Origin of the sequence: Curvivirga sp., assembly GCF_965219885.1 — a bacterium.
Classification (GTDB): domain Bacteria; phylum Pseudomonadota; class Alphaproteobacteria; order UBA8366; family Aestuariispiraceae; genus Curvivirga.
Genome location: NZ_CBDCOT010000008.1, coordinates 576,714 through 633,793, shown reverse-complemented (window position 1 = coordinate 633,793; position 57,080 = coordinate 576,714). Strand labels below are relative to the sequence as shown.

General features: G+C 41.8%; 57 protein-coding genes and 1 tRNA gene (2 of these 58 cut by a window edge). 37 read left to right on the top strand and 21 right to left on the bottom strand.

What is annotated here, in order from left to right; all coding sequences use genetic code 11:
• Nucleotides 1-409: the 5' portion of an NYN domain-containing protein gene (locus tag ACOQOA_RS05495; protein ID WP_420547642.1), read on the bottom strand. 281 nt of this gene lie to the left of the window's left edge; 409 of the gene's 690 nt are visible here — the first part of the coding sequence; it begins with the start codon at nucleotides 407-409; its stop codon lies beyond the left edge, outside the window.
• A gap of 462 nt (nucleotides 410-871) precedes the next feature.
• Here ACOQOA_RS05495 and rpoZ point away from each other — a divergent pair, with 462 nt between their 5' ends.
• The 6 genes from rpoZ to era all read left to right on the top strand — a co-directional run bounded on the left by rpoZ (nucleotide 872) and on the right by era (nucleotide 6,456).
• A complete protein-coding gene (rpoZ, locus tag ACOQOA_RS05490) occupies nucleotides 872-1,270 on the top strand; it encodes a DNA-directed RNA polymerase subunit omega (protein ID WP_420547641.1) in 399 nt (132 codons plus the stop codon).
• 79 nt (nucleotides 1,271-1,349) lie between these two features.
• On the top strand, nucleotides 1,350-3,518 hold the full coding sequence (locus ACOQOA_RS05485) for a RelA/SpoT family protein (RefSeq protein WP_420547640.1): 2,169 nt from the start codon (nucleotides 1,350-1,352) through the stop codon (nucleotides 3,516-3,518).
• A gap of 35 nt (nucleotides 3,519-3,553) precedes the next feature.
• A complete protein-coding gene (gene acpS, locus ACOQOA_RS05480; protein ID WP_420547639.1) occupies nucleotides 3,554-3,958 on the top strand; it encodes a holo-ACP synthase in 405 nt (134 codons plus the stop codon).
• 103 nt (nucleotides 3,959-4,061) lie between these two features.
• A complete protein-coding gene (gene lepB, locus ACOQOA_RS05475) occupies nucleotides 4,062-4,838 on the top strand; it encodes a signal peptidase I (RefSeq protein ID WP_420547638.1) in 777 nt (258 codons plus the stop codon).
• A 13-nt stretch (nucleotides 4,839-4,851) separates the two neighbouring features.
• Nucleotides 4,852-5,529: a ribonuclease III gene (gene rnc, locus ACOQOA_RS05470; protein WP_420547637.1), complete on the top strand. Its 678-nt coding sequence runs from the start codon at nucleotides 4,852-4,854 to the stop codon at nucleotides 5,527-5,529.
• 27 nt (nucleotides 5,530-5,556) lie between these two features.
• Nucleotides 5,557-6,456 (top strand): GTPase Era, encoded by a 900-nt coding sequence (gene era / locus ACOQOA_RS05465; protein WP_420547653.1) that lies wholly within the window; start codon nucleotides 5,557-5,559, stop codon nucleotides 6,454-6,456.
• A gap of 35 nt (nucleotides 6,457-6,491) precedes the next feature.
• On the opposite strand, the gene ACOQOA_RS05460 is transcribed toward era, so the two are convergent.
• Nucleotides 6,492-8,297 carry an EAL domain-containing protein gene (locus ACOQOA_RS05460; protein WP_420547636.1) on the bottom strand — a complete coding sequence of 602 codons (1,806 nt, stop codon included), beginning with the start codon at nucleotides 8,295-8,297 and terminating at the stop codon, nucleotides 6,492-6,494.
• Between the two features lie 237 nt (nucleotides 8,298-8,534).
• On the opposite strand from ACOQOA_RS05460, the gene ACOQOA_RS05455 reads away from it, so the two are divergent.
• Complete coding sequence (locus ACOQOA_RS05455) at nucleotides 8,535-8,930, top strand: VOC family protein (RefSeq protein WP_420547635.1); 396 nt, start codon at nucleotides 8,535-8,537, stop codon at nucleotides 8,928-8,930.
• 13 nt (nucleotides 8,931-8,943) lie between these two features.
• On the opposite strand, the gene hisI is transcribed toward ACOQOA_RS05455, so the two are convergent.
• Nucleotides 8,944-9,378: a phosphoribosyl-AMP cyclohydrolase gene (gene hisI, locus ACOQOA_RS05450; RefSeq protein WP_420547634.1), complete on the bottom strand. Its 435-nt coding sequence runs from the start codon at nucleotides 9,376-9,378 to the stop codon at nucleotides 8,944-8,946.
• Between the two features lie 35 nt (nucleotides 9,379-9,413).
• Entirely contained in the window at nucleotides 9,414-10,334 is a 921-nt protein-coding gene (locus ACOQOA_RS05445) for a peptidoglycan bridge formation glycyltransferase FemA/FemB family protein (protein ID WP_420547633.1), read from the bottom strand.
• A gap of 47 nt (nucleotides 10,335-10,381) precedes the next feature.
• On the opposite strand from ACOQOA_RS05445, the gene ACOQOA_RS05440 reads away from it, so the two are divergent.
• Nucleotides 10,382-10,681 carry a hypothetical protein gene (locus tag ACOQOA_RS05440; RefSeq protein ID WP_420547632.1) on the top strand — a complete coding sequence of 100 codons (300 nt, stop codon included), beginning with the start codon at nucleotides 10,382-10,384 and terminating at the stop codon, nucleotides 10,679-10,681.
• Between the two features lie 3 nt (nucleotides 10,682-10,684).
• On the opposite strand, the gene ACOQOA_RS05435 is transcribed toward ACOQOA_RS05440, so the two are convergent.
• Nucleotides 10,685-11,122, bottom strand: coding sequence for a CoA-binding protein (locus tag ACOQOA_RS05435; RefSeq protein ID WP_420547631.1), 438 nt, complete (start codon nucleotides 11,120-11,122; stop codon nucleotides 10,685-10,687).
• A gap of 1 nt (nucleotide 11,123) precedes the next feature.
• Nucleotides 11,124-11,921: an enoyl-CoA hydratase gene (locus tag ACOQOA_RS05430; protein ID WP_420547630.1), complete on the bottom strand. Its 798-nt coding sequence runs from the start codon at nucleotides 11,919-11,921 to the stop codon at nucleotides 11,124-11,126.
• Between the two features lie 67 nt (nucleotides 11,922-11,988).
• On the opposite strand from ACOQOA_RS05430, the gene ACOQOA_RS05425 reads away from it, so the two are divergent.
• The 8 genes from ACOQOA_RS05425 to ACOQOA_RS05390 all read left to right on the top strand — a co-directional run bounded on the left by ACOQOA_RS05425 (nucleotide 11,989) and on the right by ACOQOA_RS05390 (nucleotide 17,233).
• A complete protein-coding gene (locus ACOQOA_RS05425) occupies nucleotides 11,989-12,438 on the top strand; it encodes a PaaI family thioesterase (RefSeq protein WP_420547629.1) in 450 nt (149 codons plus the stop codon).
• Between the two features lie 237 nt (nucleotides 12,439-12,675).
• Nucleotides 12,676-13,143, top strand: coding sequence for a 50S ribosomal protein L13 (gene rplM / locus ACOQOA_RS05420; protein WP_420547628.1), 468 nt, complete (start codon nucleotides 12,676-12,678; stop codon nucleotides 13,141-13,143).
• Nucleotides 13,144-13,145: 2 nt separating this feature from the next.
• The gene (gene rpsI / locus ACOQOA_RS05415; RefSeq protein WP_420547627.1) at nucleotides 13,146-13,619 is read left to right on the top strand and encodes a 30S ribosomal protein S9; all 474 of its coding nucleotides are present in this window, start codon (nucleotides 13,146-13,148) and stop codon (nucleotides 13,617-13,619) included.
• 122 nt (nucleotides 13,620-13,741) lie between these two features.
• Complete coding sequence (locus ACOQOA_RS05410; protein WP_420547626.1) at nucleotides 13,742-13,990, top strand: hypothetical protein; 249 nt, start codon at nucleotides 13,742-13,744, stop codon at nucleotides 13,988-13,990.
• Between the two features lie 35 nt (nucleotides 13,991-14,025).
• Nucleotides 14,026-14,766 (top strand): AraC family transcriptional regulator, encoded by a 741-nt coding sequence (locus ACOQOA_RS05405; RefSeq protein WP_420547625.1) that lies wholly within the window; start codon nucleotides 14,026-14,028, stop codon nucleotides 14,764-14,766.
• A gap of 67 nt (nucleotides 14,767-14,833) precedes the next feature.
• Nucleotides 14,834-15,214: a VOC family protein gene (locus ACOQOA_RS05400; RefSeq protein ID WP_420547624.1), complete on the top strand. Its 381-nt coding sequence runs from the start codon at nucleotides 14,834-14,836 to the stop codon at nucleotides 15,212-15,214.
• Between the two features lie 109 nt (nucleotides 15,215-15,323).
• Nucleotides 15,324-15,827: an AAA family ATPase gene (locus ACOQOA_RS05395; RefSeq protein ID WP_420547623.1), complete on the top strand. Its 504-nt coding sequence runs from the start codon at nucleotides 15,324-15,326 to the stop codon at nucleotides 15,825-15,827.
• Between the two features lie 119 nt (nucleotides 15,828-15,946).
• Nucleotides 15,947-17,233, top strand: a complete 1,287-nt coding sequence (locus ACOQOA_RS05390) for a diguanylate cyclase domain-containing protein (RefSeq protein ID WP_420547622.1) — start codon at nucleotides 15,947-15,949, stop codon at nucleotides 17,231-17,233.
• 5 nt (nucleotides 17,234-17,238) lie between these two features.
• Here the strand turns inward: ACOQOA_RS05390 and ACOQOA_RS05385 are convergent, their stop codons facing one another.
• Nucleotides 17,239-18,078: a response regulator transcription factor gene (locus tag ACOQOA_RS05385; RefSeq protein WP_420547621.1), complete on the bottom strand. Its 840-nt coding sequence runs from the start codon at nucleotides 18,076-18,078 to the stop codon at nucleotides 17,239-17,241.
• Between the two features lie 110 nt (nucleotides 18,079-18,188).
• On the opposite strand from ACOQOA_RS05385, the gene speB reads away from it, so the two are divergent.
• Nucleotides 18,189-19,151, top strand: coding sequence for an agmatinase (speB, locus tag ACOQOA_RS05380; protein WP_420547620.1), 963 nt, complete (start codon nucleotides 18,189-18,191; stop codon nucleotides 19,149-19,151).
• Nucleotides 19,152-19,254: 103 nt separating this feature from the next.
• Nucleotides 19,255-19,470 carry a tautomerase family protein gene (locus ACOQOA_RS05375; protein ID WP_420547619.1) on the top strand — a complete coding sequence of 72 codons (216 nt, stop codon included), beginning with the start codon at nucleotides 19,255-19,257 and terminating at the stop codon, nucleotides 19,468-19,470.
• Between the two features lie 45 nt (nucleotides 19,471-19,515).
• On the opposite strand, the gene ACOQOA_RS05370 is transcribed toward ACOQOA_RS05375, so the two are convergent.
• Together ACOQOA_RS05370 and ACOQOA_RS05365 are read right to left on the bottom strand one after the other, a co-directional pair.
• The gene (locus tag ACOQOA_RS05370; RefSeq protein ID WP_420547618.1) at nucleotides 19,516-19,770 is read right to left on the bottom strand and encodes a CPCC family cysteine-rich protein; all 255 of its coding nucleotides are present in this window, start codon (nucleotides 19,768-19,770) and stop codon (nucleotides 19,516-19,518) included.
• 9 nt (nucleotides 19,771-19,779) lie between these two features.
• Nucleotides 19,780-20,607 (bottom strand): substrate-binding periplasmic protein, encoded by an 828-nt coding sequence (locus ACOQOA_RS05365; protein WP_420547617.1) that lies wholly within the window; start codon nucleotides 20,605-20,607, stop codon nucleotides 19,780-19,782.
• A gap of 486 nt (nucleotides 20,608-21,093) precedes the next feature.
• On the opposite strand from ACOQOA_RS05365, the gene ACOQOA_RS05360 reads away from it, so the two are divergent.
• The 3 genes from ACOQOA_RS05360 (at nucleotide 21,094) to ACOQOA_RS05350 (ending at nucleotide 24,197) form a co-directional block, all read left to right on the top strand.
• On the top strand, nucleotides 21,094-21,624 hold the full coding sequence (locus tag ACOQOA_RS05360; RefSeq protein ID WP_420547616.1) for a PAS domain-containing protein: 531 nt from the start codon (nucleotides 21,094-21,096) through the stop codon (nucleotides 21,622-21,624).
• On the top strand, nucleotides 21,617-22,738 hold the full coding sequence (locus ACOQOA_RS05355; RefSeq protein WP_420547615.1) for a methyl-accepting chemotaxis protein: 1,122 nt from the start codon (nucleotides 21,617-21,619) through the stop codon (nucleotides 22,736-22,738). The genes ACOQOA_RS05360 and ACOQOA_RS05355 overlap by 8 nt, the downstream gene beginning before the upstream one ends.
• A gap of 193 nt (nucleotides 22,739-22,931) precedes the next feature.
• Nucleotides 22,932-24,197, top strand: coding sequence for an MFS transporter (locus tag ACOQOA_RS05350; protein WP_420547614.1), 1,266 nt, complete (start codon nucleotides 22,932-22,934; stop codon nucleotides 24,195-24,197).
• Nucleotides 24,198-24,214: 17 nt separating this feature from the next.
• On the opposite strand, the gene ACOQOA_RS05345 is transcribed toward ACOQOA_RS05350, so the two are convergent.
• On the bottom strand, nucleotides 24,215-25,135 hold the full coding sequence (locus ACOQOA_RS05345; RefSeq protein ID WP_420547613.1) for a hypothetical protein: 921 nt from the start codon (nucleotides 25,133-25,135) through the stop codon (nucleotides 24,215-24,217).
• Nucleotides 25,136-25,516: 381 nt separating this feature from the next.
• On the opposite strand from ACOQOA_RS05345, the gene ACOQOA_RS05340 reads away from it, so the two are divergent.
• The 3 genes from ACOQOA_RS05340 to ACOQOA_RS05330 are packed head-to-tail and all read left to right on the top strand — an operon-like array spanning nucleotide 25,517 to nucleotide 29,434.
• Nucleotides 25,517-26,854, top strand: a complete 1,338-nt coding sequence (locus tag ACOQOA_RS05340) for an NAD(P)-dependent oxidoreductase (RefSeq protein ID WP_420547612.1) — start codon at nucleotides 25,517-25,519, stop codon at nucleotides 26,852-26,854.
• 15 nt (nucleotides 26,855-26,869) lie between these two features.
• Complete coding sequence (preA, locus tag ACOQOA_RS05335; protein WP_420547611.1) at nucleotides 26,870-28,147, top strand: NAD-dependent dihydropyrimidine dehydrogenase subunit PreA; 1,278 nt, start codon at nucleotides 26,870-26,872, stop codon at nucleotides 28,145-28,147.
• Between the two features lie 15 nt (nucleotides 28,148-28,162).
• Nucleotides 28,163-29,434 carry a Zn-dependent hydrolase gene (locus ACOQOA_RS05330; protein ID WP_420547610.1) on the top strand — a complete coding sequence of 424 codons (1,272 nt, stop codon included), beginning with the start codon at nucleotides 28,163-28,165 and terminating at the stop codon, nucleotides 29,432-29,434.
• A gap of 78 nt (nucleotides 29,435-29,512) precedes the next feature.
• Here ACOQOA_RS05330 and ACOQOA_RS05325 read toward each other — a convergent pair whose 3' ends face one another.
• The 3 genes from ACOQOA_RS05325 to ACOQOA_RS05315 are packed head-to-tail and all read right to left on the bottom strand — an operon-like array spanning nucleotide 29,513 to nucleotide 32,674.
• A complete protein-coding gene (locus tag ACOQOA_RS05325; protein ID WP_420547609.1) occupies nucleotides 29,513-29,836 on the bottom strand; it encodes a cupin domain-containing protein in 324 nt (107 codons plus the stop codon).
• Nucleotides 29,829-31,496 (bottom strand): choline dehydrogenase, encoded by a 1,668-nt coding sequence (locus ACOQOA_RS05320; protein ID WP_420547608.1) that lies wholly within the window; start codon nucleotides 31,494-31,496, stop codon nucleotides 29,829-29,831. Before ACOQOA_RS05320 ends, ACOQOA_RS05325 begins: the two co-directional genes overlap by 8 nt.
• Entirely contained in the window at nucleotides 31,496-32,674 is a 1,179-nt protein-coding gene (locus ACOQOA_RS05315) for a M24 family metallopeptidase (protein WP_420547607.1), read from the bottom strand. Before ACOQOA_RS05315 ends, ACOQOA_RS05320 begins: the two co-directional genes overlap by 1 nt.
• Before the next feature lie 136 nt (nucleotides 32,675-32,810).
• Between ACOQOA_RS05315 and ACOQOA_RS05310 the strand changes: the two genes are divergently transcribed.
• Nucleotides 32,811-33,650, top strand: coding sequence for a LysR family transcriptional regulator (locus tag ACOQOA_RS05310; RefSeq protein WP_420547606.1), 840 nt, complete (start codon nucleotides 32,811-32,813; stop codon nucleotides 33,648-33,650).
• A gap of 14 nt (nucleotides 33,651-33,664) precedes the next feature.
• Here ACOQOA_RS05310 and ACOQOA_RS05305 read toward each other — a convergent pair whose 3' ends face one another.
• Nucleotides 33,665-34,315, bottom strand: a complete 651-nt coding sequence (locus tag ACOQOA_RS05305; RefSeq protein WP_420547605.1) for a TetR/AcrR family transcriptional regulator — start codon at nucleotides 34,313-34,315, stop codon at nucleotides 33,665-33,667.
• A 541-nt stretch (nucleotides 34,316-34,856) separates the two neighbouring features.
• Here ACOQOA_RS05305 and ACOQOA_RS05300 point away from each other — a divergent pair.
• The 6 genes from ACOQOA_RS05300 (at nucleotide 34,857) to ACOQOA_RS05275 (ending at nucleotide 45,122) form a co-directional block, all read left to right on the top strand.
• The gene (locus tag ACOQOA_RS05300) at nucleotides 34,857-35,723 is read left to right on the top strand and encodes a nitrilase-related carbon-nitrogen hydrolase (RefSeq protein ID WP_420547604.1); all 867 of its coding nucleotides are present in this window, start codon (nucleotides 34,857-34,859) and stop codon (nucleotides 35,721-35,723) included.
• A gap of 149 nt (nucleotides 35,724-35,872) precedes the next feature.
• Nucleotides 35,873-37,357 carry an NCS1 family nucleobase:cation symporter-1 gene (locus ACOQOA_RS05295; protein WP_420547603.1) on the top strand — a complete coding sequence of 495 codons (1,485 nt, stop codon included), beginning with the start codon at nucleotides 35,873-35,875 and terminating at the stop codon, nucleotides 37,355-37,357.
• 104 nt (nucleotides 37,358-37,461) lie between these two features.
• Complete coding sequence (gene hydA, locus ACOQOA_RS05290) at nucleotides 37,462-38,901, top strand: dihydropyrimidinase (protein ID WP_420547602.1); 1,440 nt, start codon at nucleotides 37,462-37,464, stop codon at nucleotides 38,899-38,901.
• Nucleotides 38,902-39,029: 128 nt separating this feature from the next.
• On the top strand, nucleotides 39,030-39,809 hold the full coding sequence (gene otnI, locus ACOQOA_RS05285; RefSeq protein ID WP_420547601.1) for a 2-oxo-tetronate isomerase: 780 nt from the start codon (nucleotides 39,030-39,032) through the stop codon (nucleotides 39,807-39,809).
• Nucleotides 39,810-40,114: 305 nt separating this feature from the next.
• On the top strand, nucleotides 40,115-44,548 hold the full coding sequence (locus tag ACOQOA_RS05280; RefSeq protein WP_420547600.1) for a FecR domain-containing protein: 4,434 nt from the start codon (nucleotides 40,115-40,117) through the stop codon (nucleotides 44,546-44,548).
• Nucleotides 44,549-44,630: 82 nt separating this feature from the next.
• Entirely contained in the window at nucleotides 44,631-45,122 is a 492-nt protein-coding gene (locus ACOQOA_RS05275; RefSeq protein WP_420547599.1) for a hypothetical protein, read from the top strand.
• 4 nt (nucleotides 45,123-45,126) lie between these two features.
• On the opposite strand, the gene ACOQOA_RS05270 is transcribed toward ACOQOA_RS05275, so the two are convergent.
• The 3 genes from ACOQOA_RS05270 to ACOQOA_RS05260 form a co-directional block, all read right to left on the bottom strand.
• Nucleotides 45,127-45,669: a methylated-DNA--[protein]-cysteine S-methyltransferase gene (locus tag ACOQOA_RS05270; protein ID WP_420547598.1), complete on the bottom strand. Its 543-nt coding sequence runs from the start codon at nucleotides 45,667-45,669 to the stop codon at nucleotides 45,127-45,129.
• Nucleotides 45,670-45,725: 56 nt separating this feature from the next.
• The gene (locus ACOQOA_RS05265) at nucleotides 45,726-47,510 is read right to left on the bottom strand and encodes a HEPN domain-containing protein (protein WP_420547597.1); all 1,785 of its coding nucleotides are present in this window, start codon (nucleotides 47,508-47,510) and stop codon (nucleotides 45,726-45,728) included.
• Between the two features lie 186 nt (nucleotides 47,511-47,696).
• Nucleotides 47,697-47,771: transfer RNA gene (locus ACOQOA_RS05260), tRNA-Thr, on the bottom strand.
• A 176-nt stretch (nucleotides 47,772-47,947) separates the two neighbouring features.
• On the opposite strand from ACOQOA_RS05260, the gene ACOQOA_RS05255 reads away from it, so the two are divergent.
• The 6 genes from ACOQOA_RS05255 (at nucleotide 47,948) to ald (ending at nucleotide 53,004) form a co-directional block, all read left to right on the top strand.
• The gene (locus ACOQOA_RS05255) at nucleotides 47,948-48,820 is read left to right on the top strand and encodes a LysR family transcriptional regulator (protein WP_420547596.1); all 873 of its coding nucleotides are present in this window, start codon (nucleotides 47,948-47,950) and stop codon (nucleotides 48,818-48,820) included.
• An 87-nt stretch (nucleotides 48,821-48,907) separates the two neighbouring features.
• A complete protein-coding gene (locus tag ACOQOA_RS05250) occupies nucleotides 48,908-49,045 on the top strand; it encodes a hypothetical protein (protein ID WP_218048619.1) in 138 nt (45 codons plus the stop codon).
• 108 nt (nucleotides 49,046-49,153) lie between these two features.
• The gene (dcd, locus tag ACOQOA_RS05245) at nucleotides 49,154-49,708 is read left to right on the top strand and encodes a dCTP deaminase (protein WP_420547595.1); all 555 of its coding nucleotides are present in this window, start codon (nucleotides 49,154-49,156) and stop codon (nucleotides 49,706-49,708) included.
• A gap of 117 nt (nucleotides 49,709-49,825) precedes the next feature.
• Nucleotides 49,826-51,118 carry a UDP-N-acetylglucosamine 1-carboxyvinyltransferase gene (gene murA, locus ACOQOA_RS05240; protein ID WP_420547594.1) on the top strand — a complete coding sequence of 431 codons (1,293 nt, stop codon included), beginning with the start codon at nucleotides 49,826-49,828 and terminating at the stop codon, nucleotides 51,116-51,118.
• A gap of 76 nt (nucleotides 51,119-51,194) precedes the next feature.
• On the top strand, nucleotides 51,195-51,644 hold the full coding sequence (locus ACOQOA_RS05235) for a DUF2948 family protein (protein WP_420547593.1): 450 nt from the start codon (nucleotides 51,195-51,197) through the stop codon (nucleotides 51,642-51,644).
• Between the two features lie 241 nt (nucleotides 51,645-51,885).
• Nucleotides 51,886-53,004 (top strand): alanine dehydrogenase, encoded by a 1,119-nt coding sequence (ald, locus tag ACOQOA_RS05230; RefSeq protein WP_420547592.1) that lies wholly within the window; start codon nucleotides 51,886-51,888, stop codon nucleotides 53,002-53,004.
• Between the two features lie 96 nt (nucleotides 53,005-53,100).
• On the opposite strand, the gene ACOQOA_RS05225 is transcribed toward ald, so the two are convergent.
• The 4 genes from ACOQOA_RS05225 to ACOQOA_RS05210 form a co-directional block, all read right to left on the bottom strand.
• On the bottom strand, nucleotides 53,101-54,129 hold the full coding sequence (locus tag ACOQOA_RS05225) for a hypothetical protein (RefSeq protein ID WP_420547591.1): 1,029 nt from the start codon (nucleotides 54,127-54,129) through the stop codon (nucleotides 53,101-53,103).
• Nucleotides 54,130-54,139: 10 nt separating this feature from the next.
• On the bottom strand, nucleotides 54,140-55,702 hold the full coding sequence (locus ACOQOA_RS05220) for a M48 family metalloprotease (RefSeq protein WP_420547590.1): 1,563 nt from the start codon (nucleotides 55,700-55,702) through the stop codon (nucleotides 54,140-54,142).
• A gap of 90 nt (nucleotides 55,703-55,792) precedes the next feature.
• Nucleotides 55,793-56,131, bottom strand: a complete 339-nt coding sequence (locus ACOQOA_RS05215; protein WP_155153313.1) for a PilZ domain-containing protein — start codon at nucleotides 56,129-56,131, stop codon at nucleotides 55,793-55,795.
• Nucleotides 56,132-56,255: 124 nt separating this feature from the next.
• A protein-coding gene (locus ACOQOA_RS05210) for a glutamine synthetase family protein (protein ID WP_420547589.1) crosses the window boundary here: on the bottom strand, nucleotides 56,256-57,080 show its 3' portion. Its footprint extends 567 nt past the window's final position; only the last 825 of its 1,392 coding nucleotides appear in the window; its start codon lies beyond the right edge, outside the window; it ends in the stop codon at nucleotides 56,256-56,258.

Here is a 57,080-nt window from a genome sequence, read left to right as displayed (position 1 = left end):
CTTTTCGTTGAACCGCCTCAACTAAGCGACGGAAATCGCCATCCCCGGAAAATAGAATTACATGATCAAGATGTTTTGACATTTCTAATACATCAATCGCCAATTCCATATCCATATTGCCTTTGACCTTGCGGCGGCCTTGGGCATCTGTGAATTCTTTCGCAGGCTTGGTTACCATAGTATATCCATTGTAATCCAACCAGTCGACTAGGGGACGAATAGGAGAGTATTCCTGATCCTCAAATAGAGCCGTATAATAGAAAGCACGAATAAGTTGCCCTTGGCTGCGAAAATGGGCAAGCAGTTTCTTATAGTCGATATCAAAGCCAAGTGTGCGTGCAGCTGAATATAGATTTGCGCCATCAATAAACAATGCAACACGTTCCTGTGTATAAATGTTTAAAGCCATAATAATTTAATCAACTTTCTGTAAAAATCTGTATGTCAAAAAAGAAAAATGCTCTTTAGAATATTAGTTTTTGCTTTATTGAATGACAAATCATTGGTTTATATGAAAAATTCAAAAAAGATTTAATAAATGAAGACTAGCACAACGAAGAAACAGGGCAACAGAAAAAGTTAGTTTAAGCCACTTTTTGTGGAATTTAATTATGAGTGTGACTATTTTTGAGTAATAGTATTTCTTTTTTATGTTTGTAAAAAATGAGCTTGAAAAGGGAGGGGGATAGCACTATATTCCAGCCTCCCTGCCAAGTTTGTCTTTGTGGGGCGAAAGCTTTTGCCGTAGTATTGTTCAAAATCGGCTGCGAAAGAGAATTGAAAATATTGTTTTTTCTGATTTCTGCTTTGCGCTATTTTGAAAAAAATGCTTTGATAAATTGATGTTAAATATACAGAAGGGTTGTCCCAGATGGCACGCGTAACAGTCGAAGATTGCGTTGAAAAAGTTCCTAACCGTTTTGATTTGGTGATGCTTGCTGCACAGCGCAGCCGCGAAATCAACAATGGTGCGTTGCTAACCGTTGAACGCGACCGCGATAAGAACCCAGTTGTAGCTTTACGTGAAATTGCTGAAGAGACAGTTGAACTAGACGGCTTGTCTGAAGGCGTTGTGAAAGGGTTGCAAAAAGTTGCTGATCTGGATGAGCCTGAAAGCGAAGCAGAATTGATGGAAATTCTTGCTGCACCTGCTGCTGAAGCTGTTGCAGAAGAAGGAGAAGAAGGTGTTGAAGCGAAACCTGTTGAAGAGACAGAGTTGGATGCTTCCATTCGCTTTGAAGACGTGGATATTCCAAACGTAGAAGATTAATGCATAAATCAAGTTACCCTCCGAAACCGTCTTTTAATGTCCTGACTTTCGGGATTGGTATTACAGAGGGGGCTTGGTAATGCTGCGACAATACGAACTTACCGAACGAGTTTGTAGTTACGACCCTGGCGCGGATGAGGATGCCCTCAACCGCGCTTATGTTTATGCCATGCAAAAACATGGTACCCAGTTGCGTGCATCTGGGGATCCTTATTTCTCCCATCCTGTTGAAGTTGCGGGTTTGCTGAGCGAGAAACGCTTGGATGCAGCATCGATCATGACAGGTTTACTGCATGACACGGTAGAAGATACTGATGCAACTTTGGATGAAATTTCTAACCTATTTGGGGATGAAGTTTCCGGTTTAGTTGACGGGGTCACAAAGCTTTCTCAACTTGAACTTCAATCAGAACAAAATAAACAAGCAGAAAACTTCCGTAAGCTTGTTCTTGCGATGTCTAAGGATATCCGTGTTCTGTTAGTGAAGTTGGCTGATCGTCTTCATAATATGTCCACTCTTCACTTCATTAAGAAGGAAGAGAAACGCCGCCGTATTTCACGAGAGACAATGGATATATATGTGCCATTGGCAGAACGTGTCGGTGTGCGGGATTGGAAAGAGCAACTTGAAGAATTAGCTTTTCGGGAACTTAATCCTGATGCGCGTCGTTCAATCCTTAAGCGTTTGGATTTTCTGAATAATGAAGAAGGCGGCCTCATTGACCGTGTGATTAAAGAATTACAAGGCTTGATGGACCAACATGGATTGAATGCCAAAGTGACAGGGCGTCAGAAATCTCCTTATTCTATTTGGCGTAAGATGCAACGACAGAATGTTGGTTTTGAACAACTTTCCGACATTATGGCCTTCCGTGTGATCGTTGAAGATCCAAACGAATGTTATCAGGCCTTAGGTGTTATTCACGGTCAGTATACCGTTGTGCCGGGTCGTTTTAAGGATTACGTATCCTTACCGAAACCAAATGGGTATCAATCTTTACATACAGGTGTGATTGGTCCGGAAAATCAACGAATTGAAATTCAGATTCGTACGCAGCATATGCATGAAGTTGCTGAGCTTGGTGTCGCAGCACATTGGGTTTATAAAGGGCAAAGTGGTGGTGAACCGGAGGTGAAACCGGGGCATATCGCCAATAAGGAAGGCAATCAATATCGTTGGCTGCGTGACATGTTAGACATTATGTCCAATGCAGCTGGTCCTGATGAGTTTCTTGAACATACCAAGATGGAAATGTTCTCCGATCAAGTATTTGTATTTACGCCGAAAGGTGATTTACATGCATTGCCTCGGGGGGCGACACCAATTGATTTTGCCTATTCGGTTCATTCCGAAGTTGGTGATCATTGTGTGGCTGCAAAAGTAAATGGTCGTATTGTTCCGTTGCGTACGAAATTACGTAATGGTGATCAGTTGGAGATTTCTACATCAAAGGGGCAAACTCCGAACCCTTCTTGGGAAAGTTTTGTTGTAACTGGTAAGGCGCGTGCTTCCATTCGTCGCTTTATTCGATCCAAACAACGTGAACAATATATCAGTTTAGGTAAGGAAATTCTGGAAAATACTTTCCGACAAGCTGACTATGAATTAACGGAAAAAGCTCTGAAGTCTATTTTGGACAAGCATGGCTCGGATACTATTGAAACTCTGCATGCGCGTATTGGCGAGGGACAGGTAACAGGACGTGAAGTCCTTTATAGTGTTTACCCGGGGGCAAAAGACAGCCAACAAGTGGCAAAGAAAATGCCACAGACCCGTGCGAAGGATTTACCAGCACACGCAATTCCTATTCGCGGTTTGATACCGGGTATGGCATTGCATTATGCGAAATGTTGTCACCCTTTACCAGGGGATCGCATTGTTGGTATCGTCACAACGGGTAAAGGGGTAACGATTCACACTATCGATTGCCGCACTTTAGAGGCGTTTGCGGATATGCCAGAACGATGGATTGATGTGTCTTGGGATATGGATTCAGATGAGAAGTCCAGTTTTGTGGGACGTATCAGTGCTGTCATTTCAAATGAACCAGGGGCGTTAGCATCTTTGACAACAACGATTGGTCGAGATGGTGGTAACATAAATAACTTGAAATTTACCAACCGTGGACAAGATTTCTTCGATATCATGGTGGATGTTGAAGTAACTGATGTAAGACAGCTGAGTAATATTATTGCGGCTTTGAGAGCGTCTTCTGTGGTGAATACAGTTGAAAGATCTCAAGGTTAACTGTCGGTTAGATTACCTGAAATAGGAATAGAAACATGATCATTGGTACAGGTACTGACCTTTGTGCAATTCCACGTATTGAGGAAACGCTAAAGAAGTTTGGAGCTCGTTTTTTAGAGCGCCTTTATACTGAACAAGAACAGGCGCGTGCGGAACGTCGCCCCAATAAAAGAGCGGATCGCTATGCGCAAATGTTTGCAGCGAAAGAGGCATGTTCTAAAGCTTTGGGAACGGGATTTCGTGAGGGTGTTTTCTGGCGTGACATGGAAGTTGTACCGGAACCAAGTGGAAAGCCAACTATGCGATTGCATGGCGGAGCTTTAAAACGGATGATGAGTTTGATACCGGAAGGAATGGAACCACAGGTAGATGTGTCCTTAACAGATGAAGCTGGTTTGGCACATGCGATGGTGATTATTTCAGCAAACCCCAAAACATAAACAGATAAAAGGGTTTGAACCTGCATTGACAGGTCTTATATGAACACTCATAACCCTTTTATATGAATTGAACATGTTATTGATTTTAAGTTAGAGAAAACGAATGGCAAAAATGTCTAGCAATACTTCTGAAGAGCAAAAAGAGAATGGTCTTATAGCTGAAGCATGGGACACACTGAAGACGGTCTTTTGGGCTTTGGTCATTGCAATTGTTTTCAGAACATTTTTGTTTGAACCCTTTAATATTCCATCGGGTTCCATGTATCCAAACTTGATGGTTGGTGACTATATGTTCGTAAATAAATCTTCATATGGTTATAGTAAATATAGTTTCCTTTTTGGTTTTCCTCCATTTGAGGGACGTGTAATGGGAAGTGAACCAGAGCGCGGTGATGTCGCAGTTTTTCGTAATCCAAAACAAGATGGTGTGGATTATGTGAAGCGTATTGTCGGTTTGCCGGGAGATCGCATTCAGGTAAAAGCCGGTGTTTTGCATATTAATGGTGAAGCTGTGAAACGCCGCCGTATCGAAGATTATGTGATCAATCCGGAGACACCTTTCCCGAAGAGTATAAAACAATATGTTGAAACTTTACCAAATGGAAAGAGTTACAATATTTTAGAGGAAACTGACACAGCTTATCTGGATAACACCAAGGTATTTATTGTTCCCGAAGGCCATTATTTTGGCATGGGAGATAACCGTGATAACTCTTCTGATAGTCGGGTGTTATCATCTGTTGGTTATATTCCGTTTGATAATTTGGTCGGGCGTGCGACGAATTTATTCTATTCGGCGGATAGTCGTGTGAAATGGTATCTGCCGTGGACATGGTTTATTGGTACACGATATGACCGATTGTTACATTCTGTAGACTAGGAAATTTTTGAGTATGTCTGTAGATTACGCTCCGTTTTTTGAGGCTCTTGGTGTTACCCTTTCTGATGAGAAAAGATTAACACGGGCTTTAACACATAAAAGCGCAAGCCATGGTCGGGATTTAGGCTATGAACGTCTTGAGTTTTTAGGAGATCGTGTACTTGGTCTTTGTGTTGCCGATATGTTGATGAAAGCATTTCCTAAAGAACCAGAGGGGGCATTGTCTCGTCGTCTTAATGCGTTAGTGCGTCAGGAAACTTTGGCGGAAGTTGCGTTAGAAATTTCTTTACCGAACTATGTTATTTTGGGTAAAGCAGAAGAAGAAAGTGGTGCGAGACATAACCCGGCGATTCTTTCTGATATTGTGGAAGCTGTGATTGCGGCAATTTATAAAGAACAAGGTTTGGAAGAAGCACGTAAGTTCATCCATAAATATTTGGAAAAACGCTTAGAAAACACTGCCAAACCGCCGAAAGATGCAAAATCTGCATTACAAGAATGGGCTATGGCACGCAAAATGCCCTTGCCTGCATATACCATGACAGATCGTAGCGGACCGGATCATGCGCCAATTTTTACCATTGAAGTAGCTTTGCCGGGACGCGAAGCTGTGTCTGCGCAAGGTGAAACCAAACGTGTTGCTGAACAAAAAGCGGCGACAACTATGTTAGAAAAATTAACTGCTGAATAAGCTTGTAAGGAATTTAAAATTATGACAATGCCGGAAAATAGTCGCGCGGGTTTTGTTGCGCTAATCGGGGCACCAAATGCTGGTAAATCCACATTGTTAAATCGTTTTGTGGGAACCAAGGTTTCTATTGTTACTCATAAGGTACAAACAACCCGAAGCCGTGTGCTTGGGGTGGTGATTGAAGATGATGCGCAAATCGTGTTTGTGGATACGCCGGGTATCTTTGCGCCAAAGCGCCGTTTGGATCGTGCCATGGTGCGTGCTGCTTGGGATGGGGCAAAAGATGCAGATGTTGTGGTCCTGATGGTAGATGCAATGGTTGGCCTGAAAGACGAGGTTAAAGCAATTATCCAAAATCTACAGGAAAATAACCGTAAAGCCGTCTTGGCGTTAAACAAAATTGATAAAGTGAAACGTGAAGAGTTATTAACGTTAACTGCTGAACTAGATGAATCAGGTGTTTTCACTGATATCTTTATGATCTCTGCTCTGAATGGAGACGGGGCTAGTGATTTGTTGAAACTCCTGTGTGAGAAAATCCCGCAAAGCCCATGGTTATTCCCAGAGGATCAGATTACGGATATGCCATTACGTATGATGGCGGCTGAGGTAACTCGTGAAAAACTGTTTATAAATGTCCATCAAGAATTACCATATGAATTAGCGGTGGAAACTGAGACTTGGGAAGAGTTTAAAAACGGCAGTGTGAAAATTGAACAAACCGTTTATGTACGTCGTGAAAGTCAACGTAGTATCATTCTGGGCAAAGATGGTCAGCGTATTAAAAAGATCGGCGCAGATGCGCGTGAAGAGCTAACAGAAATGTTTGGGCGCAAGGTACATTTGTTCCTATATGTAAAAGTGCGTGAACGCTGGGAAGAAAATTCTAATTTCTACATGCAATGGGGATTAGAGTTTAACGCTTAACTTCTCTTGGTCAGTTATAAAAGGTTTTGGTGGAGTTACCCGTGAAGGAGCTCCACTTTTGCTTTTTGCTGTGCTTCCAGATGGTCATAGGCGACAAAACCATCTGTATTCTTCGCTTGCTTTTTTAAATAGGCAAGTTTTTCACCGATCTGGTCCATTTGATCTACTGAGGCTGAGGCAGGTAGCATTAATACAGCTGCGGCACAGGATAACATCGCAAATTTACGGAAAAGGCCATCACGATCTTTGGCAAGGATATAGCCTTTTTCTCGATCTTCCTTGGCATAAAAGCTTTCAACATCCTCGTTAAATGAAGCAATAACTTTTCTAACTTTTAGTAATACAGTTTCCTGATCTTTGTCAGAGAAGCCTGCAAAGAAGTCGTCACCGCCAACATGCCCTAAAAATGCTCCTTCCTGAACAAGGTGCTTTTTCATGATGTCTGCGAATAACAAGATTGCGCGATCACCTTGGCGGAAACCATAATGATCGTTAAAGGGTTTGAAATTGTTAAAATCGAAATAGGCTAGGCCATGTGTGCCTGTGGATTGAGTATTTAATATCTTACCAACAAAATCGTTGATGGAATTATTTCCGGGTAACTTGGTTAATGGATTCTGGTCTTGTGCCTGAACAAGGCGTCGTTCATTGATGATTTGCAATAGCGAATGGTTGCTCAAAAAACCAAGATATTTGAAATTACGACTGATCATAATCCCTTCAGGAATGTCATTAGTCGCATAGATGTGCAGGATTTCATCAAGGCTCTGATCAATATCCGCGATTGGACATCGGGTAATGAAATCAATAACACGATGCCCTATACCGCGATTGTTTAGTAAGGCATGCCCGAAGCGGTTATATATATATCCCTTCAGTACCGATTCACGCAAAATGCCGCGTGCTTCGCCTTTTTCATCCACGACAGGAAAAAAGACGCGATCAGGGTTGTTTTTAAACATTTCCAGCACATCTTGGATCTGATCATATTCCCGAATAACTGTATTCTGATGTTCTAAATGTTCTTCAACATTTGATGCGATTTGTTTTCTATTCCGACGGTCATCATTATTAAGTTTGGTGATGATTGGATAATAGGTCTTCACCTTGTCATGATCCAGCTGGGGGCGAGAAATCAGATAACCTTGCACCAGATCACAACCAAGTTCTCTGCAGAAATTGAAATCCTGTACACGCTCAACACCTTCCGCAATCACATGGATTCCCAAAGCATGAGACATATTTACCATATTAGAAACCAAAAGACGTTTTTTCTGGTCTTCAGCCAATCCATCAATAAAAAACCGATCAATCTTTAGATAGTCAGGCTGGTAATCATAAAGCATTTTAAGTTCAGAAAAACCACGACCATAATCATCTAGGGCGAGACGGAAATTCTGCTGCCTGCAACGTGCCAGAATATCTGTAATATGTTTAGCTTCGCTATTGTTATAAAGCTCAGACATTTCAAGGCATAGGCTGTCACGGGGTAAATTATATGTCTGAAGTAGCTTTGCAGTACTATCTGGATGATAGTCAGGGGACTCAAAAGTGCGTCCATCCATATTGAAGAAAAGTCGCATATTTTCCGAACCATCAATGCTCGCAAAACCGTGTAAAGCTTTTTGACGAAGAATAACATCTGCTTGATGAAGGACGCCTTGATCCCAAGCATAGTCGAAGAAATTTTGAATAGATTGGAAACCTAATTCGCTTTGACCACGCAGTAACGCTTCATAGCCATAAGTTGTGCCTGTGTGAATATCTACGATTGGCTGAAAAGCATATTTGATGTGGCGTTTAATGCCGTTGAGAAATGCTTGGTGGTCTAGATTTTCCATTAGTCATACATCTCTGATCTTTTTGGCAGGCATAAATATCAAGTTGGAATGACTCTTAAACTAAATATTGGTTACAGAATTATTAAATAAGTGTTGGTTTTATTTATTAGATTTCCTTTAAGTTCTTCTTATTTTTAAGTTATAATTATGTATTGAAACTGGACACTGTCTATCAGATCACTTATTTAGCTATTGGAATGCAGGACGGGATTAACAAAAAAGAAAAAGGGGCCGATCATGCCAATTACAATTGATCGTTTAGACCATTTTGTTTTGACTGTTGCGGATATTGACGCAACTTGTGACTTTTACGAACGTGTTTTAGGAATGCGTCGTGAGATATTTAACGACGGTCGTGTTGCCTTGCATTTTAACCGACAAAAAATCAATCTTCATGAAAAAGATAATGCGGGTGTAGAACAACTACCTGCACGTCCTAATACAGGCAGTGCAGATGTATGTTTTATTACAACCCAACCGATGGAAACCGTGATCGCGCATTTGGAAACATCACTTGTACCTGTTTTAGAAGGCCCCGTTCTAAGAACCGGCGCAAAAGGTCCTATCACATCTGTTTATTTCCGTGATCCGGATGGAAATCTGATTGAAGTTTCAAAATATAATGAAAGATAAAAAAAAGGTGCGATTATCGCACCTTTGTTACATCCGGTTCACCTAGTATTGGATTGTCTGCTTTATCCTTATTGCCAAATGGGATGATACGATAAAAGCAATTTTCATATCCCACATGGCAACAGCCACCATCACCACCAGGTATCACAGATAACACAATGGCATCCTGATCACAGTCAGTGCGCATTTCTTTGACCACTTGAACCTGTCCACTGGTTTTTCCTTTATGCCAGATTTCATCACGTGAGCGGCTATAATAAACGGCTTCTCCCAACTCAATAGTCATATGAAGAGCTTCGGCATTCATATAGGCAACCATCAATACGTCTTTGGTCTCCGCATGGGTTGTGATAACGGGGATTAGACCATTTTCATCAAACCTTGGGGCGAGAATGTTACCTTCCTCTAGCTCCGCTTTGGAGAGGGAAGAGTTGTCCGGGAAACTCATCTTTTCATTCCTATTAAGTAAGAGATGGACGCAACTTACGTAAAGTTACCCGCTAATGTAAAGCTTTCTCCACCCATTCTTTCTTTAAATCGCGCGAGACCGGGATTTTTTTCGGGTTCTATGCCGCCAAGATCAAAATTGGTGATCCCTTTATTTTTGAGATGCAATATTGATTTCCAAAGCAATAAGTTCATTGCATTAAATTTTTTGCCAGTCTCATCTGCATAGGAAAGCTGATAAGTTGCCGATTGTCCATGAAGTTGGATCAAAACCGCAGCACAGGGTTTTCGATTGTACTGAATAGATACAACCATCTTTTTACTATCAGGTAGTTTGAAGTATACAGCAGGTGGCATTGCGTCATAGCCTATCGTGTTTTGTTGCTCCGTTACATGCTGTAATAACCAAGTTTGAGCGTTAGCATCTTCCATGAAATCGAGATTTTCATGTTCTGCTTTTGAAAGTTGATTACGCCATTTGCTATGTAAGTCTTTACGTAAATCATCTTCGGATTTGCGCAAATCAACCCAGATGGATTGATAGCCGCTTAAAACCTTGTGCAAGCCATTTTTACTGAGTTCGCGATTAACGGCCTCACTGTCAGGCAGTTCAGGCATCAGATCGGTCATATAGCCTTTCAACAGAGATTTTCTTTGTTTAATTTTAAGAAGGATATCCATCAATTCATCCGGCATTGGTGGTTTTGAAAAGATCGGGCCCCGGATCAATTTGCGATGTGTCAGGATTTTAAGTTTTGGCACATTGTAAAGTTGGGCTAAACCAATAATCTTATTACCTCGTTTGATGAGGCATCTCTCCAGTCTATTATTAAATTCTTTGGTAAGAATTTCAGCCATATCCCAGTCATGGAAAGCATTACTACGTGGGATTCTATCCAAACAATCTTCCCAATCTTGTTGAGAAAACTCTTCCCATTCTAGGTGAATCTTGTTCATCTTATGCCTGTTGAAATTATTTAGGTCTGCACTTTAGGGGAAATCTAATGGCAAAAAAGAAAATAAGCAAAGCCAGTCGTGCAGCTTCTGATAAATTAAAAGGGGAGCAAACGGCAAAAGGGCAAGAAACAGTTTCTGACATTGGTTCCTATTCTGCCCAAAAGCAGAGCTTTCTTGATAAGCCCATTGGTCCGGGATTAAGGCTTACATGGAAAGCCGTCTTCCTGTTTATGTTTATCTGTTTGTTATTAGATATCGGTTTATTCGTTCTTTTCCATTTAGGATTAGATAGTTGTTATGCTGTGTTATGCCTATGGTCTGAACAACAGATCTCGTTACCTCAATAGATTTTAACTAAGGCCTAATCGAGGATACTCGATTGCAGGGCAGCGGTTCATTACCATCTTTAAACCTGCGGCTTCTGCACGATCAGCTGCTTCATGATTGATGATTTCAAGCTGCAACCATGCCACTTTGGCACCTTTCTTAATTGCTTCATCCACAACGCCACCTGCGTCACGACTATTACGAAATACATCTACCAGATCAATGTCACCTGGTACTTGGTCAAGAGACGCATATCCTTTTTGTCCTAAAAGATCTTTATCCGCAAATTTAGGAGAAACAGGAATGACGTCATATCCTTTATCAAGCAGGAATTTAAAAACCCGATAACTTGCCCGTTCAGGCTTGTCGCTGGCGCCGACCAGGGCAATGCGTTTTGTGGTGTTTAAAATATCCGCGATATATGCATCGGAATAGAAATCTTCTTTATGGTTAAAATCCATTTTATTGTCCTGTCCAAATCGGAGGGCGTTTTTCGATAAAGGCCTGAATGCCTTCATCTGCATCTTTGAAACTCATATTTTCTACCATGACTTGGGCGCAATAGTCATAAGCATCAGCCAAATTCATATCATCTTGCTTATAGAAAGCTTCCTTACCTGTTTTTAAAACCAGCGGAGATTTAGAGGCAATTTTTTCAGCAAGATCTATTGTTGCTTGGTCAAGGTTATCAGCTAATACATGATGATTAATTAAGCCAATTTCAACGGCTTTGTCTGCATTTACCATATCGCCCGTGAGCAACATTTCCATAGCATGTTTCTTTGAAACTGCACGACTTAAGGCCACCATTGGGGTTGAGCAAAATAAACCGATATTCACACCGGGGGTGGCAAAACGCGTGTCTGATGCCGCAATCGCCAAATCCGCTGTTGCGACCAGCTGACATCCTGCGGCTGTGGCAATGCCATGGGCTTTAACAATGACAGGTTGTCTAAGATTCACAATAGCTTGCATCATCCGGGAGCAGGTTGTGAAAGTTTTCTCTCTAAATTCAACAGTTGGTGTGGCTTTCATTTCTTTCAGGTCGTGACCTGCACAAAACCCTTTTCCGGCTCCCTGAATAACAACAACGGCAATTTCAGGATTGCGATCTAGCACGTCAAGTTCACATAGAATTGCTTCCATTAGACCAATGGATAAGGCGTTGTAAGCTTCCGCTCTATTCAGCGTTAGATAGGCAACAGCATTTCTGTCTTCCCGTAAAAGAAGATTTTCCTTTGAAACTTCAGATTTTGTCATTAGCTTTCCCTTAACAAGTTACATAAAGCTTAGAACAACAAGAATAAGTTTGAAAGAGAATAGGGGAATGAACGACATGAAAGATATGGCAAAAAAGCCTTCTGCGATTACCGCAGAAGAATTTGAGGTTATTCGCGATAGTGATGCACCATTTACGGATTATTATGATTTCAAAATTGATGATTTACATTATGCGGATTGTCTGACCCGTTTGCCATATGCACAAAAACATGTGCGCCCGGGTGGCACTATTTGTGGACCAGCTATGTTTGCGCTGGCCGATTATTCCATGTGGTTGGCGGTATTATCTGTCGTGGGGAAGGTACCATTGGCGGTGACCACGAGTATGAATATTAACTTCCTAAACAAACCACGCGAAGCTGATCTATTATGTCATACAAAGCTTATCAAAATCGGTAAAAGATTGATGGTTGGTGATATGACCCTTTATGCAGAAGGGGATGACCAACCTTGTGCTCATGTGACGGGTACATATTCTGTTCCACCTCAAAAATAGCGGTATTTAAATACCGTGATCTGAAAAAGAGGCTGTGAAACGCAGAAAATAAGGTAAAATAATTGCGGTATTATAATACCAATTTTATAAGTTATTGTTTTTATTGTGTTTTTAAAATTGAGTTGGGGTTGACTTGCAAAGATAGCTTCTATACAACCCCTCTCCAGAGACGCGGCGCAGTTTGTGCCGCGGTTTTTTATCGAGTTTTAATTTTAATCACAAGCTACAGGATGTGTCATGAAGACTTATTCTATGAAAGCCAGTGAAATCGCTGAAAGCAAGAAATGGATCTTGATCGATGCGGAAGGTCTGGTGCTTGGTCGTCTTGCTGCAGAAGTTGCTAAAATTCTGCGTGGTAAGCATAAACCAACTTTCACACCAAACATGGACTGTGGTGATAACGTTGTTATCATCAACGCTGAGAAGATCGCTGTAACAGGTCGTAAGCTGACAGACAAGAAATTCTACTGGCATACAGGTCACCCAGGCGGTATTAAATCCCGCACAATGGGTCAAATTCTGGAAGGTGAATATCCAGAACGTGCAATCAAAAAAGCTGTTGAGCGTATGGTTCCTCGTGGACCATTGGGCCGTAAGCAAATGAGCAACTTGAAAGTATATGCGGGTACAGAACACCCACATGAAGCTCAAAAGCCTACAGTTCTTGATCTTGCAGCACGCAACTCTAAAAATACACGGGGTTAATCATGGCTGAAGAAACATTGAATGATTTGTCTCAATTGGCTGGCGCTGCAGAAGCTTCTGCAACACCTGCTGAGCCTAAATTGGATGACTTGGGCCGTGCTTATGCAACTGGTCGCCGTAAAGGTGCTGTTGCACGTGTATGGATCAAACCAGGTTCCGGTAAAGTAACTGTAAACGGTCGTGAAATCGAAAACTACTTCGTACGTCCAGTATTGCAAATGATCGTTAACCAACCTTTCGGTCACGTTGAGCGTGAAGGTCAGTTTGACGTTATGGCAACTGTGACAGGTGGTGGTTTGTCCGGTCAAGCTGGTGCATTGCGCCACGGTTTGTCCCGCGCTTTGGTTAATTTCGAACCTGCTCTTCGCGGTGTATTGAAATCCGGCGGCTTCTTGACACGTGACGCTCGTGTTGTTGAACGTAAGAAATACGGTAAAGCAAAAGCTCGCCGTTCCTTCCAGTTCTCCAAACGTTAATCGTTACGTTACAGTCGAACTGTTACGAAAAACCCGCTACCATCTGGTGGCGGGTTTTTTTATTCTAACCAAATGATTTGCTCTTTTCTATCTACTTACTGCTAACTCATGAAGGTGTTGCGATGGATGTTTATGAACTCTCAAATGAAAATGTTTCTATAAATTTTAGCAAAAATGAGGCTATAGTATTTTATTCATGGTTGGCGAAGTTTAATGATCTTGATTTGGAAAAAGATTTTGAAAGCGAAGTTGAACAACAGTTGCTTTGGAATATTGAAGCTTCATTTGAGAAGGTTCTTTCTGAACCATTTATGCAAAATTTTGACGAGATTTTAAAAGATGCACGACATACGTTGAAAATTGAAAAATAGGTTTTAATTAATATCAACGTGAGCGGAATAGAAATTTGTACGATCCAAAAGGAAATGGGAAGGAACGATCGATTGATCGGGTGCGTTTTGTAGAAGCACGACCACCAAAACATTTGAGCGGGATCATACATCGATATCTGGAAATTTATACCGAGAATAGTTTAGCAGAAGAGTATCAATTCCATGCCTTACCAGATGCATGCACATATCTGATTTTTGATCAGCTTAATATAGATGTGGCAGGGGTTACACGTCTAAAAGCATCTTCGGAAGAGCTAAGTCTAGGGAAATCTTTTCATTTTGTGAATGTCAGATTTTTACCGGGTGTTTGGCAACATGATTTGATACCTGTTTCCTATGGATTAGTGAAAGATCCATACCAAGGTGACTTACCGCTTCAAGGCTTGAATAATGAACTTAAAGGACTGCAATTTAGCGATCAACAAAACCTATTGTCGGAATTTGTAGAAGAACTTCTTAAACGAAAGCTGGTAAAAGAAAACATCGTCACGCAAAAGATTTTCGAACAGCTTGAGGATATTCATTCAGTTGCTGATATGGCAGAGGTCGCTGAGCTATCCGCAAGACAGCTACAACGGGTCTTAAAGGCAAGTACGGGATTTGCGCCACATGATTTTCTTAAGGTTTTACGTTTACAGCAGTCACTTTTAGGGGAGCCATCTCTGTCTTACGCAGATCAATCTCATTTTATTCATTCATTCAAAAAAGCGACTGGTTATACACCGGCAAGATATTCCAAAAAGTTTGATGTCTGATATCTACAATACGACGTGAAAACTGTTTGATATAGCAAAGGCATATTTAACGTTAATGGAGTTAAAAATGTCTAAAATGAATGCAATTGGATGGTTTGATATATATGTGGATGATTTGGATCGGGCCGTTAGTTTTTATGAAACCATTTTAAACTGTAAACTGGAACCTTTAGGGGATCCGAGAGGGGAAATTCAGATGATGAGTTTTCCGGCGGATATGAGCACTTATGGTGCGGGTGGCGCATTATCGAAATCTGTACATGCCAAACCTGGTGTAGGCGGCACTGTCGTTTATTTTGCTGCTGATGATTGTGCAGATGTGGAGGCGCGTGTTTCTTCCGCAGGCGGCGAAGTAATCCGTCCAAAATTTTCAATCGGTGAATTTGGTTGGGTTTCTTTATGTAAGGATACAGAGGGGAATATCTTTGGCGTGAGTTCTATGAAGTGATTTATCGATAGCTTTTTAGTTATGAAAACGTCACCTATTGGTGGCGTTTTTTATTGTTTAAACTGAATTTAGCGATAGGTTGTCTGTTCAGAATATGTAGGGGAAGAATGTGTCGAAAATTCATTTGATTGTTGGTAATGTTGGGGCTGGCAAAAGTACTTATGCTTCTATATTAGCGCAGCAAGAACGCGCGCATATTTTTACCATTGATGACTGGATGGGGAACTTGTTTTGGATGGATGCACCGGAGGAAGAGACATATCAATGGGCATTGGAAAGAACGGTTAGAATCGAAAAACAAATCCTGAAAGAGACGCAGAGTATTGTTTCGTTAGGCGTGCATGTGATCTTGGATATGGGCTTTTTTTCAAAGGAACAACGCCGCCGAGTGATAGAAGCGTTTGATCCTGAGCCAAATGAAATCCTTGTTCATTATCTGGATGTTGATCAAGAAACGCGCTGGCAACGGGTTGAAAAACGAAATCTTGAGAAAACCGGAACTTATCGCTTTGAGGTGCCGCGGGAAATTTTTGATTTCTGTGAGACAATATTTGAGCCTTTAACATCTGAAGAACTTCCCCAAGATGTAGAACTGATTGAAATTCAACCCTAAAAAAATATCGGAATACCTTTTCATAAAGCTTGATTAATTGGAATTCTTCGGCTGAGATAACCACGCTATGCAACATAAAAAGAAATCTGAATTGCAGGTGGGGTTAAAAAAGAACGAAAATGACGAAGCCGGATTATAGCCATTTAACAATCATTGAAACGCCAGACGAATTAAAACTATATGATCTTGTTCCCAATCCGATCTGGGTTTTTGATCTGGATAAGCATGGATGGTGGTGGGGAAACACAGAAGCCATAAAATTCTGGGGGTTGGAAACGGTTGATGATCTGATCAACAAGGATCTATCTGGTGATACTGATGGGGCCAGGAAGCGGATGGAACAAACTTTTGACCTTGCCGTGAAAGAAGGTCTTACCGTTGACCCCTGGACCACATATCCAAATGGAAAACCCAAAACATTATTTATGAAGCATCGCGCAGCATTGTTAGGGCCGGAACGTCATCGTGGCATTATTGCCTATATCCACGAAGACGTGAATTTAGGGGAGCAGCCGGAGAATTTATTACTTGTGGAAGCCATGCGCTACACCACGGTGATGGTGACCAGCTTTACCTTGGAAGGGGAAAGCGTTATTGAAAATCCGGCGGCAACCGAAGCCTATAAACATTTAAATGACGTATCATACGAAGAAGATGTCACAGACTTTACCGCACGTTTTGAAACTCATGAAGAAGGTTTAGCCTGTTTTAAACGTGCAAGAGAAGAAGAGGGCGGGCGATGGGAATATCGCATGCGTACCTCTGCAGGCATACGTACACATATGCTGGATATCCGCATGACCCGCCATCCGTTAACCGGGGATTTTTTGGTCTTGATGGCGGAATATGATGTGACGCCACTGAAAATTGCCTTAGAGGAAGCGCGTTTGGCGGAAGCGGAACTTCATATGCTTGCCCACTATGATGCACTTACAGGCCTACCGAGTTTACGTTTGTTTCAGGAAAATGTTACCAAATTAATGGCTCTTGCCTCACGTGAAAATGAAAAATTAGCTGTGATGTTTATTGATTTAGATGGATTTAAAGATGTCAATGATACCTACGGCCATGACATAGGTGATGCTGTTTTGAAAGCTGTTGCAGACAGATTGAAATCCTGTATTCGGGATGCTGATATCGTCTCACGTATTGGCGGAGATGAGTTTATACTTTTACAAACGGGTGTAAAAGATATGGACGCTGTATCCGCATTAGCAGAAAAAATTACTGATAGTTTTGTACCCAAGATAGATATCAAGGGGCAGAAAGTTACAATTGGTGCAAGTGTGGGCGTGGCACTCTACCCTGACCATGGGGCGGATTCAGAAAAGCTGATACGTGAGGCAGACCAGCGTATGTATACAGTTAAGAAGTCAGGTAAAAACAATTACTTGATTGCGTCATAAGTGAATTATGATTCCTTGTTTTCGACCAAAACCATCGGATCGGCAGAGACGGCCTTTTCTACATTTCGCAAAGACAGTAGGAATAAAGAAAACAATTCGGCGTAAGTGGTGATATCAAGTTTGCGATAAATGGCTTTTCGATGGTTTTTAACTGTGCCAATGGTGATGTCCATAAGGTGGGCAATATTTTTATTATCATTTCCCTGTAATATTAAGGTTACGACTTTCTGTTCTTTTGATGTCAGAATGGATTTTGCAAAAGTCTCTAGACCAGTATCCAGAATATCATTAATATTTCTTGTATGGCTCTCACTAGATAGTTTACGACTTAATACGCGCCAATGTGATTTTAACATTGCGATGACTATTTTCTCATAAGCCAAGAGAAATTCCATATCTGCTCGGGAAAATAGTCGCTGATTTCGCCGCCTAACCATACTTAGGGTTAGGGCTCTGTTATCTTCCAGAATACAGATGAAACCAACTTCATCTATCACTTCTGTTTGAACATAATAGTCTTGATAAAATTTGGATTTCTTAAATGACACCGTGTGGAAATCATCCATGGTATAGGATTTTGATATGGGAGTGTCTTGTTGCTGACAATATTGCCAAACGGGGTCAAGTTTATAAGGGCCTTTGAGATAACGGGCTGTATAGATGTCATATTCTTCAGGCGGGCAATTATCATAGACAGGAATTGGACGCAGATCTCCAAAAACTGCATCAACGCTTAATCTGTCAAAGTTGATATGACTTTTGAGAAAACTTGTCAGGTTTTCAAAAAAGCCAATATCACCGATAGAGGCGGTCACATGCGCTAATTTATCTAATATATCTTTCACGATTTTTAGTACTTAAATTATATCCCTTTAGGGATATATCATTTACAAAGCGCCCTATCTACCTTCTTTGCAAATAAAAGAAATAGAAAATCAAGATTAGGACGATCCTTATGAGTGAAGAAGAAATTTTTGGTGATGCGGCTTTTCTAAGTAAAAGCAATTACGGCCTTCATCCGGAAAATACATTTGCCGGCGTAACGAGTTTTTTTCGCCGTCGTTATAGTCGTGATCTAGATGGGGTTGATGTGGCTATTACAGGGGTGCCTGTTGATACGGCAACATCCGGCCGTCCAGGCACACGTTTTGGCCCACGCGCTATTCGTGAAGCATCCTCCCAAATCGCATGGGAACGTCCATATGATTGGGATTTCAATATGTTCGACGAATTAGCCATGGTGGATTATGGCGATGTCTCCTTTGATCATGGGCGCCTGGAAGATATGCCGGGAGAAATTCGTAATCATATCAAGAATATTCTGGATCAAGACACAGCGACACTGACCTTGGGGGGAGATCATTTTATTACATACCCTGTTTTGCAAGCACATGCTGAAAAACACGGTCCTTTGTCTTTGATCCATTTTGATGCCCATTCAGATACATGGTCCAATGATGACGAAGACGGGCGTGTAGATCATGGTACCATGTTCTATCAAGCCGCAAAGGAAGGGATTATAATTCCAGAAAAATCGGTTCAGATTGGTTTGCGTACAACCAATCCTGATACATTAGGTTTCAATATTTTGGATGCGCGTTGGGTTTCAAAACATGGACCGGAAGCTTGTGCTGCTGAAATCAAACGTATCGTTGGAAATGATAAGGCATATATCACCTTTGATATTGATTGTCTGGATCCGGCCTTTGCACCGGGGACAGGGACGCCCGTATTTGGCGGGGTGACATCACCGGATATGATGATCTTGTTACGTAATCTGGCGGGCATTAATGCGGTAGGCATGGATGTGGTTGAGGTTTCACCACCTTATGACCACGCGGATATCACAGCTTTGGCCGGCGCGACTATTGCCGCTGAGTTACTTGCGATTTACTCCTACAATAAACTGGGTAAGTAAGTGATTTAGAGAAAAAGGTAAAATTTTCAATCTTGTAGTAGTTGTTTCATTTTTCCTCACTATATGTGAAGAAGCGGAAACTTTATGAACAGGAGGTCGATATATGCCTTATATCAATGTGCAAATCACCAAAGGTGCCAATCGTGATCAGAAACGAACCATTGTCAAAGAAATGACAGAAACATTGGTGAGAACACTGAATAAGAAACCCGAACATATCCATATTGTTCTTCAGGAAATTGAAGAGGAAAACTGGGGTTATCACGGTATGTTGACCGATGAGTGGAAAAACTCATCTGATAAAATTATCGAAGTTTAATGTTAAATAAGAAGCCTGTAGATATTATCTATAGGCTTCTTGTTACTATATTTTTTCGTGTTCCATTGGTGGTCGAACATGTTCCAGTAAATCTTTGTCAGAAGCTCCAAAAACTGAATAGTTTGACCGAGCTTGGATAAGGCTTACTTGGTTTGCGCCACCTTTATAATCCGGATCACTTGCTTGAATCGGATCATCTTCCCAAAAACAGACAGGACAAATGTCGTAATTTCCTGTTGCAGGTTCATCTAAGGTTCGATACCCACAGCAAAGGCATTGATATTTTTGTGTGTTTTCCATTTAGTCACTTTAATTGCTTAGCTCTAGATTTGTTGGTTTTCCCAAAGTCTGCCAAAGTTTTAGGTTTCTCTCCATGGCTATTTGGGTTTCACCATTTTCCATCATTTCTTTAAGTCTTAAATTGAAGACATGATTAAGATGTAAACAATTGGATTTTTTTGAAAATGCATTATGAACAAAACCCTCATTTATCGTTTTATCAAGTGCAGTAAATTTATGACTGAGGTTGTTAACTGCTAGAAATGATCGACCGGGATATAGTCCGTGAATGTAATAATTATGTCTGCCTGTTGCTAAAAGTTTATAATTGGAGGCCACACTATTTACCGAAGTCACCGATAGGTTTTCTTCCAAAAAAGCATCAAAGGGATCACCATATCTATCGCCGAGGTTTTTTCCGCCTCTTTTACCAATAAGATCTTCCCACTTATTAAAGGTGAATTCGTCACCCGCCTTTGTCCAAACAACAAAGGGGTTGATGTAAAATGGTGTATCGTTGAAATGGAGATATTGTTGCCTTTCTTTGGTGTTTTTGAGTGCGACGACCATATCAATATCGCCATGTTCTGCGGAACGTAAAACACGTTTCCAAGGGCCGACATATGGTGTTTTTACTTCAATTTTTTGCTCATCAAGTATTTTGCGGGCAATGTCGATACTGGCGCCTATAATCTCATCTTCGTGTCGCCATTGATACGGTGGATAATTAGGGTGACCGGAAATGATAATTTCGTCGCATGCATTCGCCAATGAAATTAAAACAAGATATATGGATATGAAGGCGGTTACAAAAAATGCAAACCTATTATAAAAAAATGATATTTTTAAACTTTTCATAAGACTCAACCCTAAGTTATTTTGTTATAGGGGAATTCATTCATGCAAAGCTTATCACAGAAATAGCTTGTGTGAATATTTTATATTCTAGAAATGATAGAATATGAAATATTACATAAAATTTAATATTATTAAAAATTATGTGATTTATTAATGTAAGATTAATAATTGATAAAATATCGTTAAAAATTGATCAGTTGTATAATTAGAATATTTAAAAAAGTAATTATAAGTTTGGATGATGATGTTGGTATTCCTTTTTCGGTTGGTAAAGTTACTAGAATTTACTCACCTAATTTAGATGAGGAAAATTAAAATATTCAATGAATTCTGTATATTATGGTGAATGTTTTTCTTGCAAAGGTCTTTACATAGAATATCAGCTTTATGAAACTTTTCCCTTAGATTGGTAATAAAACATAGAAATGCTGGGGGGCATTTTGTTGGGGTGTTCGATATCTATGTGATTTTAAGACGGGGGCGCATATGCGTTATCAGGGGAAAGAAGTATTTTTTGATCATGAAAGTTTGATTGTCAGTAAGACGGATCTAAAGGGTAGAATTACATATGCAAATGATGTTTTCTTAAACATCGCGGGTTACACAGAAGATGAGGTGATTGGCCAACCTCATAGCATGATACGTAATCCAAATATGCCGCGTGTAATTTTCGAATTTTTGTGGGAGCGGATAAAGGAAAAACACGAGGTGTTTGCCTATGTTGTGAATTCTACTAAAAACGGGGATCACTATTGGGTGTTAGCACATGTCACACCAAGTATCCTTAACAAGCAGGTTGTAGGATATCATTCTACACGACGGGTTCCTGATCCAAAGATCGTACAGTCGATTATTGAGCCATTATATGACCAACTGAGAAAGATTGAAGAAACTGCATCAAATCGCAAGCAGGGAATTAGAGATTCCATGACTGCTTTAAATGAAATCCTAGCTGATAAAGGAATGGAATATAATGAATTTATGGCTCAATTAGCCAAGGAGAGTAAGCATGTTTAGACGCGCAAATAAAGGGCCAAAAATTAATCATGTCAGACAAGAAACGATAGAGCAGATTCTTGGCGTCATTGAACGTATTTGCCAAGGGGATTTTGAGGCGAGAGTTTCGGGAATTACCAAGGAGGAAGGTGTCGAGCGTAAGCTTTGTCATAAGATTAATGAAATGATTGATCGTACAGATTCTTATGTGCGTGAATCAACTGCAACGCTGAGATTTATGGCTACTAATCGTTATTATCGGCGTGTTTCTGAACATGGTATGCTAGGTGCTTATAGGGATGCGGTTGCCGAAATCAATTCTGCGGCAGATAGTGTGGAAACGAAGATGAATGCCTTTGGTGAATTGGTTAGCACGATTACGGCTGCTTCTACCCAACTAAATGCTAATGCCCAGGATATGTCTACTTCGGTTGCTGATACAGAAAGTTTGTCAGCTAGTGTCGCAGCCGGAGCGGAGGAAGCTGGAGCAAATACAAATACCGTGGCTTCGGCTGCCACCCAGCTTAACACCTCTATCCAAGATATTAATCAACAGGTAGCTAAATCATCCAATATGGCCCAGGCTGCTGTATCTGATGCAGAAGCAGCTAATGATCTGGTTCAAGGTTTGTCTCGTGCCTCAACTGAAATTGAAAACGTTGTCTCTTTAATTAATGATATTGCCGCCCAAACAAATCTATTAGCACTTAACGCAACTATTGAAGCTGCACGTGCGGGGGATGCAGGGAAAGGATTTGCGGTTGTTGCAAATGAAGTTAAGAGCCTTGCTAATCAAACTGCACGCGCGACTGAAGACATTAAGGTACAGGTCGATAATATACAAAATGCATCCGTATCTGCGGTAAGTGCAATTGGTCAAATTTCAAATTCTATAAACAATATCAGTGATGTATCTGCAGGTATTGCAACAGCAGTTCATGAGCAAGGCGAAGCAACAGATGAAATTGCCCGAAATGTACAGGAAGCTGCATCAGGCGTCTCAGAAATTTCCACACATGTTGCCAGCATGACCCAAAATGTTGGAAATGTGAATCGAAGCGCAACGGAAGTGCGGGACGTTTCCAAAGACCTTGCCAGTCAGGCACAAGAATTACAACGTGTGTTGAATAGCTAACTCTATAGAAATTATAGTTTTTAACGGCGTGTCATCTGGCACGCCTTTTCTTTTATGAAATTCTTAGGAATAAATGTTATTCTCTGACCATCCATTGTTTCCAAAATACGAAGCCTATATTTTGTCTGTTAAATGAATAAAGGTTCAGACTTAAGGGATATAAGTTTGGAACTTGGTTAAAGGGATCAGAATTATGACTGTACAGGCTGCGACGACGGAGAAAACATCCGTATTTACTCCAATCTTGTTTGCTGGATGTATCATTCTAATGACAGGATTTGCGATCCGCGCAAGTTTTGGTGTGTTTCAAATTCCAATTGCTGAGGAATTTGGCTGGCTTCGTTATGAGTTTTCTTTGGCGATTGCCATTCAAAATCTGGCTTGGGGTATTGGACAGCCGATTTTTGGGGCGCTGGCAGAAAAATTCGGGGATATGAAGGCAATTATCCTTGGTGCAATTATTTATGCTTTAGGGTTGGTTTTAAGCGCATATTCTACAACACCACTTGGACATCAGCTATATGAAATCTTTGTTGGGTTTGGTATCGCAGGTACAGGTTTTGGTGTGATTTTAGCTGTGGTAGGCCGTAGTGCTTCTGCAGAAAATCGTTCCCTAGCACTTGGTATTGCAACGGCGGCAGGTTCTGCAGGCCAAGTGATTGGTCCACCAATTGCCAATGCGCTATTACAATATATGAACTGGTCAAATGTCTTTTTAGTATTTGCTGTGGCTATCATTGCAGTGTTGGTTGTATTGCCAATGTTACGCACTGAAAAAATGGCGACCAAAGTTGAATTGGAAGAAAGCCTTGGGGAAGTGTTGGTGAAAGCACTAAGAGACCCAAGTTATGCGATGATCTTTCTTGGTTTCTTTTCCTGTGGTTTCCAATTAGCGTTTATTACGGCGCATTTCCCGGCATATGTAACTGAGGTTTGTCTAGGCATTCCAACAGATAGCATCTTACGTGATATTGGTATCGACAGTACCTCTGCATTAGGCGCATTCTCTTTAGCTGTGATTGGCGTTGCCAACATTGTTGGTGCGATTGCAGCGGGGGCTCTGGGTAAGAAATATTCCAAGAAATATTTGTTGGTCACTATTTACGTCTTACGCACAATCGTCGGGGCCCTATTTATCATTTTCCCAATGACACCTTGGTCAGTTATGATTTTCTCTGTGGCGATGGGCGCATTATGGTTGGCAACAGTGCCATTAACATCCGGTTTGGTCGCTTATATCTATGGTTTGAAATATATGGGCACTTTATACGGGCTTGTTTTCCTATCACATCAACTCGGCAGTTTCATGGGCGTGTATCTAGGCGGTGTATTCTATGATGCTTATGGTACATATGATCTTGTATGGTGGATCGGTGTCGGGGTCGGTGCTTTCTCTGCAATTATTCATTTGCCAGTGAAAGAACGACCTTTGACAATGTCTGCGGCGGCGGCTGAATAATCAGCCGCCCACCACATTTAGGCTTTTATGAACCGATCAAAAAAATTGAGGCTAGGTAAGGGGAGTAACATCACCCCGAACTGGCCAAGAGCAACAAGAGCTGTGAAATCTTCTCCCAGTGATCCAGCTGTAATTGCCAAAGTTAATGTCCAGTTTCTATATCCACAAACCAGCCCTGCATTTAGGGCTGTTTTTTTGTCCATCGGTTTGAATAGATAGCTGCTGATCGCCTGCAATGTCAGATTAAAACTGATAACCAAAACTATTAAACTAGCGATTTTATATGGGTCGTTAATTGCTTTATTTAATAATCCGTCCATCAATGAGCAGGCCATTAAACAAAGGCAGATAGTTGTTAATGCTCCAAGTCTCATATCAAGTTTTTGTTGCATTTCTGTTTGGATCAAACGTCGATAGATATAGGCGATTACAAATGGCAGGAATAAAAATATCAACACTCTGATGATAAATGTTTGCAGATCAATATCAGGAATGACGGGTAAAAAGAGAAGCCCGGCGACTAGTAAGGAAATGGGCATTAACAAACTTGATATGACCACATTTTGAATAGTGAAGCCTGCATCAAGATTATTTAATTTTGCAAATGCAGGTGTTGAGAAAACGGGGCCTGCACATGCACAAGCGATTAAGGCTGTTGAGAGTGTATCTGGCAATTGGGCAAGTTTGCAAAATCCCCAGACAATCGCGGGTGTCAAAAAAAGCTGCCAGATGATCAAAATACTCATACGTGTTTTTTGTTTTTCTTTTGCATGGGCAAAATCAGGATCAGGCATTCGCATGAGTGCACATAACATGACCCCAAACAGAAATGCGAAAGTATAGGGACGAATTGTATGACTCACGATTGGTACAAAAAAGCCGAGTATCATCGCTGATAGCACCAGCCAAAATGCATTTTTTGCAATTTTTTCGATCATGAAATGGATAGTATCTTTCTGTCCTGAACTATAAGAAATTAAAAGGATTTTATCAGATTCTTGGTCATATTTGTTATTAAGTTATTAATGTCTGATCTATCTCGTAATAATTTTATTCTTGACCATTTGGTCAAGATTGTCCATTGTTAATTTAGCCGGGAGGCATATAAAAGAATTGATTGAGACAAAATCCAAAAAGGAAGCCGATCAATTCCTGTGGTTAAGGGTCACAAAACGACAAGGCATAGAACTCAGAAAATGAGCCACCTTGTTTGACGCAAATATAGTTGGAGCATCCGTAAGGATATCTATTTGCAAATTCCATTTCCTTATCACAGGTGACGTGCCTCTCATTGAACAGGATCAAGAGAGGGCTTATTTATGAGCAAAAGATTTACTGGGTCTGCCGATGGGCGCCCAATGGATGCTGCACAGATCGAAGCAAATTTTGGTGATATTCATCCTGCGCTAAGTGAAACGCAGGCAATGGCGGAAAGTTCCCGTTGTTTATATTGTTATGATGCACCTTGCGTGACAGCTTGTCCTACATCCATCGATATTCCAAAATTCATTCATCAGATCAGCACTGGCAATATCACTGGTTCCGCAAAGACGATCTTATCGTCTAACATTATGGGCGGGACATGTGCGCGTGTCTGCCCGACAGAAGTGTTGTGCGAAGGATCCTGTGTGAAAAATGCGACGGGTGAGGAACCTGTAAAAATCGGTCAACTACAACGTCATGCAGTTGATGGTTTAATGGAAATGAATGTGCCACATCCATTTTTCAGAGCCGCATCCACAGGTAAGAAAATTGCTGTTATTGGTGCTGGTCCGGCTGGTTTATCCTGCGCGCATCGTTCTGCGATGGCGGGACATGATGTAACTGTATTTGAAGCAAAGCCAAAAGCAGGCGGACTTAATGAATATGGTTTAGCCGCTTATAAAATGGTTGATGATTTTGCCCAAAGAGAAGTTGATTTTCTTTTGGAAATTGGCGGCATCTCAATTGAGTATGATAAAGCTTTGGGTGGCGCCATTAGCCTTGAAAGTTTAAAAGCTGAATTTGATGCTGTCTTTATTGGTGTTGGCCTTGGAGACGTAAACGCGCTTGGTCTTGAAGGTGAAGATAAAAAAGGCGTTGAAAGTGCAATTAACTTTATCGAAGAATTACGTCAGGCAGATAAGAAAACGGATGTGAATGTCGGTGATAATGTTGTTGTGATTGGTGGCGGTAATACGGCGATCGATGCTGCTGTTCAAGCCAAGCGTCTAGGCGCATCTGATGTGACTTTGGTGTATCGTCGCGGCGCAGAGCAAATGACAGCCACTGAATGGGAACAAGATCTAGCGCAAGTGAATGGCGTTAATATCCGACTATGGTCAAAACCTGTCGGTATTAAAGGTAATGGCAAAGTCGAAGGTATGTCCTTTGAGCGTACGATGGTTGATGGTGGCAAACTGGTTGGTACAGGTAAGACTTATGAGTTACCTGCGGATCAAGTTTTAAAGGCAATTGGTCAAGTTTTAGAAACAGGTCCACTTGCGGGCCTTGAAATTGATGGCGGTAAAATCAAGATCGGTGACGATTATCAAACTTCTATCGCTGGCGTGTTTGCGGGGGGCGATTGTATCAAAACTGGCGAAGACTTAACTGTTCAATCTGTAGATGACGGGGCGAAAGCGGCTGAAGCTATGACCCGCTTCCTAAGCGCGTAAGAAGGAGTAGGGATAATGGCTGATTTACGTTGTAAAATTGGTGGCGTTGAAAGTATCAACCCGTTTTGGTTAGCATCTGCACCGCCAACAGATAAGAAATATAATGTTGTACGTGCTTTTGAAGCAGGCTGGGGTGGCGTTGTCTGGAAGACACTAGGTATTGATCCACCTGTGGTTAATATGTCCAGCCGCTATGGCGCCCATCATGACAGTAACCGTGGTGTTCTCGGGATCAATAATATTGAATTGATTACAGATCGTCCGTTGGAAGTGAATCTTCAGGAAATCCGTGAAGTTCGCGAAGAATGGCCGGATCGTGTGATCATCGGGTCTATGATGGCACCTGTTGAAGAAAATGCATGGAAAACGCTTGCTATAAAAATTGCAGAATCTGGCGTGCAAGGACTGGAACTTAATCTTGGTTGCCCACATGGTATGTGTGAACGCGGCATGGGGTCAGCAATTGGCCAAGTCCCTGAAATGGTTGAGAATGTGACGCGTTGGGTAAAAGAGGTTGTAGATATTCCTGTCTTTACCAAATTGACCCCAAATATTACGGATATTCTAGTACCCGCAGAAGCCGCTTATCATGGTAATGCTGACGCTGTCTCCTTGATTAATACGGTTAACTCTATTGTCAGCGTTGATCTGGATGCTATGGCGCCAACACCTACTGTTGATGGTAAAGGATCACATGGTGGGTATTGTGGTTCTGCTGTAAAACCGATTGCTTTGAATATGGTGGGTGAAATCGCCCGCAATCCGGAGACACGTGATCTTGAGATGTCAGCGATTGGTGGTGTAAGTAACTGGCGTGATGCAGCTGAATTTATTGCGCTTGGTGCAAGTGGCGTTCAGGTTTGTACAGCTGCTATGTTGTTTGGTTTCCGAATCGTTGAGGACATGATCGACGGTCTATCCAACTGGATGGATGAAAAAGGATATCAATCAATTGATGACTTCCGTGGGATGGCGACACCAAATACGGTGAACTGGAACGACCTGAATATGAATTATGACATTAAGGCCGTTATTAATAAGGATGAATGTATTGAATGTGGCCGTTGCCATATTGCTTGTGAAGATACATCACATCAGGCGATTACCAAGGTCGCAAAACCAGATGGTGGTAATGAATATACGGTGATAGATGATGAATGCGTGGGCTGTAACCTATGTCTGCATGTTTGTCCGGTACAGGATTGTATCACGATGAAGCGTGTTGACGATGGTCAATCACATCTGACATGGCCGGAACATCCGTTAAATCCAATGCGTTTAGCTGCTGAATAAAAGGGGTATATATTCATGAATGTCATCGCAAAACATCGTAATTTGAGCATCAGTGGGGATCGGCTTTGGCAAAGTTTGATGGATATGGCCAAGATCGGTGCAACAGAAAAAGGCGGCGTGTGCCGTCTTGCCCTGACCGATATTGATAAAGAAGGCCGTGATCTGTTTATTCAATGGTGTAAGGAGGCTGGATGTTCTATTCGCATTGATAAAATGGGGAATATCTTTGCGCGCCGTGAGGGTCGGAACCCTGATCTAAAACCGATCATGACAGGTAGCCATTTAGACAGTCAGCCAACGGGAGGGCGATTTGACGGGGTTTATGGTGTGTTAGCTGGTCTTGAAGTTGTACGTGCCTTGAATGATGCGGATTATGAGACAGAGGCACCAATTGAAGTTGCTGTCTGGACCAATGAAGAAGGGTCACGTTTTGCCCCTGCAATGGTTTCTTCAGGTGTATTTGCCAAGGTATTCGACCTTGAATATGGGTTAAGTCGTGCGGATAGTGATGGCAAAACTATGGGCGAAGAATTGGAGCGTATTGGTTATGCCGGCCCTGATGAGCCAAATATCGATGGTCACCCAGTGGGCGCTTATTTTGAAGCTCATATCGAACAAGGACCGATCCTTGAGGATGAAGAAAAGACTATTGGCGTCGTAACGGATGCTCAAGGACAACGCTGGTATGAAATCACCCTGACCGGGGTGGAAGCACATGCGGGGCCTACACCTATGCATTTGCGTAAAGACGCATTATTAGGCGCCTCCCGTATTGTTGAGGCTGTCAATCGGATTGGTATGGAAAACCAACCTTTTGCCTGTGCGACAGTTGGTATGCTCGAAAATTATCCAAATTCCCGAAATGTAATCCCGGGTAAGGTCTTTTTGACTGTTGATTTCCGCCATCCTGATGATGAAATTCTGGCTAAGATGGATAAGGAATTACGCGAAGCTGTGGACGAAATCACCAAAGGTATCGGCCTTGAAATGGATTTCGAACAAATTTGGTATTATGCACCGATCAAGTTTGAAGATTCATGTGTGAAAGCGGTTCGTGATGGAGTGGAGCTTGGTGGATATTCTAATCGAGATATGGTGTCAGGTGCAGGTCATGATGCATGTTATTTATCCAAGGTAACGCCAACAGGCATGATCTTTATTCCATGTGTTGATGGCATCAGTCATAACGAAGTGGAAGATGCGACACCGGAATGGTGTGAGGCTGGCGGGCAAGTTCTGTTGCAAGCCATGGTCACCAAGGCTGATGAAACTGTTTTAAGTTCTTAATGTGAGCTTTTCGACCAACAATCTCATGTAGATTGTTACTCTCTGACTTGGCTGGCCTCCGCGGGCCAGCCATTTTCTTTATTTACGATCCCAATGGATTTGTTCTTGTCGATGTGAGGCTGATACAAAGCTGTCATGATATTGATACCTATTGGAGATACCATTTGGGATATCCCAATTTGCTTCTGATCCTTCATAGATTGTTAAAAAGTCGCCTTTGGTTAATTCTACATATTCACCTGTATCAAAAGTTAATTTTGCACCACCTTCTTGAACGTATAGAGAGACGGTTTTATCATAGGCATGATGAAAAACAGGATCATTGCAGGTCCAAGTTTCCCAATTCTGAACTTTGCGAATAGTGTCTTTAGTCGCAATACTGTGGCGAAAACTCTTAGTCATTCGTCTTACTTTCTAGTGCTCTATAATATTTGATATCTTCTGGTGCTAATGGTGGTTTACCAAGGATCATATCAGCGGCTTTTTCTGCGATCATAAAAACGCAGGCATTAATATTGGCGCTGGGAACGGCAGGGATTACAGACGCATCAACGATACGTAATCCATTTAGTCCTTTATATTTTAATTCTAAATCTACCACCGCACGTGGATCATCCTCTTTGCCCATGCGGGCAGTGCCACAAGGGTGATAGGCAGAAGAAGCATCTTCACGGATAAACTCATCAAGTTCTTTATCTGTCTGGATATGTGTTCCGGGTAAATCTTCACGACGATGATACGGCTTGAAAGCTGTTTGTGAGAGGACTTCGCGCCCCATCTTCAATCCTTCTCGCATTTCATACCAGTCGCGATCTGTTGCTAAATAATTAGGGTCGATCAACGGTGCATCATTAGGATTACTAGATGCTAATCGAACTGTACCACGGCTTTCGGGGCGCATCGGACCAGCCCCAAGACGATAACCATTTTTATTTGGGTTTGGTATCCAGTTTTCACCGAAGAAAACGGGAAAGAAGTGAAATTGGATATTGGGATGAGTGACATCTTCATCCGTGCGTAAAAAAGCACCCACATGGCATTGGTTAACCGAAGCAACACCTTTTTTGAGGCCAAACCATTGCATGCCAGCCCATAACATCAAATGTGGTTTTAAATATTTGTTCAATGACACTGGTTGATCTGTTTCCACCTGGATATGGGCTTCTAAATGATCGTGTAGATTTTCACCTAACATGGGGGCGTGATGTTTCACGTCGATGCCAATTTGTTTGAGGTGATCTTCCGGACCTAAACCTGATAGCATCAGAATTTGTGGTGTTCCCAAAACGCCAGCAGCCATAATGACTTCTCGTTTGGCGTTAACTGTCATGATTTGATTATTTTTTGCATATTCAACGCCAACCACTTGATCTTTTTCAACTAGGACCCTCAAGACTTTTGCACCTGAGGTAATATCTAAGTTGTCACGTTTAGGTTGGTTGTGAATATATGATCTGGCAGAGCTACTGCGATAGCCATTTTTAACGGACATTTCAAAACGGCTGACGCCTTCTTGCATATAACCATTTACATCTTGGCTAAGTTTATGTCCCGCTTGTTGTCCGGCTTCTAAAAATGCAGCATTAAGCGGATTTAAATCCTCCTGTAATTGGATGCCAACCATACCGTCATCACCACGAAAATCATCCTTGCTTTTGTCATCACGCTGTTCGAATTTTTTAAAATAGGGGAGGCAATCTTTGAAAGACCAACCGTGACAGTCTTCTTTTTCTGCCCAATGGTCATAATCAAGTGGATTCCCCCGTAAGAAGGTCATTCCATTGATGGAAGAGGAGCCACCAAGTACTTTGCCTCGTGGTTGATCAATCTCACGATTGTTGAGATGTGGTTGAGGCGTTGTTTTGAACCAGTAGTTATATTTACTTGTTGGCTTAAATGCTGATCTTAAACCTGCTGGCATTTGAATGATCCAGCTTCTATCATCTCCACCATGTTCAAGTAATAATACTGAATATTTCCCATCCTCACTGAGGCGATGGGCAAGTACACATCCAGCGGTACCTGCGCCAACAATGATATAGTCATATGATTTTGATTTCATTAGAGGTAATCTTCTTCAAATTCACAATTTGTGAGGGGTACAGCACCATTTTTTGTAATGAGTACTGGTTGTTCTAGTTTTACACCTTCCGGTCCGCCAACAGGGCCCACATAGCTTTCAACGCAAACGCACATACCTTCCTCAAAATGACCTGAATATTGCCAGGTTGCATGATCTTCTGGGTAATAAATGACTGGATATTCTACACCAAATCCGATGCCATGAATTTGTTCCGCATAGCGATTTGGGACATAGATATCGTGCATCTTCCATGATTTCTCACTGAATTCCTGATAAGATAAACCCGGTTTTAAGAGTTCCATATTATGTATCAATTGTTCATGCGCATGGGCATAGAGCTGGCGTTGATCATCTGTCGGCTTTTTGTCACCAACCACAAAGGCACGGGTTTGATCACAGAAAACACCATCTGGCCCGATGAGATCACTGTCAAATACCAGCATCTCTCCGTTTTCAATGATTTTATCTGACGATTCCGTAAACCATGGATTTGTATGATGACCGGATGATAGGAGTCTGGTTTCCTGATATTCTCCGCCATGCTCGATATTATATTGGTTCATTAAGGAAAGTAGGTAGTTTTCGGTAACACCGGGTTCTGTTTTATTCCGCATAAACGAAATCGCATCCGTACAAACCTGCATAGATTGACGGATAGAAGCTATCTCTTCTGCGGACTTAATGGAACGCGCATGTTCCATAGGCGCTTTTGCATCAGCTAATTTGATATTGTGTTTTTGTAGAACTAAAAGCGGAAGTAGATCCGCGCGATCTATGCCTAATGTCGCATTAGGTCCACATGTTTGATGTAAAAGATCAATGATTTCCAAGGCCCATTTTTCGGCATGTTCTTCCGCGCGATGACCTGATCCAAAATAATCCCAACTTTTTGCTGGGCGTGCTTCATCAATCGTTTCTAAGTCATCGGATAGATGTAAGGCGCCACCATAGTCGAAAAGTACAACTGGACCTTCAACAGGTACAAATACATATCGCGCTAGATGATGAGACGTCCAGACCTGCATATTTCGACATCCCGTCGCATAACGTAAGTTTAGAGGATCAAATAACACAGCTGCGTCTATGTTAAATTCTTGTAGCAACTTACGGGTACGTTCAAGACGGTAGCCACGCATCTTAACCTGATCAATTTCCATTTTTGGTCACCACCTCATTGAAGGTCTTTATTCATTATAGGGAGTTTAACCTATTGTTTGACAAAATGATTTAAATGAAATTAGATAGTTAAATCAAACGAAATTACTTTAACTATTGATTAAATAAAATTGAACTATGAAGCAGGCATTGGATCTAGAACTAATTCGTACATTTTTGACTGTGCTGGAAGAGGGCGGTCTAAAACTTGCTGCGAATCAATTGCATAAGACACCGTCTGCTGTAAGCATGCAGATCAAAAGGTTGGAAGAAGCTTTAGGTCAAAGGGTCCTTGAGCGCAGTAATCAAGGTTTGTCACTCACTCTCGCAGGGGAGAAATTGAAACGAAAAGGGCAGCAACTTCTGGCTTTAAATTATGAATTACTAGGAGAAATGACAGAGGCGGATATAGAAGGGCAATTGCGTTTTGGATCCCCCGCAGATTATACCCCCACGATTTTACAAAAAATGATCCCGATCTTTCAACGAGAATTCCCTAATGTATCTCCATCAATTATTTTAGAGCCTAGCCGCGCGTTGCGTGCACGCGTTGAAGCGGGGGATCTCGACTTTGCTATTGTTGCAAGTGAGCCTAATAGGGAAACAGGGGATTTATTATGGTCAGAAGAGGTTTCATGGTATGGTAATGCTGTCACGCCTGAAGGTAATCCGCGATACGGCATTTTGGCGACAAATTGTGTGTTAAGAGAAAGATCAACCCGAGAAATTGAATTGTTGGGTCATGATCATATGATCGCATTGGAAGCTTCCACAGTGGATTCGCTACGAGAGGCTGTTGAAGCAGGTTTCTGTCAGTCATTTTTGCCCAGTTCTAGTTCTCATGGGTTAGATAGATCTGAAACTATGGCAGACTTTAAGCCAATGAATTTACAATTCTCATTAATCTTCGGTTCTACTTTTGATAAAGATAATGCGGATCGTATCTCTTCACGTTTATATCAGGCATTAAATGATTAGGCAGAGGGGGGCTGTTAAAGGCCAACCCCACGTAATATGATTTCTGTCACCTGAGATTTCGCTGTTTCGAATTCTTCGTTGGTTAGTGGTCTGTTATCATTCAAAATTTCAATCTGAACATTGAAATCGGCGTAATGCTGTGTTGTTGCCCAAATCATATACATCAAACTGCGAGGGTCGACTTTGGCAATTTTTTCTTCTTCGATCCATTTATCAATAACGATAATACGGCTTTCCAGCCATTCTTTAACATTCTTGCCGATATAATCACTAGTGAATTGTGCGCCACGGATCATTTCATTGGCCCAGATACGAGACCCCAATGGGCGTTCTCGTGATAAATCCATTTTGGCGTGGATGTAGCCTGTTAAAGCTTCACGAGGATCATTTGATTGATCGAATAAATCAGCAGAATGCAACCAGGAATCACAGATATCTTCAATGACACGACGATAAAGCTTTTCTTTGGTAGGGAAGTAATAATGCAAATTGGCTTTTGGAATTTTTGCTTCTTGGGCGATTTTCGCAGTTGTTGATCCCTTAAATCCAAATTCGGCAAATACGCGTTCGGCTGCATTTAAAATTTGCTGTTCATTCTCACGTCGAATTGCCTGTTTGTGGCCTGCATTTTCTTCTTTATTTGCAATGGTTTTTTGAAGTGGCATTTTTTATCCAGAAACTAGTGATCTTTTAATATGCTTTTATCTTGACCATTTGGTCAAGAAAGAATAATCTAATATTACGTAAAGTCCAGTGATTTGAGAAAGGTTCGATAAACGACCTCCTTATTGTTGGTAATATTAATACCCGAAGCTATCAGTAATGAAAATAAGATAGATAGGGGTGACAGGGAAACAGATAAGTAAGGGGCTTTCTAGCGATACATGTATGGTTAGGTGGCGCGGGATTTCTACCTAATCAAAGAATTTGAGATATAGAACGGTATAGGCATATGCGTCCGTTCAGGCAATCTTTGCAAACAAATTCTAAAATAAATAAGAAAACGTAATCATAATCGTTCACCTGTATCGTATTTGATAAGTGCCTCTTGTCGTAGAGGGGCGTTTTGCTATGCCATTAAAAAAGACGCAAAAGAAGATGATGGGCTGTGTTCTTATGCAGCTATCTGCATATGCGCGCTCTCAACAAATAACAACTAATTTCCTGAACATGTTAGATCGGGAATGTAGAGCTGGGGGACAATAAATGTCGACATTACGCGGTGGCCTGATCCAGATGGGATTGAAGGCTGATACAGATAAATCACCTGAAGAAATCCGTCAGGCTATGATTGAGGCGCATATTCCATACATTGAGGAAGCTGGGCAAAAAGGTGTGCAGGTGCTTTGCTTTCAAGAAGTCTTTACCCAACCATATTTTTGTCCAAGCCAAGATAAGAAATGGTATGACGCCGCGGAATATATTCCAGATGGTCCAACCACACAGCTGATGCAGGAATATGCCAAAAAATATCAAATGGTTATTGTTGTACCTATCTATGAAGAGGCGATGCCTGGTGTCTATTACAATACGGCAGCAGTAATTGATGCGGATGGCAGTTATCTAGGGAAATATCGTAAAACACATATCCCGCAAGTTGCTGGTTTCTGGGAGAAATTTTTCTTCAAGCCCGGCGGATCTGACTGGCCGGTATTTGATACGCAATATTGTAAATTAGGCGTTTACATCTGTTATGACCGCCATTTTCCGGAAGGGTGGCGTGCGTTGGCACTTAACGGGGCGGAATATATTGTGAATCCTTCCGCAACTGTTGCTGGGGTCTCCGAATATCTATGGAAATTGGAACAACCTGCTTCTGCTGTGGCGAATGGGTGCTTCATTGGTGCAACCAATCGTGTTGGGCGTGAAGCACCATGGGATATCGGTGAATTTTATGGTCAAAGCTATTTTGTAAATCCGCGTGGTGAAATTGAAAAAGAAGCAAGTCGTGATCAGGATGAGTTGATTATCCATGATATGGATATGTCTATGGTGCGCGAAATTCGCAGCAACTGGCAATTTTTCCGCGATCGTCGTCCGGATACATATGGTCCACTCACTAGAATTGAGTGAGGCAAGATTAAGTTTTTGAGAGTCAGATAAAAAATACAAGCTCTCTTGCCCGATGCATCGGCGGGTATATTTGGGTTCCGATGTACATAAGGTGAATTGCGCGAATTAAACAGGGGCGTGGTTTTCCTATCGCAGTCTGGGAGAAAAACATGACTGATAATACAATATCGGGCGGTGGTGATTATACCACAGTAGATGCCCAAACAGAGGGGGTCGACCTTGATCTTTGGAATGAGGATCAGGCACCAACTACCGCTGAAACTAGAACTTGGGACTGGAAAGCGATTTCTGCTCTTTGGGTGGGAATGGTTGTTTGTGTACCAACCTATATGCTGGCATCCTATTTGATCGGTGCAGGCATGTCCTGGAAAGAAGCCGTTACAACAATTTTATTGGCAAATGTAATCGTGCTTATTCCAATGGTGCTGGTTGGGCATGCCGGAGCGAAATACGGCATTCCTTTCCCGGTTTTACTTCGTTCATCCTTCGGACCAATTGGGGCGAAAATACCCGCTGTTGCGCGTGGTATTGTTGCTTGTGGTTGGTTTGGCATTCAAACATGGGTCGGTGGTTCAGCGATTTACGTGATCCTAAATACCCTATTTGGGGGGGCTCTGGCGGCAGACCCGCTCCCGATTCTCGGCATTAATATATTCCAGTTTATCTGTTTCCTTGCGTTCTGGGGCTTGCATATCTGGTTTATTAAGAATGGTACAGAATCCATTCGCTGGCTTGAAACATATGCAGCTCCATTCCTGTTATTAATGGGATTGGCACTTTTGGCTTGGGCATATGTAAATGCAGGTAGTTTCGGTGAGATGCTATCGACACCAAGTCAGTTTGACGTAGGACAACCGAAGGAAGGACAATTCTGGTCTGTCTTCTGGCCAAGTCTGACAGGTATGGTAGGATTCTGGGCCACATTGGCATTGAATATCCCTGATTTCACTCGTTATGCGAAAAGCCAAAAAGATCAATTCGTAGGTCAAGCAATTGGTCTTCCTATTCCTATGGCTTTATTTGCCTTTATCGCGTCTGCAGTGACATCCGCAACAGTTGTGATTTTTGGTGAACCTATTTGGGACCCAATCGCGTTAACAGAACGTATGGGTGGTTTTGCGATTATCATTGCTTTGGTTGCGTTGGTTATTGCTACATTGACCACAAACCTTGCGGCTAACGTTGTTGCGCCTGCGCACGGTTTTTCCAACTTGTCACCTGCAACCATTTCCTTGAAAAAGGGTGGTTATATCACAGCGGCAATTGGTTTGATCATGTTCCCGTGGATTTTGATCAATCACATTATTGGCTGGTTGATTGCTTATTCCGCATTATTGGGACCAATCGCAGGTATTATGCTAGCTGACTATTACCTTCTTCGTAAACAGAAGCTAGAAGTAGCTGATTTGTTTAAAAGTAACGGTATCTATTCCGCTAGTAATGGTTGGAACTGGGCCGGTGTTCTTGCGTTGATTATTGGTATCTTGCCAAATCTTCCAGGCTTCTTGGCGAGTGTTGGATTGTCAGATGGGGCAAGTGCCTTCTTCATGACGCTTTATACTTATGCGTGGTTTGTAGGCCTGTTTGTTGCAGGTGCTGCATATCTCGTATTGGCAAAGATGATGAATAAATAAAACCAAGTTGTTTATACCTCGGTCAGTCTTCTGGCCGGGGTATAGGCGATTTCAAATAATAAGATGAGGTTAGAGCCTCAATTTAAGTTCAGGAGTTGAATAATATGTCTATCTTAATCAAAGGCGGTACAGTGGTAACAGCGGAGCAAGAAATGCGTGCTGATGTGTATTGTGAAGATGGCGTCATTAAGGCTGTCGGTGAAAATCTGGAAGCTCCTGCTGGTGCGGAAGTGGTTGATGCTGGTGGTCAATATGTGATGCCTGGCGGTATTGATCCGCATACTCATATGCAATTACCGTTTATGGGAACGGTTGCATCCGAAGATTTTGAAACAGGTACTGCGGCTGCGATGGCTGGTGGTACAACAATGATTATTGATTTTGTAATTCCAAACCCACAACAACGCATTATGGAAGCATGGAATACTTGGAATGAATGGGCCGAAAAATCTTGTGCCGATTACTCTTTCCATGTGGCAATTACATGGTGGGATGAAAGCGTACATGCAGATATGGGCACTTTGGTGAATGAGCATGGCGTGAATAGTTTTAAACATTTTATGGCGTATAAAAACGCAATTATGGCAGATGACGAGGTGCTTTATAATAGCTTCACACGTGCCTTGGAACTTGGGGCGATCCCCACTTGTCATGCTGAGAATGGGGAGCTCGTCTTTCAATTACAGCGCAAATTGATGGATATGGGAATGACGGGACCTGAAGCGCATCCTTTATCCCGTCCGCCCGCTGCGGAAGGCGAAGCTGCGAACCGTGCAATCCGTCTTGCCGAAGTTATTGGTGTGCCTATTTATCTGGTACATGTATCAACCAAAGATGCTTTAGATGAAATTTCACGTGCGAGAAGTGAAGGGCATCGCGTGTTTGGTGAGGTTCTCGCTGGTCATTTGGTGTTGGATGATAGTGTGTATCAACATCCGGATTTTGATACAGCGGCTGCACATGTCATGTCACCTCCATTCCGTCCAAAAGGGCATCAGGAAGCTTTATGGAAAGGGTTACAATCTGGAAATCTGCAAACAACCGCGACAGATCATTGTTGTTTCTGCGCGGACCAGAAAGCCGCTGGTAAAGATGACTTTACTAAAATCCCAAATGGCACGGCAGGTGTAGAAGATCGTATGGCTGTTATTTGGAATGAAGGGGTGAATACCGGGCGTATGACCCCAAGTGAGTTTGTTGCATTAACATCAACGAATACAGCAAAGATCTTCAATATTCACCCACGTAAGGGTACGATAGCAGTCGGTGCTGATGCGGATATTGTTGTTTGGGATCCTGCAGGCACGAAAACGATTTCCGCAAAGACACATCATCAACGCATTGATTTCAATATTTTTGAAGGTATGGAAGTGAAGGGCATCCCATCTCATACCATCAGTCAGGGTGTAGTGACCTATAAAGAAGGTGATTTACGTGCGGTTCGTGGTGCTGGTCGTTACGTGAAACGCCCGGCTTTTCAACCTATGTTCCATGCGTTAGAGAAAATTGCGAAGGCAAATGTACCAACGCCTGTAAAGCGCTAACATTAACTTTATAATTAGACTAAGTTTAGAGGCCGTTTAATTGAAAAATTAAGCGGCTTTTTCTTTGTGTTTATAATGGGTTAATGTATAGTTCGTAGAGTAATGATATGGATGGGGTTGGGGAAAATATGCCAAAATTTGCTGCGAATTTGACAGTGATGTTTAATGAATATGCGTTTCTTGATCGATTTGCAGCAGCAAGAAACGCAGGCTTTCAAGCCGTTGAATTTCTATTTCCTTATGATTATCCGAAAGATGAAGTTGCTGACGCTTTGCAACATTCCAAATTGGAAATGTCTTTGTTTAATGTTTATGCAGGTAATTGGCAGGCTGGGGAACGTGGATTAGCAGGTGACCCATCACAAAAAGGTTGTTTTATTGATGCCTTTGATCAAGCTATGGAATACGCAGTTGAATTGAAATGTAAAAAACTTCATGTGATGGCGGGATTAGTTTCCCCGGATGTTAGCATGGAAGCGCAAGAAAATTGTTTTGTTTCCAATCTGAAATATGCAGCTGAACATGCAAATGACTTAGATGTGACACTGTTGATTGAGCCACTGAACAACAGGGATGTTCCCGGGTATTTCTTACAATATTCGTCTCAGGCGAGGGATATATTGAGAAAGGTGGGGGCGCCTAACCTTAAATACCAAATGGATATCTATCATTTGCAAATCATGGAAGGTGACTTGGAACGACATATACTGAGTTTGGCGGATATCACAGGGCATGTTCAAATTGCAAATGTACCCATGCGTTGTGAGCCAGATATTGGTGAAATCAATTATAGCTATATTTTCGATCTAATTGACCAATCAGGATATGATGGTTTTGTGGGATGTGAATATAAGCCAGCAGGGAAAACTGACGCTGGATTAGGATGGTTTGCACCCTATATCAGTTGATGCTTTTAATATTAGGATTTTCTTTCTTACAAACTGTATCAATATTTCAAACTGTTACAGAGGTCCTTGATTATTTTACTAAAATTTTAACATTTAGTTGCTCTTTTTTGGATGAAAAAAGTTCTCAAATCCTGTGTTTTATAGTAGTTTCGCCAAAGGGCAGACATGATTTGTTGCGTGTTTGTGGGATTAGCTAAAGTGAAATGGTTGCTTCGTGAAGGCTAATTTATAGGGGAAGAAGTAGTTTCCTGATCATTATTTCTTTTGATCTTTTCCAGAGATACGTTTTTACAAAGGATGACCAAATGGCACGATCTATTATAGATGCAAGTGCGACCAGTGAGCGCTGGGATGAAGAAGGTACATCTTTTAACGAAAGTTCTGTGTTTTCTACGAACACGTTTAAGGACGTAACCTTTCTAGATGGCGCAGAAAGTGATGTGGTTTCACTTCCGTCACGGGATTATGTGACTGATGCGCAAATCTATCAAGAAGGATTGGATCTTCATCTGGAATTGCCTGATGGGCAAGTCGTTGTGGTTGAAGGGTATTTTGATCAAGTTGTGAAACCTACCTTGGTTGCACAAGGGGAATTAAAATTAACTTCTGAACTAGTTGAGTCTTTTATTTTACCGCTTGCACCTGGTCAGGTTGCTGAGGTTATTGATGGTCATGCTGGGGATCCTATTGGCACGGTTTCGTTTCTGTCCGGTAATGTTGTTGCTGTTCGTACAGATGGAACACGCGTTGAACTAAAGTTGGGGGACCCTGTTTATCAGGGAGATCAAATCCAAACTGATCCTAATGGTTCCGTTAAAATGCGTTTTGTGGATGAAACCGTTTTTACGCTCGGTGAAAACGCACGCTTAGCATTGGATGAACTTGTTTATGATTCTTCGGCAGGCGCGGGTCAAACAGCATTCTCTATCTTGAAAGGTAGTTTTGTATTTATGAGCGGTAATATCGCTCATAACAATTATGATGACATGAGTGTGACCACTCCGGTTGCAACGATTGGTATTCGCGGAACGACCGTATCTGGATCTGTCTTAGTTGGCGATCAGGCTTTCACTTTCTCATTGCTGGAAGGAAGTATTATTATCCAGTCTGGTGAAGAATCGATCATTTTGACAGAAAGTTTTGACACGGTAATCGGTGAGTTTTCCAATGAAGATGGTATTCGTTTCAATGCAGTTGAGCGTGCTCCTCAAGAAGTAATTAGCCATAGTAAATCCGCTTTTGGCGCTTTAAGTCCAAGTGATATTAATCGCCTTGAAAAAGTTATTGAAACAGAGATTAAAGAAGAAACCGGGGAAGTTATTGATGTGGATCTCAATAGTCTGATTGAGTCCGCAGGTGTGTCTGATGATAAACTGAATGATGAAGCAAATGACGTTGAACAACAGGCTGAGGCGGAAACGTCCAAACCGGAAGTAGACGATCAGGCTGATGCGGCTGGGACTGAAGAAAGCGAAGATGAAAATCAAGCTGGTTTAAATGCGGAAGACCTTGAAGATCTTGCAGAAAATTTGGATGAAATCGAAACCGCAGCAGGTGAAGGGGAGCTTGATGAATTTAGCGACGATGTCACGACTGTTGTTGAAGACGGTGCCAGCGGTGGCGTAGGGCAGGATGAAGGTGACGGTGGTGCAGTCACACAGGTCGTTTCGTCAGAGGATCAGGAAAGTGGCGGGAATGGTTCAAATACTGACAGCAACACATCACAAATTTCACCTACAGATACTGTAGCATCTACACCTAGTTCTTCTAGTTTTAGTATCGACTTCTCATCCAGCGTTGCGGGTGCAACTAATATTATTTCAAACAGTGTTGTCAGTGACGATAGTATCCGGGGTAGTTCTCATGGTGATGCTTTATCCGGTGGCGGCGGCGATGATTATTTATATTCCGGTGCAGGTGATGACACTGTCAGTGGTGGTGTGGGGGATGACACGATCCAAGGTGGTACAGGCGCTGGTGATGATTTCTATGATGGCGGGCAAGGCAATGATAGTTTGATTTATCCTAGTGTCGGGATAGGCCAGAAACTTGAAGTCGAGCTTGGTGTGGGCACTATTAGTGAGGATAGTGAATTTGTAACAGAAGATGTTCTGGCTGTTGCTGGTGAAGATATTATCGGTGAAATCTATAGTACGGTTACAGACGGTGAAGGATCTGACACCAATTATGTAGATAACGATATATTCGTAAATATGAACAATATCGAACTTGGTGCAGATGATGATACGATTTATGTGAATAATTCAGATTTTTCTGACGCAATGAATATCAATGTGGACGGAAAAGATGGTACAGATAACATTATCTATCAAGACTTCAACAATGTTGAATTTGCAATTAATAGTGAAACGATTGTCGCAACTTATGCCGGCATCTCCCAAACATTATCAAATATTGAAACTATTTCAGGTGATACTGACGTAACAATCTCCTATGACGGCACCAATAGCCAACTGACTTTTGCTGAGAATGATGTTGCAGGAAGCATTGCCGAGGGGGATACATTTGCCATAACGGGTCCTGTGGAAGAAGTGTCTGTGGACCTTAGCATTAATATCGTGAATGCAGGTATTCTGACCTTTGGTGGTAATATTCAAATCATAGACTTTACGCTTGATAATAGTGCGGGTGAGTTGGTGGTGGAAACAGGCTCAACATTGCGAATTGCTGATGGAGAGTTAACTGGTAATGTCACCGTGAAATCCGGTGCGGAATTATATCTGGATGCAGGTGTTTTAAGTGCAGATTTGACTGTAGAAGATGGTGCTTCGGTTTATCTTGCATCTGAAGGCGGTGCACTTGAATTTGGCGCAGATTTATCCATCAATCTTGAAGGTGACGGGGCTGTTTATCTTGATGATAGTGTCCTTGAGATCGATGGAGACCTATCTTTCGGTGGTGAATTTAATCAGGGCACGTTGGTTTTATCTGATAGTACGATCAACCTAAATGAGGATGCGCCTGTATTAGCGCCGGATGAAGCTGGCGTAGGCGGTACAATTACATCCAGTAATGTTGGTCGTAATGATCAAGGTTTTAGTGTAAGCGCCTATACAGTGAATGATGATGGTGACCTGACTGACGGGGTGGTTTCCATTAATGGAGAGGCCTTTGGTGTAACAGGCGTTAGTGCTGCTGGCGGAAATGGCGAAATCGGATATGATTATGCTAATCAGGCATCAGAAGAATTAAAGATAGAATTTGATTATGCGGTGACTTCTGCCACCGTTGATGTTTCTACACTTTATAAAAACGAAGGTAACAAATATGGCCTTCAAAATGCACATGAACAAGGTCAATGGGCGGCATATAGCAATGGCGTATTAGTTGGCACTGGTGTTTTTGTTGCCACTTCTGGCGATAACCTTGCCACAATTGATATCGATATTGATGGTAGCTTTGATACCTTGATTTTAAGCGCGACTGAATATGCATCTGGGCAGGATCAAGGCCCGGACAGTTCGGATTACTGGGTGACGAATATCAGTTATGAATGGGCAACCGAAGAAAACGGGGGGCCGGATTTACAGGAATTCGACCTGGATGCCACTCTTCGTGTAGAAGGTGAAAGCAGTGTTGTTGGGGATGTGAATGCAACAGATGGAACATTAGAATTTGTGGACGGTGCCACTTTGACGGTGACGGGTGAACTAGATCTGTCGGGCTCAGCCACAATTACTGGTGATGGTGTTTTGGATGCCGAAGGTGGTTTAAATGTTGTTGAAGGTAACTTTGAATTATCTGATCAAATTACGTTAACCTCCACTACAATTTCTGTGGCAGATAATGCGGTTCTGGACGTTAATGGTACCTTGGAAAATGACAGCGGTATTTCTGGTGGCGTAAATAGCCAGTTTATCATGCAAGATAGCGGCACTTTAATAACAGCAAGCAAGGATGGTGCACTTTCAAACATTGATTTTAGCAATCAAGGTACATTTACCGCATCAGGAACATTGGAGCTTCATTTGGGGGATGATGTGGAGCAAGATGAAGTTGGCGTTTTATTTGTTCAAGCGACGGAACTAAATGGAAGTTTTCATGATTTATATGTATTGAATGAGGATGGCAGTGATACATATACAGGCCTGAATGATGATGAAGAAACGCTTGTCGGACTTATCAGTCGTGATGATGACAGCTTTGATTTACGTCTGGTCGTGGCGGATGGCGATGGCACAGGCAGTACCGGTGACGATATTTTTGCAGGCAGCGCGGGGGATGATACAGCCGCAAGTGGATCTGCTGGTCAGGATGTTTTCTATGGCTTTGCTGGCAACGATACTTTTACCCTTTCCAATGCGGACTTTGGTGCCAATAAATCCGGTTACGCAGATGGTGGGATCGGCGGTACAGATACCTTGATCCTTGATGGAGTGGATGCTGATTTCGATTTATGGCAGGTCAATGGGTTTGAGGTGTTGGATGTGACTGATGCGGCAGACAGTTTTGATGCTAATGACTTAACAGAAGATTTTGTGTTAGGCCTGACAGAGGATCAAAACGAAGCTCTCACCGCATCTGTTGGCACGGATGGCGCGCAGAATGCGCTTATCCTGTTTGATACCAACAGTATGGATATGACCGGAAGTGAGTTTGCAGATACGGGTGAAGTTGTAACGTTAACCAATATGGGCGATTACAACGGCAGCTATTCTATTTATGAGGCTGGTGAGGCAAAATTATATGTGTATCAGCCTATAGCAGAAGTAGCATAAATAGATAGAATTCTACCGAATTATAACTTGTTCCTGAAAATTGCTTTGTTATATTAATCCCTAAGATTATTAAGGGGTTATTATGGCGGTTTGGGGTGAGCCTGAAGGGTGGCTCTACGAATATTTTGATTTAGATGAACCTGTTGAAACCTTTACAGGTTTTGAGCCTATGGTTGATCTATATCGAAGTAGGCTAAATGGTCGTTTGATGCCAAGCTGGTCAGATTTCGATGTCTTTGATTTCAGAGGCTGGCTTGGAAAAGTGAACGTGATTGATGTCACGCAAGACCCTCTGGATTTCAAATATCGGATACATGCAACCGAAGCTGTGGATCTGGTAAAAGAGGATTTTACCAATAAAACCCATCGGGAATTATCCGACCGTAATTCTTTATCAGAACAGGATATGGAATTCTATGGGATGGTTGTAAAAGAACGTAAAATTGCACGATCTTCTGGCATGTTCCCTTATGAAAATATCCGTAAACGCAAAGTAACTTTTCTTGAATTCCCACTCTCAGATGATGGTGGGGAAACAGTGACTCAGCAGATTGAGTTTTTCTTTATTTTTTAATTAGTTAAAAGAGGCTCGGCTGTTCTATTTCTTTGGCAAATATATGCCCTTCTACTTCCAATAATCTCTTCTTGATCTCAATACCACCTGCATAGCCGGTAAGGGATCCATCACTGCCGATAATACGATGACACGGGACAATGATTGAGATCGCATTGGCCCCATTGGCATTGGCCACGGCCCGAATGGCTTTTTCATCACCTAACCGACGGGATAATTCTAGATAGCTTAAGGTTTCCCCATATTGGGTCGCCAAGAGCCCATTCCAAACGGATTTCTGAAAATCGGATCCGGCAAGTAGAAGAGGGATCGTGAATTCTTTTCTCTTCCCCTCAAAAAACGCGTTCAACTCCTGTTTTGTTTGCTGCAGGACTGGAACATCCTTTGCGGTTTCATAGTCAGCTTTCAAATGCTTCTTTAACCGATTATCCACCGCATCCCGTTTCTTGCGATCATACCAGTCACACAGGCAAAGCTTATCCTTATAGCTCCCCAGTATAATCCGCCCAAAGTCGGTCTCAAAAATTTCAGTTAGGATATTGGTCATGTTTTTACGCCGATAAGGTATGAGATTGAAACTTGAATAGTAGAGCTTTCAATATTCTATTCTTTTTCTGTTGCAGGTTGATACCACCTAGATAAATTAACGTCATACTTCCATAATCGTTTTGGGTCGCTTAAATGAGTAGGTGGGTTTAAAATGCATGTCCCAAATGCGCAATGCGATTCTTCTGCATTTTCGACATATATTGAACTTGAATAGCATAGGGAGTTAATTTCATTTGGGTCTACGTGAAGAGTTAAGTATTCATCTAAGCTTGCTGGGACTGTGGTATCTTTATGAGTTGTATCGTACCAGTTTTCTATAAGCTGATTATAGTCGTGACGATATTTATAGTTTTTATTATTACCTTTATTTTCAAGGATAATAGTTTTTCTACCTCCTCTCGTTATTTTGGTAAAATCTTTCTTATTAACAGGCAAGAATTTATGAGGGGATATTTCTCTATCAATGGCAGTTTTATTTAAACGGGCTGCCCTTATCATCGGATGCATCCAATTTCCTAAGAATTTTATAATATCTTTCTCTGAAATCCCAAAGTCCTGTAATGCCCAAAAATAGAGTATGACCAATAATTTATTTTGAAGCATCATTTCATACGTAATGTTACCTTGTAATTTAGTTTTTGGTAATTCGCCATGTGCGACTTTATCTCTCAATTGCTTTATATGTTTAAAATCTTCTGGTGATAAATTAATAATATCTCGTACAGGTTGTCCCATTTTTTCATAAGTATAAGTGAAGCAAGATTCAAAGTTGGGGTATTTGGTATTCTTAATGTATTGAACTTGTTCAATAATGCTATTAATTACGTTTAGCTCTTTTCTTGAGAAGGTGTCCTGGTCAGTGGCTTCTTCTACAAATTTTTTTAGGTCACTTTTGATCTTTTTAAATTTTCCACGAGGGATTTTGTCATCTGAAGCTTGTGAAAAGGATTTGGAATATTTATCTACTAAGGATACGCAGGCTAAAAGTTCATACTGCCAGAACTTTGAAAAGTTCGATAGTTCTGGCAATCTGCACCATATATCTTGAAACTTTTCTACGTTTATTTCTAGCGCATTTTTGAAAATCATATCCCATCTATTTTCAGTAAAAAGATAATCTGCTCTAACAAAGCACTCATGTTTATGTTCAAAATTCTGATTTTCCTCATGAAATGTAAGAAAATACATTGGGTTTAAAATTTTGTCATTTTGATGATAACAGTATTCAACATTCAGAGGATATCCAGCTAGTATTGATAATAGCTGTGTAATTTTGTTGATATAAAGACGTACCTGATCACATGAAAAACATGCGTCTACTGCTTCAACGGTTATTGCCGTCTTTTGTTTTAGGGTAAAAAGTTCGTTTTTATGAGTCTTTGTTTGCGACCAGTTGTTACTTGAAATTTTTATTCGACCAAGTGAATTATCGGACAAATAAGAACTAAATTTATTAGTATTTAGATATTTTGTAATGTAGTTATCATTAGATTTGGTGAATTTACTATTGTCAAACCACTTCGTTAAACCTTGTATAACAAAGCAGAAAGATCTGAAATTTCCATCATGTGTATCTGACTTGATGATGACTTTTGGATAAATAGTGTTGGCTGCATAAATTTCACAATCAATCAATATATAACGTGTTCCGTCATGGCTAAGGGCGTGAAAAACTTTAGAATTTTCTTCTATACGAAGAAATGGATCACTAAACTCTATTACGGGTGATTTCTTTGGACGTATTTTTAGTTCGCCTCTTGATATTATACGTTCGTCAGGTGTGTATACATCAACAATTTCTGTCATTGTACTATTTAGATGTATATCATTCTCGAACATTCAAGCGGTCCTCACTACGATATGTTAGAGGTTGAAGGCATTCTAAGAATACCCAAAAACTAATTTACATTAAGGCAAGATACTAAAAAGTATAGTGTTTCTGGAGTCAATTCAATTATAGCGCGTATTATTGTGCGTTTAATGAAACGACACATAATAACTTTGGTTATATTTTGAGAAAATAAATGGTGCCGCGAGAGAGAATTGAACTCTCGGCCTCACCATTACCAATGGTGCGCTCTACCACTGAGCTACCGCGGCCGATTGTCTTTAAATCATAATATAATAGGGGAATAGATATCCCGTAAAGACCGCGCGTATATGCCATAGGCCTGTCGATCTGGCAAGATAGAAATGATCATTAAATTGAAACTTTTCATGCATGACAAAAATAGGTATATTGAAATTATCTATTATTATTTGTCATGTGAGGTGATATGTCCCGACGGTTGGAAATAGATTCACTTAGGACTTTGCAATTTGTTGTACGCTATGGCGGGGTGACCCGTGCGGCGGAAATGATGGGATTATCCCAATCAGCCGTTAGTCATAAATTACGCCGCATGGAAGAAGCTATTGAGGCTAATTTGTTAAACCGTAAGGCTGGCGCTGCGATCCTAACAGAAACGGGGGAGCGTTTATTGGCCTATGCGGATCGTATTTTAAACCTGCATGATGAAGCCTTGATGACCCTGTCCCGGCGTAGTTTAAGTGGCAAAATCCGTCTGGGTCTTTCCGAAGATGTGTTGGAAGGTTTGTCACAGATTCTGGGACGGTTTTCCCGTCATTTTTCCGAAGTGTCTGTTCACACCCAGATCGGGCCCAGTTTGTTACTGGCAAAGGATTTGGAAGAAGGATCGATTGATCTAGCTGTCTTGCAGATGTTTAAAAGCGATATGAAATCGAAGGATATCCTGCTGGAAGATTTGAATATCCATTGGGTGAAATCAAAAGATTTTATTTTGGATGAAAGTAAACCTATTCCGCTTATGACTTTCGACAAACATTGTTTTTATAAGCGCTGGGTAATGGAAAACGGTTTGACGGAAAATCATGATTTTAACATTGTGCTGGAATGTCCAAGTATTGCGGGGATGGTGTCGGCGATTCGATCCGGTATGGGGGTGTCGCTGTTAAGTGAAAAACATATCACTTCTGACATGGATATATTGGATGATGTCTTTGGTCAGCCACCAGAAACGGTGCAAGTGATCCGGGGGAATAGCCGTCAAAACACAGCAGCAGTGTCAGCCTTGATAGAGGAAATTTCACAAGAGTTTACAATTGTGAATTTGTCAGTTGTCGCCTAAACATTCTAGTACTTGTTTTCACCAATCAAATCCTTAAAATGCGCGGCTATATTCTTTAGGAAATAAAGTGTGAAAAGGGTATAAAATATGTCCGAAGGGTCTGATAAACCAAAAAAGACAAAAGCCGAAGAACGTCAGGAACGTATGGCGGCGAAACTTCGCGAAAATCTGCGTCGTCGCAAGGATCAATCCCGCGAACGTCGTCAGACAGATCAAGACGATTAAAAAAACAGATAAGAAATGTAATAAATCTGTTTCTTACCTACGAATCGTCGCATTCTTGCCGCAATCAAAAAATAGTAATTTATATGAGAAGTTCTAAAGGGGACTGCCATGTCAATCAAACCCGACCATTGGATTCGTCAACAAGCTGAAGAACACGGCATGATCGAACCATTTGTTGATAGTCAAAAACGTGAAGGGATTATCTCTTACGGTGTTTCTTCCTATGGCTATGATGCACGGGTTTCTGATGAATTTATGATTTTCACAAATGTGGATAACGCCGTTGTGGATCCAAAGAATTTCTCTGAACAGACATTTGTAAATCGCAAAACTGATGTTTGTATCATTCCGCCAAATAGTTTTGTTTTGGCCCGTACGGTGGAATATTTCCGTATTCCACGGGATACTTTGGTTGTTTGTCTTGGTAAATCTACATATGCCCGTTGCGGGATTATTGTAAACGTTACCCCGCTTGAACCTGAATGGGAAGGTCATGTGACATTGGAATTTTCCAACACAACACCGCTTCCGGCAAAGATTTATGCCAATGAAGGGGCTTGCCAGTTCTTGTTCTTCCAAGGGGATGAGGCACCTGAAGTATCTTATAAAGATCGTGCGGGCAAATATATGGGGCAGACAGGCGTTACTTTACCTCGTCTCTAAGCCGGCCACTAAGCATAGCTATTTGAAATCAGGACGCTTTATGAGCGTTAGTATTCTTATGACAAGAAGCGGAGGATTACTTTCCGCTTCTTGTGTTTAAACAATTAGGACATTGTTATGGACAGAATTGTCATTCAAGGTGGAAATCGCCTATCCGGTAAAATTCAGGTTGGTGGGGCGAAAAACGCAGCCCTTCCGTTAATGTGTGCAAGCTTGCTTACATCCGACCCAATTACGTTTCAGAATTTACCGCGCTTAGCCGATATTGAAACCTTGGCACGTTTATTAGTGCAACATGGTGTGCAAATTACCATGAATGGGGATCAAAGCAGCAAAGGTGAAAGCAAGTTTGGTCGTTGCCTAACCCTTCAAGCCAAAGAAATCACCGACACAACCGCGCCTTATGATCTGGTTCGTAAGATGCGTGCAAGTATATTAGTGTTGGGTCCGATTTTAGCCCGTTGTGGAGAGGCGCGCGTTTCCTTACCGGGGGGATGTGCCATTGGGACCCGTCCGGTTGATCTTCATCTCAAAGGTTTGGAAGCTTTAGGGGCCGAGATCGAACTGGACCAAGGTTATGTTGTTGCCAAGGCACCAGATGGTTTGATCGGGGCAGATGTGACTTTCCCATTTGTCTCTGTTGGGGCGACGGAGAATTTGATGATGGCAGCCTGTTTAGCTAAAGGTACAACGCGCTTGATCAATGCGGCTCGCGAACCAGAAATTACGGATTTAGCCGATTGCCTGATTGCTATGGGGGCAAAGATCGAAGGGGTTGGGTCTGACACATTGATCATTGAAGGCGTGGATAGCCTGCATGGTTGTACGCATTCAGTTGTAGCGGATCGTATTGAGGCTGGTAGCCTTGCAATGGCGGTTGCCGCCACACGTGGTGATGTGGAATTGATTGGTGGTCGTTTGGATCATTTGGGAGCTGCAGTTGAAGCCTTACAAAAGGCGGGGGTTGAGTTTGAAGAAACCGAAGATGGTTTCCGCGTATCATGTGAGGCATTATCAGGTACAGATGTGATGACAGAACCCTATCCGGGCTTCCCGACGGATTTACAGGCACAGATTATGGCCTTGATGACCACAACCGACGGGGCATCCATGGTTACAGAAACAATTTTTGAAAATCGTTTTATGCATGTGCCGGAACTAACCCGCATGGGGGCGAATATTAACTTACATGGGCGTTCTGCAATGATCCGCGGTGTGGATGGGATGAATGGGGCACCTGTGATGGCGACGGATTTACGTGCATCCATGTCCTTGATTATCGCAGGGTTAGTTGCAAAAGGTGAAACAATTGTAAGCCGTATCTATCATCTTGATCGTGGCTATGAACGATTGGAAGAAAAACTTGCTGCATGTGGGGCGAATATTCGTCGTGAAAAAGAACCTGATTAATTTTCAAGCTTCTATTGTGCTTTGAATCTGAAGCACTTAAACTTCCTGATACATGTTGATGTGAAATGAGGGTGAGATGACAAAAGCCTTGAAAATGATGGCACAAAATCTGGAAGATATGTCTGTTTTATCTTCCTTATGTCAGGATGCCCTGATTTCCGTTGCGGATATATCTTATAGTCAGGAACAGAAAAGCTTTGTCGCAATTCTAAATCGGTTCTGCTGGGATCAGGTGCGAGAAGGTGGCAGTGACTATTTTCGTTCTCATAGTGGTTTGCGTTTCGATGATGTAACTGCGGTTGCCTATAAAGGTTTATCCAAACAAAACACAGATCAAATTTTATCTTTGCTAACCATTGCATTTGCGCCTGATAAAGATGATCAATTAGAAGGCGCTGGTTTTGTGATGTTACAATTTGCAGATGATAAAGCAATTCGCCTTACTGTTTCTAACGTAAATGCAGTGATAGAAGATTTAGGAGAAAGATGGGGGACCGCATGGTTACCTGGACATGAAAATGCTTAAATCATTTAGATAAAAGAATTAAGAAAATTTATTAACCGCAGTCTGAGATCAGGCTGCGGTTTTGTCTTTAAATATATTCGTCTTTGATGATATCCCGCTTGAATAAAAAAACTAGTTGAGCTATATCTTTAGGCGACTTTAAAAATGTGATCACATTTATAAAGCCTATAAGAAAAACTTATATTTAAGTTACCACAAATAAATTGAGATAACTCAGTTGGGATAATTAGGAGACCAAGCCATGTTGGTAGGTGTACCAAAAGAAATCAAAAACCATGAATACCGTGTAGGAATGGTGCCATCATCCGTTCGTGAAATGATTCATCACGGTCATCAGGTGATTATTGAAACAAATGCAGGGGCAGGTATCGGTTTTAATGACGATGCTTATCGTGCTGCTGGTGCAGAAATTGTCGACACAGCGGAAGAAGTTTTCGCACGTGCAGACATGATCGTAAAAGTAAAAGAGCCACAACCAGTTGAATGCAAAATGCTGCGCGAAGGTCAATTGTTGTACACATACTTGCATTTGGCACCGGACCCAGAACAAACAAAAGGTTTGATTGAGTCTGGTTGTGTTGCGATTGCTTATGAAACAGTGACAGATACACGCGGTGGTTTGCCTTTATTGGCGCCGATGAGTGAAGTTGCAGGGCGTATGTCCATTCAAGCGGGCGCACATGCATTGGAAAAAGCACAAGGTGGTCGTGGTACGTTGCTAGGTGGCGTACCTGGTGTGGCACCGGGTAAAGTTCTTGTTATTGGTGGTGGTGTTTCCGGTACCAATGCGGCACGTATGGCAGTTGGTATGGGCGCTGATGTTACTATTCTAGAACGTAATGTTGATCGTATGCGTTATTTGGATGACGTGTTTAAAGGTACTGCAAAGACCGTATACTCAACAGTTGATGCGTTGGAAACATTAGCATGTGAAGCTGATCTTGTTGTTGGCGCCGTGTTGATCCCAGGTGCCGCTGCACCAAAATTGATCAAGCGTGATCTATTGAAACAAATGCATGATGGTTCCGTTGTCGTTGATATTGCGATTGACCAAGGTGGTTGTTTGGAAACATCTCGTGCAACAACACATGCTGATCCAACTTATATTGAAGAAGGGGTTGTTCATTATTGTGTTGCGAATATGCCAGGCGGCGTAGCACGCACATCCACATTTGCATTGAACAATGTGACATTGCCTTTCGCAATCCAACTTGCAAATCGTGGTTATAAGAAAGCCTTGGCGGAAGATACACATCTTCGCAATGGTTTGAATATCCATGAAGGCAAAGTGACTTATAAAGCTGTCGCTGATACGCTGGGATATGATTATGTCTCTGCGGAACAGGCGATTGGCTTATAAGCCCGAAATACGATTTGATCGTATTTTCCTGTAAGTAGAACTAACCCCTTATCTTGGAAAAGATAAGGGGTTTTCTTATGAGAGGGAATTGGCTTGTTATTCAGGTGCATGTGCAGGAGGAAGTTTTTCACCCAGCTTTGTATCTTCAATAAAACTCATGATAAAGTAACGCAGTTGATGCCAGAAGATACTGGTCGCAAACATTACAATACCCAAGATAATAGTGGTGATTGCCAAAGAAACATCACCATCACTGGATACAGCATTTTCTGTAACAAAATAAATTGCTGATCCTGCGTAAATAAGGCTAGCAACAATTGGTGATTTCCGATTGATCAACAGAGCAACAACAAGGATGAAAAGCAAAACACAGCCTACCAGCAGGATGGAACTATCTTCGACATTGGACAGCGTTTGTCCCAAAGCACCATGAATGATCAAGGCAGACGCAATGATATGAAGCCAAAAGGCGCAATCTGCACGTCGGGTAATGCGTTGTGGGTCTGATAAATCATAGCGCATCGCAAAGATAAAGACGACGATACCTGAGAGGAAACTAAATAGTTGAATCAGATATTGGTTGTCATAAAGACTGATGCCTAAAACCTTCCATGCTATAGTTAACATCAGGATCATTGTGGTTATAACAAGATTGGTAGCTATTAACGCAAGAGTGAAGGGTAACTTAAAGCGCCAATAAGCTGCTACCAAGATAGCTAACGGAATTAATGTATATGGGATTATGGTAAAATCAGTCGCATCGCCAAAGTCTGTTAATAAATCAATTGGTAACACTTCAATCATCCCTGCCAGCAAGGTGGTCGATACGATCATCGGCAAAATGGAACGATATTTTTTGTTTAAGATTTCCGCGGAAATCCAACCTAATACGGCAATGAAAATACCATTTAGATCATCTGGTGAAACAAGATAAATCCCAAATGCCAGTAGAAGGATGGCCAAGGTAATGAAAATGTCATTATAGCCTTTTATCAAACCAATCTTTTCATCTTGATCGGTTGCAGAGGATGATATTGATTTACGCTGGTTCATTTCCTTGAGGGCAATCACTTGTCCCTCGGTTAAAATACCTTCGCGTAAAGCTTGGTCGATATCAATTTTCATAATGTTTCACTTAATCTGTAGTGATGCTATTAACGCGAACACGAATATTTTGAGCACTAAAAGCATCCACGTTTACAAGTTGTGTCGGAATTGAAACCGCTTTGCCAGAGGCTATAGGTTGGGGAAGTTGGACAGTTGTGCGTCTTCCATCTGGTAAGCTTACCTCAAGTGTAGCGTTTCGAATAGTGAGCGGACTACGGTTTTGTAAGCCAACATATAGGCGAGTGTTTTTATCAAGCTGGCCCTGAATACGGATATACTTTCCCGGCTGTTGAGCAATTTCAAGTTTTGCAAGTTTTCGGGCTGCAGAGCGTCCATCTTGGGAGTTGGAATTTGCAACGGCAGAGAAATATTGTTGAGCAGCCTGTTTATTCCCAGCGGCTAAATTCAAATTTCCTAGGGCATAACTATTGCTTGCTGTTGGTAGAAGGTTATTTGCCGTTTGAAGAGACGATAACGCGGTACGTGTATCGCCTTGCTCTTCGGCTATTTTTGCTTTTAGCTCATAGAACTGGAAATAGTCACCACGTATTGCGAGAGCTTTATTAATCTCACGTTCTGCATCTTGGTATTTGCCCTGTTGTTCCAATGCGATTGCCCGCATCGCATGAGGGGTCGCTGACTGAGGGGATATATCTTCCGCTTGATCAATAAGGCTTAATGCAGCAAACGCATCTTTATCTTTGATTTTTACGCTGGCTTGTTCGATTTTCTCATTTGATTTTTTGAGTGAACGGATTGGCTCAATCATTTTTTGATATTCTGCCCGGTTTACAATCCATCCATCTTTAGGTTCGTATTGATTAAACTGAGTAGATGTAACTTTGTTTCTTTCAACGCGATCTTGAGAGGGAGGATGGGAGGCAAATAGCCCATCCACTATACTTAGTTTCTTATCGCCTGATAATCGCACAAAAGTCTCTTGAAGACGAACAGCAGCAGCAGGTTCATAGCCTGCTTTTGCCATATACTCGATGCCATATTTATCTGACTCATATTCAGCATTTCGACCATATCGGGTGAGGATCAGCTGACTGCCTAACATGGTGCCACCTAAAAGTACTTTTTCTACACCGCTGTCTAGGTCGGCGGTTGCCGCGCCAATCATTACGCCTGCTAGAGCAATTTGTGCGGCAATTCCTCGTTCCATGGATTTTGCACCATGACGCGCCGTGGCATGCACAATCTCATGCCCTAAAACTGCGGCAAGCTCCGCTTCATCATCCATTTCAAGGAGTAACCCCCAATTGATAGCGATTTTACCACCGGGGAGAGCCCAGGCATTTGGTACAGCATTATCCAAAACTACAAATTCATAAGGTAAATCAGGACGATGGCTATGTTTGGCGATTTTTTGTCCAACCCGATTGATATAAGCGTTTAGATCATTGAACTCAGAAAGTTCACCCCCTTGTGCTTGTTTGGTTGGTGGATATTGTTTGTCGCCGATGCTAATTTCTTCAGCCTGCGAGACCAGTTGAAACTCTTGCTGTCCTGTTACTGGATTGGTGCCACAGGCTGCAAGAATAGTCAGTGTTATTGTTAAAAAACCAACTTTGATGAAGTTGCTCAATGCCATATCCCCAACTTATGCGTAGTATCAATAAATTAGAGGAAGAATAAGGCATTTGCATGGCAAATGACAAACCAAAATGATGTGAATTTACAATCCTTTGGTGGGGTGTGTGATCAAGAATTGAATTTTTTCAAAGGCTTCCTTATCTAACCCAAGAAATTGGACCCCAAATACAGACATATCGCGATTGGCATGAATGACCTTACAGCCCAGAGTAATTGGACCAGAACTGAATTTTAAGATGCAATGTGTTTCCATGCCCGGAACAAGTCCCAAACCATCAGGTGTAAACCCCATTCCACCCATACTTATATTAATTGCTGTGCCTGTTAAACTGCCCACGACAACAGGGAGAGCCGTTTCAACGCGTTTATCTTTGCGTTTGTCCCCAGTTGGTGTCCATGAATGTAAGTATGTCTGTGACATGCCAATTCCAGAAAATAACTTAACTTATGTATAGTTGTGCGATGATTTGCGCTTTAACACAACAATTTTATAAGGTTTAAGTCGTTCTTAGCCGCAGGAAAGTTCATACTTTATTGATAGTTATCTAGACGGATCTCATATACCATTCATATTCTAAAGGTTGTATAACACGTTGGAATATTAGACATTCAGCCCGTCTGATCTGCTCATAGGTTTCGTGAAAATGTTCATCCAAATAGTGCGGTAAGATGGTTCCTGCTTTAAAAACTTCCATGGCTTTTTGCCAATAAAGAGGTAGATATTTACCATCGCCGCGTAAGTAAGCATCGCCCTTTTCAATGGGGCCTGGGTCACATTTGTTTTTTAGGCCATGATGAATACCAGCTAATACGGCAGCCATAACCATATAAGGATTGGCATCTGCTCCAGCAACCCGATGTTCAACACGTACTGATTTCTCATCGCAATGGGGGATTCGAAGCGATACTGTTCGGTTATCTACGCCCCATGCACGATTTACAGGTGCATAAGACCCTGATTGTAAACGACGATAGCTATTGGCATTTGGTGCAAAGATAAGCATTGCCTCAGGCATCGTGTCCCGAAGACCACCGATGGCATGACGTAAGGTCTCGTTCATGGGTATATTGGTTTCAGGATCGATTGGACCTGCGAAATAGTTATTTCCTTCTTCATCAACTAATGAACAATGGATATGTGTGCCGTTACCAGCTTCACCTTCAAAAGGTTTTGCCATAAATGTGGCGCAATAGTTATGTTTTAAAGCAACGTTTTTAATAATTCGCTTTAACATAACTGCGTCATCAGCGGCCTTTAATGGATCATCGCAATGGTTTAGGTTGATTTCATATTGTCCCGCCGCATATTCCTTTACTGCTGTATCAGCAGGGATACCCTGTAGGCGGCAAGCTTCGGCAATATCTGCTAG

Excerpts from the sequence above, each read along its gene's own strand:
- rpoZ (WP_420547641.1), top strand. The coding sequence starts at position 872 with ATGGCACGCGTAACAGTCGAAGATTGCGTTGAAAAAGTTCCTAACCGT.
- ACOQOA_RS05485 (WP_420547640.1), top strand. The coding sequence starts at position 1,350 with ATGCTGCGACAATACGAACTTACCGAACGAGTTTGTAGTTACGACCCT.
- acpS (WP_420547639.1), top strand. The coding sequence starts at position 3,554 with ATGATCATTGGTACAGGTACTGACCTTTGTGCAATTCCACGTATTGAG.
- lepB (WP_420547638.1), top strand. The coding sequence starts at position 4,062 with ATGGCAAAAATGTCTAGCAATACTTCTGAAGAGCAAAAAGAGAATGGT.
- rnc (WP_420547637.1), top strand. The coding sequence starts at position 4,852 with ATGTCTGTAGATTACGCTCCGTTTTTTGAGGCTCTTGGTGTTACCCTT.
- era (WP_420547653.1), top strand. The coding sequence starts at position 5,557 with ATGCCGGAAAATAGTCGCGCGGGTTTTGTTGCGCTAATCGGGGCACCA.
- ACOQOA_RS05460 (WP_420547636.1), bottom strand. The coding sequence starts at position 8,297 with ATGGAAAATCTAGACCACCAAGCATTTCTCAACGGCATTAAACGCCAC.
- ACOQOA_RS05455 (WP_420547635.1), top strand. The coding sequence starts at position 8,535 with ATGCCAATTACAATTGATCGTTTAGACCATTTTGTTTTGACTGTTGCG.
- hisI (WP_420547634.1), bottom strand. The coding sequence starts at position 9,378 with ATGAGTTTCCCGGACAACTCTTCCCTCTCCAAAGCGGAGCTAGAGGAA.
- ACOQOA_RS05445 (WP_420547633.1), bottom strand. The coding sequence starts at position 10,334 with ATGAACAAGATTCACCTAGAATGGGAAGAGTTTTCTCAACAAGATTGG.
- ACOQOA_RS05440 (WP_420547632.1), top strand. The coding sequence starts at position 10,382 with ATGGCAAAAAAGAAAATAAGCAAAGCCAGTCGTGCAGCTTCTGATAAA.
- ACOQOA_RS05435 (WP_420547631.1), bottom strand. The coding sequence starts at position 11,122 with ATGGATTTTAACCATAAAGAAGATTTCTATTCCGATGCATATATCGCG.
- ACOQOA_RS05430 (WP_420547630.1), bottom strand. The coding sequence starts at position 11,921 with ATGACAAAATCTGAAGTTTCAAAGGAAAATCTTCTTTTACGGGAAGAC.
- ACOQOA_RS05425 (WP_420547629.1), top strand. The coding sequence starts at position 11,989 with ATGAACGACATGAAAGATATGGCAAAAAAGCCTTCTGCGATTACCGCA.
- rplM (WP_420547628.1), top strand. The coding sequence starts at position 12,676 with ATGAAGACTTATTCTATGAAAGCCAGTGAAATCGCTGAAAGCAAGAAA.
- rpsI (WP_420547627.1), top strand. The coding sequence starts at position 13,146 with ATGGCTGAAGAAACATTGAATGATTTGTCTCAATTGGCTGGCGCTGCA.
- ACOQOA_RS05410 (WP_420547626.1), top strand. The coding sequence starts at position 13,742 with ATGGATGTTTATGAACTCTCAAATGAAAATGTTTCTATAAATTTTAGC.
- ACOQOA_RS05400 (WP_420547624.1), top strand. The coding sequence starts at position 14,834 with ATGTCTAAAATGAATGCAATTGGATGGTTTGATATATATGTGGATGAT.
- ACOQOA_RS05390 (WP_420547622.1), top strand. The coding sequence starts at position 15,947 with ATGACGAAGCCGGATTATAGCCATTTAACAATCATTGAAACGCCAGAC.
- speB (WP_420547620.1), top strand. The coding sequence starts at position 18,189 with ATGAGTGAAGAAGAAATTTTTGGTGATGCGGCTTTTCTAAGTAAAAGC.
- ACOQOA_RS05375 (WP_420547619.1), top strand. The coding sequence starts at position 19,255 with ATGCCTTATATCAATGTGCAAATCACCAAAGGTGCCAATCGTGATCAG.
- ACOQOA_RS05370 (WP_420547618.1), bottom strand. The coding sequence starts at position 19,770 with ATGGAAAACACACAAAAATATCAATGCCTTTGCTGTGGGTATCGAACC.
- ACOQOA_RS05365 (WP_420547617.1), bottom strand. The coding sequence starts at position 20,607 with ATGAAAAGTTTAAAAATATCATTTTTTTATAATAGGTTTGCATTTTTT.
- ACOQOA_RS05360 (WP_420547616.1), top strand. The coding sequence starts at position 21,094 with ATGCGTTATCAGGGGAAAGAAGTATTTTTTGATCATGAAAGTTTGATT.
- ACOQOA_RS05355 (WP_420547615.1), top strand. The coding sequence starts at position 21,617 with ATGTTTAGACGCGCAAATAAAGGGCCAAAAATTAATCATGTCAGACAA.
- ACOQOA_RS05350 (WP_420547614.1), top strand. The coding sequence starts at position 22,932 with ATGACTGTACAGGCTGCGACGACGGAGAAAACATCCGTATTTACTCCA.
- ACOQOA_RS05345 (WP_420547613.1), bottom strand. The coding sequence starts at position 25,135 with ATGATCGAAAAAATTGCAAAAAATGCATTTTGGCTGGTGCTATCAGCG.
- ACOQOA_RS05340 (WP_420547612.1), top strand. The coding sequence starts at position 25,517 with ATGAGCAAAAGATTTACTGGGTCTGCCGATGGGCGCCCAATGGATGCT.
- preA (WP_420547611.1), top strand. The coding sequence starts at position 26,870 with ATGGCTGATTTACGTTGTAAAATTGGTGGCGTTGAAAGTATCAACCCG.
- ACOQOA_RS05330 (WP_420547610.1), top strand. The coding sequence starts at position 28,163 with ATGAATGTCATCGCAAAACATCGTAATTTGAGCATCAGTGGGGATCGG.
- ACOQOA_RS05325 (WP_420547609.1), bottom strand. The coding sequence starts at position 29,836 with ATGACTAAGAGTTTTCGCCACAGTATTGCGACTAAAGACACTATTCGC.
- ACOQOA_RS05320 (WP_420547608.1), bottom strand. The coding sequence starts at position 31,496 with ATGAAATCAAAATCATATGACTATATCATTGTTGGCGCAGGTACCGCT.
- ACOQOA_RS05315 (WP_420547607.1), bottom strand. The coding sequence starts at position 32,674 with ATGGAAATTGATCAGGTTAAGATGCGTGGCTACCGTCTTGAACGTACC.
- ACOQOA_RS05310 (WP_420547606.1), top strand. The coding sequence starts at position 32,811 with ATGAAGCAGGCATTGGATCTAGAACTAATTCGTACATTTTTGACTGTG.
- ACOQOA_RS05305 (WP_420547605.1), bottom strand. The coding sequence starts at position 34,315 with ATGCCACTTCAAAAAACCATTGCAAATAAAGAAGAAAATGCAGGCCAC.
- ACOQOA_RS05300 (WP_420547604.1), top strand. The coding sequence starts at position 34,857 with ATGTCGACATTACGCGGTGGCCTGATCCAGATGGGATTGAAGGCTGAT.
- ACOQOA_RS05295 (WP_420547603.1), top strand. The coding sequence starts at position 35,873 with ATGACTGATAATACAATATCGGGCGGTGGTGATTATACCACAGTAGAT.
- hydA (WP_420547602.1), top strand. The coding sequence starts at position 37,462 with ATGTCTATCTTAATCAAAGGCGGTACAGTGGTAACAGCGGAGCAAGAA.
- otnI (WP_420547601.1), top strand. The coding sequence starts at position 39,030 with ATGCCAAAATTTGCTGCGAATTTGACAGTGATGTTTAATGAATATGCG.
- ACOQOA_RS05280 (WP_420547600.1), top strand. The coding sequence starts at position 40,115 with ATGGCACGATCTATTATAGATGCAAGTGCGACCAGTGAGCGCTGGGAT.
- ACOQOA_RS05275 (WP_420547599.1), top strand. The coding sequence starts at position 44,631 with ATGGCGGTTTGGGGTGAGCCTGAAGGGTGGCTCTACGAATATTTTGAT.
- ACOQOA_RS05270 (WP_420547598.1), bottom strand. The coding sequence starts at position 45,669 with ATGACCAATATCCTAACTGAAATTTTTGAGACCGACTTTGGGCGGATT.
- ACOQOA_RS05265 (WP_420547597.1), bottom strand. The coding sequence starts at position 47,510 with ATGTTCGAGAATGATATACATCTAAATAGTACAATGACAGAAATTGTT.
- ACOQOA_RS05255 (WP_420547596.1), top strand. The coding sequence starts at position 47,948 with ATGTCCCGACGGTTGGAAATAGATTCACTTAGGACTTTGCAATTTGTT.
- ACOQOA_RS05250 (WP_218048619.1), top strand. The coding sequence starts at position 48,908 with ATGTCCGAAGGGTCTGATAAACCAAAAAAGACAAAAGCCGAAGAACGT.
- dcd (WP_420547595.1), top strand. The coding sequence starts at position 49,154 with ATGTCAATCAAACCCGACCATTGGATTCGTCAACAAGCTGAAGAACAC.
- murA (WP_420547594.1), top strand. The coding sequence starts at position 49,826 with ATGGACAGAATTGTCATTCAAGGTGGAAATCGCCTATCCGGTAAAATT.
- ACOQOA_RS05235 (WP_420547593.1), top strand. The coding sequence starts at position 51,195 with ATGACAAAAGCCTTGAAAATGATGGCACAAAATCTGGAAGATATGTCT.
- ald (WP_420547592.1), top strand. The coding sequence starts at position 51,886 with ATGTTGGTAGGTGTACCAAAAGAAATCAAAAACCATGAATACCGTGTA.
- ACOQOA_RS05225 (WP_420547591.1), bottom strand. The coding sequence starts at position 54,129 with ATGAAAATTGATATCGACCAAGCTTTACGCGAAGGTATTTTAACCGAG.
- ACOQOA_RS05215 (WP_155153313.1), bottom strand. The coding sequence starts at position 56,131 with ATGTCACAGACATACTTACATTCATGGACACCAACTGGGGACAAACGC.